Raw genomic sequence first — 55993 nt, forward strand, 5'->3', positions numbered from 1 at the left:
GCGAAGCGCGTAGCGAGTTCTGCCGCGGCCCGTCTGTCCGAGCACCGGAGGGAAGTCGGCGCGCAGCGCCGACCGCCCCACTTGAAGCGCCGCCACGCCCTCACCGGCACCAGGGCCGGACCATCGCACACACGCTTCGCACGCCCAAAGCCCAGTGCCCAAAGCCCAAAGCCACCAAGCCCCGAGCACAACAGCGCCGAGATCGCCCGTCACGGGTGCCGACAGTGGCCGCTCCGGATCAACCCAGTCCTAGGCCGATTCGTCCTGCAGCTCGCTCACCGGCACGCAGCTGCAGAACAGGTTGCGGTCGCCGTAAACGTTGTCCACGCGCCCGACCGGCGGCCAGTACTTGGCCTGCTTGAGGGTGGCCAGCGGGAAGGCCGCCACCTCGCGGGAGTAGGGATGCGCCCAGTCGGTCGCCACCAGCGTGGCTGCCGTGTGCGGCGCGTTCTTCAGCGGGTTGTCCTCGCGCGGCCATACGCCTTCCTCGATGCGACGGATCTCACCGCGGATGGCGATCATGGCCTCGATGAAGCGGTCCAGCTCGGCCAGCGGCTCGCTCTCGGTGGGCTCCACCATCAGCGTGTTAGCCACCGGGAAGCTCAGCGTCGGCGCATGGAAGCCGTAGTCGATCAGGCGCTTGGCCACGTCCTCGGCCATCACGCCGCTGCTCTCCTTCAGGCCGCGCAGGTCCAGGATGCATTCGTGGGCCACATGGCCGTTGGCGCTGGCGTAGAGCGTGGGGTAGTGGTCGGCGAGGCGTGCGCTGATGTAGTTGGCGTTGAGGATGGCCGTTTCGGTGGCCTGCTTCAGCCCCTCGGCGCCCATCATGCGGATGTACATCCAGCTGATCGGCAGCACGGCGGCGTTGCCGAAGGGCGCGGCGGACACCGCCCCCACCGTCGCCGGCTTGCCGCCCGTCGCATGGCCGGGGAGGAAGGGCACCAGGTCCTCCACCACGCACACCGGACCCACGCCGGGGCCGCCGCCACCGTGGGGAATGCAGAAGGTCTTGTGCAGGTTCAGGTGGCTCACGTCGCCGCCGAACTCGCCAGGCGCGGCCACGCCGACCAGGGCATTCATGTTGGCGCCGTCCACGTACACGCGGCCGCCGTGGGCATGCACGATCTCGCACAGCTCCTTCACTCGCGTCTCGAACACGCCATGCGTGCTGGGGTAGGTGATCATGATGCAGGCCAGCTTGTCGCCGTGCTTCTCGCAGGCGCGCTTCAGGTCGTCGATGTCGACGTTGCCGTTGGCGTCGCAGGCCGTCACCACCACCTGCATGCCCGCCATCTGCGCGCTGGCCGGGTTGGTGCCGTGCGCGGAGGAGGGGATCAGGCAGATGTTGCGGTGGCTGTCGCCGCGGCTCTCGTGCCAGGCCTTGATGGCCAGCAGGCCGGCGTACTCGCCCTGGCTGCCGGCATTGGGCTGCAGGCTGATGCCGGCATAGCCCGTGGCCTGGCACAGCCAGTCGCGCAGTTGCGCGTCGAGTTCGGCATAGCCGGCCAGTTGCCCGGCGGGCGCAAAGGGATGCACATCGGCGAACTCGGGCCAGGTGATCGGGATCATCTCGCTCGTCGCGTTCAGCTTCATGGTGCAGCTGCCCAGCGGGATCATGCTGCGGTCCAGCGCGAGGTCCTTGTCGGAGAGGCTGCGGATGTAGCGCAGCATGGCCGTCTCGCTGTGGTGCGTGTTGAAGACCGGGTGCGTCAGGAAGGCACTGGTGCGCCGCAGGCTGGCGGGAATCAGCGAGGGCAGCTCGGCTTCGAAGTCCTCCACGCGCGGCAGCGCCTGGCCGTCGGCGGCGAAGGCCTGCCAGATCAGCGCCAGGTCGGCGCGGGTCGTGGTCTCGTCCAGGGCGATGCAGAGGTATTCGCCGAAGTACACGCGCAGGTTGAGGCCCAGCGACAGGGCCTTGGCCAGGATCGGCTGGGTTTGGTCCTGGGTATGCAGCGACAACGTGTCGAAGCTGGGCACCTCGCGCAGCGGCGCGCCCAGTTGCTTCAGACCCGCGGCCAGGATGGCGGTATAGGCGGCCACGCGGCGTGCAATGCGCGTCAGCCCGGCGGGGCCGTGGTAGACGGCATACATGCTGGCCACGACGGCCGGCAGCACCTGCGCCGTGCAGATGTTGGAGGTGGCCTTCTCGCGGCGGATGTGCTGCTCGCGCGTCTGCAGGGCCAGGCGGTAGGCGGGCGCGCCGTGGCTGTCCACGCTCACGCCCACCAGGCGGCCGGGCAGCGAGCGCTTGAACTCGTCGCGGCAGGCCATGAAGGCCGCGTGCGGGCCGCCGGCGCCCATGGGCATGCCGAAGCGCTGGGTGCTGCCGACCACGATGTCGGCGCCCCATTCGCCGGGCGGCGCGATCAGCGTCAGGGCCAGAAGGTCGGTGGCGACGATCAGCGCGGCCTGCTTGCCGTGGATCAGCTCGGCATCGGCGCGCAGGTCGTCGATGCGGCCGCTGGTGCAGGGGTACTGCGCCAGCACGGCGAAGTAGTCGCCGGCCAGCAGATCGTTCCATTGCTGCAGTGAGTTGGCCAGCACCACCTCGATGCCCAGCGGCGCAGCGCGGGTCTGGATCACCTCGATGGTCTGCGGATGCGCGTCGCCGGCAACGACGAAGCGGCTGCTCTTGCTCTTGACGCTGCGCTTGGCCAGGGTCATGGCCTCGGCGGCGGCGGTGGCCTCGTCCAGCATCGAGGCATTGGCGATGGCCATGCCGGTCAGGTCGGTGACCATGGTCTGGAAGTTGACCAGCGCCTCCATGCGGCCCTGGCTGATCTCGGCCTGGTAGGGCGTGTAGGCGGTGTACCAGGCGGGGTTCTCCAGCACGTTGCGCAGGATGACGCCTGGCGTGTGCGTGCCGTGGTAGCCCTGGCCGATGAAGCTCTTCACGCGCTGGTTCTTCGATGCGATGGCCTTCAACTCGGCCAGCGCCACGGCCTCGGTCACCGCCGGCGGCAGCTGCATCGGCTGGCTCCGGCGGATCGAGGGCGGCACGATGCTGTCGATGAGCTGCGCGCGCGAGCTTTCTCCCACGGTGGCCAGCATGCGCGCCTCGGCTTCGGCGTCGGGGCCGATATGGCGGGCGATGAATTCGGTGGGGTTCTCGAGGTCGCGCAGGGAGGGGGCGGAAGAGCTCATGGCAGCGGGCCGGCGGGGTGGTGGGAAGAAGAGAAAAAAAGAGGGGCTCTCGCACAGCGGGAGCTCTGGGCCGTGGGAAATGGAAGCGCGGAGGGTGAAGGAGAGGCCGTGGCCCTCACCCCGACCCTCTCCCAGAGGGAGAGGGAGTGATGCCAGCGCGTCCACGCGAACGCGCCGGCGGGGGCCTCAGGCGCCTTCGGTGAACTTGGCGTAGCCCGGCTCGTCCATCAGCTGGTCGAACTCGGCCATGTCCTTGTCCTGCAGCAGCACCTTGAAGAACCAGCCGGCGCCCATCGGGTCGCTGTTGGCCAGCGAGGGGTCGGCGCGCAATGCTTCGTTGACCTCGACGACTTCACCGGTCACGGGCATGTAGATGTCGGCGGCCGCCTTGACGGACTCGACCACGCCGGCCACTTCGCCCTGCTTGAAGGTCTTGCCCACCTCGGGCAGGTCGACGAAGACCACGTCACCGAGCGCTTCCTGCGCATGCACGGTGATGCCGACGGTGGCGGCTTCGTGGTCGGCGATCTCGATCCACTCGTGGTCCTTGGAGTAGTGAATGGTCATGCGGGGCTCCTGAAAGAAGAAGAGGGGGATTGAATGAAAAGGTCGAGCGACGAGTATCAGCGCAGGGCGGGGCGGCTGCGTGTACGCCCCGGGCGCAGGCGCGTCGGCATTTGTCTGACGGCACGGACGCGGTGCGGCATGTCGGAACGCAGGCGGAGAGGGGCGCGCGCAGCGGCTCAGCCGCGGTAGTAGCGTGCCGGCACGAAGGGCATGGGAACGACCTCCATGGGCACCGGCTTGCCGCGCACCAGGGCGTCGATGCGGGTGCCGACAGCGGCGTGGGCCGTATCGACGTACGCCATGGCGATGGGCCGGTCGACCGTTGGCGCCAGCAGGCCGCTGGTCACCTCGCCGATGGCTGCGCCGCCGGGCACATGCAGGGCCGTGTGCTCGCGCACCGGCACGCGCTCCAGCGCCACCAGGCCGACGCGGCGGCGGGCGACCGGGGCGCTGCCGTCCAGCTGGGCCAGCACCTTGTCCGCGCCCGGGAAGCCGCCTGCGCGTTCGCCGCCCGTGCGGCGCACTTTCTGGATGGCCCAGGTGAGCGCGGCCTCGACGGGCGTGGTCGTGGTGTCGATGTCGTTGCCGTAGAGGCACAGGCCGGCCTCCAGCCGCAGCGAGTTGCGGGCTCCCAGGCCGATGGGCGCCACTTCGGGCTGGGCCAGCAGCAGGCGGGCCAGCCGCTCGGCATCGGCGGCGGCGACGGAGATCTCGAAGCCGTCCTCGCCGGTGTAGCCGCTGCGGGTGGCGAAGGCCGGGATGCCGCCGATGGCCATGGCGCCGCCGGTCATGAACACATGGCGCTCGCTGCCGGGCGCCAGTCGGGCCATCACGGCCGCGGCCTGCGGGCCCTGAAGCGCCAGCAGCGCGTGGTCGGGCAGGGGTTCAACGGTGCAGCGCTGGCCGATGCGGGCCTGGATGTGGGCGATGTCGGCCGCCTTGCAGGCGCCGTTGACGATCACGAAGAAGGAATCGTCGCCCTCGTTGAAGAACATCAGGTCGTCGAGGATGCCGCCTGCGTCGTCCAGCAGCAGGCCGTAGCGCTGCTTGCCGGGTGCCAGGCCGATGACGTCCACCGGCATCAGCGTCTCCAGCGCGGCGGCCGCCTCGGGGCCCGAGACGCGCAACTGCCCCATGTGCGAGATGTCGAACAGGCCGGCGGCGGTGCGCGTGTGGCGGTGCTCGGCGATCAGGCCTGCGGGGTACTGCACCGGCATCGAATAGCCGGCAAAGGGCACCATGCGGGCGCCCAGTTCGACATGCAGGCCGCGCAGCGGGGTGTCAAGAAGGGGTGTGGCAGGAGAGGGGGCAGCAGCGGACATGGACATCTCACGGGGTGTACAGCGCCACGACGGCTGTCGTGGTCCACCCCGGCTGTCCGCTTTACCTGAGAGATTCACCCCGCGATGGGGGCTTGCTCCTTCGGTGGACGCGCGGCCTGGGCCACGACGCCTCTCTCCAGCAGGGAAACGCCCCGAACCCGGGGCGTGCCGCCAGTCCTTTTGCCTGAGCGTTCGGAACTCGTCGAGTCCTGCGCCTTCGGCGGCCCCGTCGCGCGGGGCTCTCTCCTGACGAAGCGCGCAGTGTAAGGGACAAGGCGCGCGTCGCGGGCGCTATTTGAAGCCGCTCAGCGCCCGTACACCAGGTTACGCAGGCCCAGCGACAGCGCCGGCACGTAGGTGATGACCATCAGGCAGGCCAGCACCACCAGGATGAACGGGATCAGCCGCGTCACGATCTTGTCGAGCGAGATGCGCGCCACGGTGCAGGCGGCGAACAGGTTGACGCCGAAGGGCGGGGTGATCATGCCCAGCGCCAGGTTCACCACCATGATCAGCCCGAAGTGGACCGGATCGATGCCGAAGTGCTGGGCCACGGGCGCGAGGATGGGGGCCAGCACGATGATGGCGGCGCTCGTCTCGATGAACATGCCGATCACGAACAGCGCTGCGTTGACGCCCAGCAGGAACATGGTGGGCGACTGCAGCACCGCCTCCAGCCAGTGGCCGATGGCCTCGGGCACGCCGGCGCGGGTGATCAGGAAGGCGAACAACCCCGCATTGGCGATGATGAACATGATCACGGCCGAGGACAGCACCGACTTGCGCAGGATGGCGTAGAGGTCCGGCAGGCGGATCTCGCGGTAGATCACCATGCCGACGACCAGCGCGTAGAACACCGCCACGGCCGAGGCTTCGGTGGGCGTGAACACGCCACCATAGATGCCGCCCAGGATGATCACCGGCATCAGCAGTGCCCAGCCCGCCTGCCATAGCGCGCGCCCGAAGGGCATGCGCTCTTCGCCGTCGTTTTTGCCCCAGCCCTTCCACTTGCAGTAGACCCAGACGAAGAGCATCAGCGCCCCACTGATCAGCAGGCCCGGACCGAAGCCGGCGATGAACAGTTCGCCGATGGACACCTCGGCGCTCACGCCGTACAGGATCATCGGGATCGACGGCGGAATGATCACGCCCAGTTCGGCGCTCGTCGCCTGCAGGGCGGCCGCGTAGTTGGTGGGGTAGCCATGCTTGATGAGCGCCGGAATCAGGATGGCGCCGATGGCGAAGGTGGTGGCCACCGACGAGCCGGACACCGCTGCGAAGATCATGCAGGTCAGCACGCAGGTCATGGGCAGGCCGCCCTGGATGCCGCCCACGATGCTCTTGGCGAACTCCACCAGCCGTCGGGAGATGCCGCCGGTCTCCATCAGGTTGCCCGCCAGGATGAAGAAGGGAATGGCGGCCAGCGGAAACTTGTTGATCGAGTTGAAGATCTCCTTGGCGGAGATCAGCATGTTGGCGCCGTTGACCTGAATGCCGACGATGGACGCCAGGCCGATGGACACCGCCACCGACACCGACAGCGCGAAGCACAGCACCATCGTGCCGACCATGAGGGGGGTCATTGCGCGGTCTCCAGTTCGAGGCGCTTGGGATCGAGGTAGTTGCCCACGATGCCGAAGATGGAGAACACCGCCCCCACCGGCAGGGCCAGGTAGGCCCACACCATCGACAGGCTTTCGAGTCCCGCCATCGACTGCACCCGGCCGCGCATCGCGTAGTCGAAGCCCCACCACAGGATCACGCTGATCAGGGCCAGGGCCGCCAGGCTCACGGCCGCGTCGAGCAGGCGGCGCACGCGCGGCGGGCTCCAGCGGTAGAGCACGTCGACGCTCACCATCGCGCCCTGGCGGAAGGCCATGGGAATGCCGAGGAACACCATCCAGATCAGGCTGATGCGGATCAGGATCTCGCTCCATTCGGCCGGCTGCTCCAGCACGAAGCGGGTGACGATCTGGAACATGCCGAGCGACGCGGCCACCACCAGCATCAGGCAGGCCAGCGCCATGGACAGCGCAGTGGTCCGGCGTTCGAAGGCCAGGAACTTGTCTTTCATCTCACAGGCGTTTCTTGGGAATGAAAAAGCCCGCCGGCAAGGCGGGCCGAGGGTGCGGGGGCATTGCCCGGCCAGCTCAGGGCTGGTAGTTGCGGATGCGGTCCAGGTTGGCCTTGCCGAAGTCCTTCTCGAACTGGGCCTGGGCCGGGGCGAGCGCCGCCACGAACTTGGCCTTGTCGAGGTTGTCGATCACCGTCATGCCCTTGGCACGCAGGTCGGCCACGCCCCGGGCGTCGTCCTCGTCCACGCGGGCGCGGTTGGCCTTGGCGGCCTCCTTGGCGGCGTCCAGGAAGGCCTGCTGATCGGGCGGCGCGAGCTTGTCGAAGACGCCCTTGTTCATCACGAAGACGCAGGGCGAGTAAACATGGCCGGTGAGCGACAGGTGCTTCTGCACCTGGTCGAACTTGGCCGAGATGATCACGGGCAGCGGGTTCTCCTGGCCGTCCACGGTGCCCTGCTGCAGGGCGGTGAAGACCTCGGGGAAGGCCATCGGCGTGGTGATGATGCCGAAGGTCTTGTACGCCGCGATGTGCACCGGGTTCTCCATGGTGCGCATCTTCAGGCCCTTGAGGTCCTCTGGCGCCTTCACGTCGCGCTTGCTGTTGGTCATGTGCCGGAAGCCGTTCTCGGCCCAGGCCAGCGCCTTGAAGCCCTTGGCGTCGAACTTCTTGAGCAGGTCCTGGCCGATGGGGCCGTCGAGCACGGCGCGCGCATGGGCCTTGTCGCGGAACAGGAAGGGAACGTCCAGGATCTTGGTTTCGGGCACGAAGTTGGGCACCGGACCGGTGGAGGAGAAGGCCAGCTCCTGCGTGCCGAGCTGCACGGCCTCAATCGACTCACGCTCCCCGCCCAAGGCGCCGTTGTAGAAGGTCTGGACCTTGTAGCGCCCGTTGGTGCGCTTTTCGACTTCCTTGGCGAAGGTGTCGATGGCCACGCCCTGGTGCGAGTTCTGCGCCACCGAGATGCTGATCTTCATGGTGGTCTGCGCCAGCGCGGCGCAAGCCATGCCGAGGCCCAGGGCAAGGCCGGCGGCCAGGCGGGTGAGTTTCATGGGGGAGTCTCCTGATTCGCTGCAGCAAGGCGGCTGGTTTGCCCAGCGCCTGAAGGGATGCTGACTATGCCCCGCGGCCCCCGCCCAGCGCGTCGGGACTTTCACGGACGCAGCATCCGCGCACACCGAGCCCGCCGATCGTGTCGGCGACAGGACGTCCCCCGCGGGCTGAGCGGGGGCTGACGCCATCCGCGCGCTGGGCGCGCGACATGCCCATACTGTCCGAGGGCCGCAGCAGTGAGCGTGCGGCCGCGCATCCCATGACAAGAGGAGACAACGCATGGAAGACATCGCACGGCGCACCGTGTCCAAGCTGAGCTGGCGGCTGCTGCCGCTGCTCATGGTCAGCTACTTCATCGCCTACCTGGACCGGGTCAACCTGGGCTTCGCGGGCGCCTCGATGTCCAAGGACCTGGGTTTCACCAGTACCGTGTTCGGCAGTGCCGCCGGCATCTTCTTCGTCGCCTATTTCCTGCTGGAAGTGCCGAGCAACCTCGCGCTGGAGCGCTTCGGCGCGCGGCGCTGGATCGCCCGCATCATGCTCAGCTGGGGCGTGCTGTCGGCCATCCAGGCCGGCGTGGGCGGCGCCACCAGCTTCAACCTCGTGCGCTTCCTGCTGGGCGCGGCCGAAGCGGGCTTCTTTCCCGGCGTCATCTTCTACCTGACGCTCTGGTTCCCGGCGGCGTACCGGGCGCGCATCGTGGGCTGGTTCATGTTCGCGGTGCCCATTTCCACGGTGATCGGCTCGCCCATCTCGGGCTACATCCTGAACATGGAAGGCGCGATGGGCCTGCACGGCTGGCAGTGGCTGTTCATCCTGGAGGCGCTGCCGGCGCTGGTGCTGGCCGGGGTGGTGCTGGCCTGCCTGCCCGACGGGCCGGCCGACGCCAAGTGGCTGACGAGCGAGGAGCGCCAGTGGCTCACGACCACGCTGGCCGCCGAGCGCCGCAACCGCGAGGCGCTGCATGCCATCTCCTGGACGCAGTCGCTGCGCAACTGGCGCGTCATCGCCATGGGCTTCATCTACATGGGCATCACGGTGCCGCTGTACGGCCTGGGCTTCTTCCTGCCGCAGATCATCAAGGGCTTCGGCGGCCTGGGCAATGTGGAGGTGGGCTTCGTCAACGCCTTCCCCTACCTGGTGGGCGCCATCGCCATGCTGTTCTGGTCGCGCGCCTCGGACGCGCGGCGCGAGCGCAAGGCCTTCCTGCTGATTCCGTTGGCCTGCATCTTCGTCGGGCTGGTGGCCGCGGCCAACATCGCGGCGCCGGTGCCCAAGATGGCGGCGGTGACGCTGGCCGCGTTCGGCATCTTCAGCGCGCTGCCGGTGTTCTGGACCTTTCCCACTGCCATCCTGAGCGGCGTGGCCGCGGCGGCGGGCATCGCATGGATCAATGCCATCGGCAACCTCGGCGGCTACATCGGCCCGACGATCTTCGGCATGCTGCGCGACCGCATGGGCAACGACGTGTTCGCGGTCATGTTCCTGGCGCTGCTGTCGGTGCTGGCCTTCGTGCTGGTGCTGCTGGTCGGCCACGACGCGCGGGCCGAGCAGGCGCAGCAGGTGCCGGCGCGCGCCTGAGCTTCGCAGGCGCAGGCCGTGGCGGTCTGCTGCGCGGGCCGTGAACCTGCCAAAAAGAAGAAGGGCGCCGATGGCGCCCTTGCTGCTTACATGCCGGTGTAATTCGGCCCGCCGCCGCCTTCGGGCGTGACCCACACGATGTTCTGCGTCGGGTCTTTGATGTCGCAGGTCTTGCAGTGCACGCAGTTCTGCGCGTTGATCTGCAGCCGCTCCTTGCCGCCGCCGGCGGCTTCGTCGGGCACGAACTCGTACACGCCGGCCGGGCAGTAGCGGCTCTCGGGGCCGGCGTACTGGGGCAGGTTGATGCGCGTGGGCACCGTCGGATCCTTCAGCGTCAGGTGCGCCGGCTGGTTCTCTTCGTGGTTGGTATTGCTGATGAACACCGAGCTCAGGCGGTCGAAGGTGAGCTTGCCGTCGGGCTTGGGGTACGCGATCTTCTTGCACTCGGCCGCCGGCTTCAGACGGGCATGGTCGGCCTCGGTGCGGTGGATGGTCCAGGGGATGTGACCGCGCAGCACGAACTGCTCGATGCCGGTCATCACCGTGCCCACCGTCAGGCCCTTCTTGAACCACTGCTTGAAGTTGCGGGCCTTGTAGAGCTCGGTGTGCAGCCAGCTCTTCTCGAAGGCCTCGGGGTAAGACGACAGTTCGTCGAACTGGCGGCCGGCCTGCACCGCCTCGAAAGCGGCGTCGGCGGCCAGCATGCCGGTCTTGATGGCGGCATGGCTGCCCTTGATGCGGCTGGCATTGAGGTAGCCGGCTTCGCAGCCGATCAGCGCGCCGCCCGGGAACACCGTCTTGGGCAGCGACAGCAAGCCGCCGGCCGTGATGGCCCGCGCGCCGTACGAGATGCGCTTGGCGGGCTTCAGGCCCTGGTCCTGGCCTTCGAGGTACCAGCGGATGTTGGGGTGCGTCTTGAAGCGCTGGAACTCCTCGAAGGGGCTCAGGTGCGGGTTCTGGTAGTCCAGGCCGACCACGTAGCCGATGATCAGCTGGTTGTTCTCGGCGTGGTAGACGAAGGAGCCGCCGTAGGTGTCGTTGGGCAACGGCCAGCCGGCGGTGTGGATTGCCAGGCCGGGCTCGTGGCGGGCGGGGTCGATCTCCCACAGCTCCTTGATGCCGATGCCGTAGCTCTGCGGATCGCGGCCGTCGTCGAGCTTGAAGCGGTTGATCAGCTGCCGGCCCAGGTGGCCACGCGCGCCTTCGGCGAACAGCGTGTACTTGGCATGCAGCTCCATGCCGAGCTGGAAGTTCTCGGTCGGCTCGCCGTCCTTGCCGATGCCCAGGTTGCCGGTGGCCACGCCCTTGACCGAGCCGTCCTCGTTGTAGAGCACCTCGGCGGCAGGGAAGCCCGGGAAGATTTCCACGCCGAGTTCCTCGGCCTGCGTCGCGAGCCAGCGCACCACGTTGCCCAGGCTGACGATGTAGTTGCCCTCGTTGTGGAAGTTGGGCGGCAGCATGAAGTTGGGCACGCGCGTCGCACCTGTCTCGCTCATCAGCAGGAAGGTGTCGGCCGTGACCGGCTGGTTCAGCGGTGCGCCCTTGGCCTGCCAGTCAGGGATCAGCTCGGTGAGTGCCCGCGGGTCCATGATGGCGCCCGACAGGATGTGCGCGCCGGGCTCCGAGCCCTTCTCCAGCACCACGACCGAGATCTCCTTGTCGTTGAGCGCCGCAAGCTGCTTCAGGCGGATGGCGGCCGAGAGGCCGGCGGGGCCGCCGCCGACGACGACGACGTCGTACTCCATGGCTTCGCGCGGGCCGAACTGGGCGAGGATCTCTTCTTGTGTCATCGGGTGGGATCGGAGAATGGGTTCGAGGGGGCGCGGCCATGGGGCTGGCACGCCTGTGAAGCACTGCGCATTCTAGAGGTCAGGCCCTGGTCACATAGGCGACGCCAGCCCGGGGAGATACCGCTCCTGATGGGCCCGCGGACGGGCCTACGATGCCATGCCATGCGCATCGAGATTCCCGAACAGAAGAAGCTGGTCTACGAGATGGCAATCCCCATCCGCTGGGGCGACATGGACGCCATGGGCCATCTCAACAACGGCAGCTATTTCCGCTACATGGAGACGGCACGCATCGACTGGATGCGCGCCATCGGCTTCCAGCCCGACCCGAAGGGCGAGGGCATGGTGATCGTCAATGCCTTCTGCAACTTCTACCGCCAGATCGAGTACCCCGGCGACGTGCTGCTGCGCATGTACGTGAGCGATCCGGCGCGCACCACCTTCGAGAGCTGGGCCACCATGGCCCGCGCCGAGGCGCCCGAGGTGATCTGCGCCGCGGGTGGCGCCACGACCATCTGGGTGGACTTTCCGGCGCAGAAGGCCAAGCCCCTGCCGGACTGGCTGCGCGCCCTGGTCGGCGGCTGAGTTCAGCCGGGCATCGACAGCCGCGCCTCGAAGCCGCTGGCGCGGCCGGGGGGCGGCGACAGGAGCTGCAGCTCGGCCCCCTGGTGCTCGGCGATCGTGGTGACGATGGACAGGCCCAGGCCGTAGCCGGTGCGGTCGTCGGTCTGCCGGACGTGGCGCTCGCGCAGGGCCTGCAGCTTGTCGGGTGCCACGCCCGGGCCGCTGTCGCGCACCAGCACCGTGCGGGGTGCGACCACCTCCAGTTCGACCGCGCCCTCGGGGGCGTAGCGCAGCGCGTTCTCGATCAGGTTGCGCAGGGCGATGGCCAGGGCGTCCACGTCACCCTGGACGGGGGACATCGTCTCCTCGGGCACATGCAGGGTGAGCCGTTCGGCGGCGCGGGCGTCCTGCCAGAACTCCTCGGCCACCGCGCCGGCGAGCTTGACCAGGTCGACCGGCCGCCGTGCCAGCGCAGCCCCCGATTCGGCGCGCGAGAGCTGCAGCAGCTTCTCGGCTCGGTGGCTCAGCTGCCGCAGCGAATCGAGCGCAGCCTGTACGTCCTGGCGCGAGAGGCCGTGGTCCAGCGCGGTCTGCAGGCGCAGGCGGGCCGCCGCCAACGGCGTGCGCAGCTCGTGCGCCGCATTGGCGGCCAGCGCGCGCTCCACGTTCAGCGCCTGGGCCAGCCGCTCCAGCAGGTGGTTGACGTCGTCGCACACCGAACGCAGCTCGTGCGGCAGGCCCGCCAGCTCGATGGGCCGCAGGTCGGTGCTGCTGCGGCTGGCGATCTCGTCCGCCAGCGTCTGCAACGGCCGCAGTTCGCGCCGGGCGATGCGCCAGAGCACGAGCCCCAGCAGCGGCAGGGCGGTGATCAGCGGCACCATCAGGCCGAACAGCGTGCGGTCCACCGCCTCGCGCCGTTCGGAGATCGGGTCGGCCACCTGCAGGAAGAGGTCGCGCGTAGGATGCCGGACGGTGTAGATGCGCCAGTCCGGCGTGTCGGCAAAGCCCGGCGCGAGCGGCACGTCGAAGTAGTCGGGCCGTGCGTTGGACGAATGCAGCAGCAGTCGCGTGCCGCCGTCGACCATCTGGTAGACCACTTCGTCCTGGATGAACAGCGGCGCGGGCGCCACCAGCGGCTGCTCGGGCTTCTTGCCGCCGGAGAGGCTGTCGTACTGCTCCACGGCGATGTCGAACATGCGGTGCGACACCTCGACCAGTTCGTTGTCGAAGTTGAAGCTGATCTCGCGGTCCACATACCAGACGACGGCCAGCACGCACAGAAGCCAGATGGCGCCGACGGAGAGGATCAGCGTGCGCGTGAGGCGGGCCGCGAGGGAAGCCCGCTCCGGCCTCGCGTCGGCGTCGGACTGGCCGTCGGTACGCGCGCCCTTCTGGACCGCGGCCCCGCCGGAGGCGACGGGCCGTCCGGCCTCGTCGATGGGACGGGCGCTCACGGGCCCGGCTCCGGACCGGCGTCGGGGGCATCGTCCCCAGGAGCCAGCCGGTAGCCGAGGCCACGCAAGGTCTGGATGTGCGACCGGCCCAGCTTGCGGCGCAGCCGGCTGACGAAGACCTCCAGGGTGTTGCTGTCGGTGTCGTCGTCGAAGCCGTACAGCGCATCGAGCAGGGTCTCGCGGCTGTGGATGCGGTCGGGGCGGCTGGCCATCACGCGCAGCAGTGCCCATTCCTTCTGCGTGAGCGTGACCGGCGCGCCGTGCACGCGGACCTGGTCGTTGCCCAGGTCGATCTCGAGCGAACCCAGGCGGACGGTGGCCGACTCGACGCTGCTGCGCCGGCGCTCCACGGCGCGCAGCCGGGCCAGCAGCTCGGCGGGGTCGTAGGGCTTGATCAGGTAGTCGTCGGCGCCGGCATCCAGGCCCCGGATGCGGTCGCTGACCTGGTCGCGGGCCGTCAGCACGATGACGATGGGCCGCTCGGGCAGGGTGCGCAGGCCGGGCATGAGCATCAACCCGTCGCCGTCGCCCAGGTGCAGGTCGAGCAGCACCGCGGCATAGCGCGCGCTGGCCAGCGCCGCGCGCGCGCCCGCCAGGCTGGGCACCGCATCGACGATGAAGGCCTTCGCACGCAGGTAACTGCAGACGGCGTCGGCGAGGTTGAGGTCGTCTTCGACGAGAAGGATGCGCATGGGGCGGAGTCTAGTGCGGGGCACCGTCCGGGGCCGGCGCCAGCCGCCGAGGTGGGCCGCTTCAGGCTGCATTCACGGCCCGGGCTTAGGCTGCGCGCCGCCCATGGATGCGTCTTCCCGTTCCGTTTCCCCCCTCTGGCCGACACTGGCCGTCACCGCGGCCCTCGTCGGCTGGGACCTGGGGGGCGGCGACCTGTGGCTGGCCAGCCTGCCGGGCACGCCCTTCGGTTTTCCGCTGCGCAGCAACTGGGCACTGGCCAGCCTGATGCACGAAGGGGGCAAGGCGCTCAGCTGGGCTCTGGTGCTGGGGATGCTGGCTGCCGTGTGGCTGCCAATGGGCCCCTGGCGCCGGCTGTCGCGCCCCGAGCGCTGGCAGCTGCTGCTGTCGGTGCTGGCGGCGGTTGGCGCCGTCACCCTGCTCAAGAAGTTCAGCCTGACCAGTTGCCCGTGGGACCTGCGTGTCTTCGGTGGCGTGGCCGAGCATGTCTCGCACTGGCGCTGGGGCGTGGCCGATGGCGGGCCGGGGCACTGCTTTCCGGCGGGCCATGCCTCGGCGGCCTTCGGCTTCGTCGGCGGCTGGTTCGTGTGGCGGCGGCATTCGGCGGCATTCGCCCGGGGATGGCTCATGGCGGCCGTCGTGGCCGGCCTGGTGCTGGGCGTCGGCCAGCAGCTGCGCGGCGCGCACTTTCTGAGCCACACGCTGTGGAGCGGCTGGGCATGCTGGATGGCCGGTTGGGCGGTGGACATGGCCATGACGGGCCGGCGCCGGCGCGCAACTGACGCCAAACTGAACGCAGCCTGAAGAAGAGGTTCAGGGTGACTTCAGTGCCGACACCTACGCTGTCGGCATGCCGTTGATCTCTCCCGCGCCGCGTCTGGGCGCGTATTCCGCGCCCGACTTTGCGGGTCCCCGCGGCTGGCTGTTGCGCGCACGCTCGCCGCGCACGATCGTCCTGGTGCTCACCGCCTACCTGCTGCTGGCCGCGAACTGGCCGCTGTGGATGGAACTCGCCGAACTCGGCCGCGCCCCCAGCCTCTACATGCCCAACATCGTCGGCATGGCCTGGCTGCTGGGCGGCGGTCTGGTGGCGCTGCTGTCGCTCACGGCCTGGTCGCGCTTCATGAAGCCGCTATGGATGCTGCTGGTGGTCGTGGCTGCGGTGGTGCAGCACTACATGGCCACCTACCGGATGGTGATGGACCCGTCCATGGCGCTCAACGTGCTGCAGACCGATCCGGGCGAGGCGCGCGATCTGCTCAGCCTGACGATGGCGCTGCGTGTGCTGGTCGTGGCGGTGCCCGCGATCTGGTGGCTGTGGTGCGTGCCGGTGATCCCGCAGCGGCCGCTGCGTGCGCTTTGGCGCAATGCGGTGCTGTTTGCGGCCGCGGTCGCCGTCACCGTGGGCGGCGGCATGGTCATGTCGCGTCAAATCGCGCCGCTCATGCGCAACCAGCCCCATCTGCGCTACATGATGAATCCGCTGGCCAGCGTGTATTCCTTCGGCATGGCGGCCACGCGCCCCTTGCTGCATCGCAGCCGCAAGCTGGTGCCGATTTCCGGTGGTGCGGCGCTGGGCGCCAGCTATGCGGGGCAGAGCCGGCCGCGCCTGCTGCTGCTGGTGGTCGGCGAGACGGCCCGGGCCGACCACTTCGGCCTCAACGGCTATGCGCGCGACACCACCCCTGCGCTCAAGGCCCGCAACGTGGTGAGCTTCCACGACATGCGTTCCTGCGGCACCAACACCGCCGCGTCGGTGCCCTGCATGTTCTCGCACCTGGGCAAGCAGGACTACGAAGGCCGCAAGCAGGACTACGAGAACCTGCTCGACGTGGTGCAGGCCGCCGGGCTGGCCGTGCTCTGGATCGACAACCAGTCGGGCTGCAAGGGCGTGTGCGAGCGCGTGCCCCATGTCGAGGCCAACGACGCCAAGGAGATTGCGGCCAACCCCACGCTGTGCAGCGGCGACGAATGCCTGGACGACGTGATGCTCAAGGGCCTGGACGCGCGCATCGCCGCCTTGCCGCCCGAGCGCGTGGCGCGCGGCGTGGTGCTGGTGATGCACCAGATCGGCAGCCATGGCCCGGCCTACTTCCGCCGCTCACCGCCGGACGGCAAGCCTTTCCAGCCCGAATGCCGCACCGTGACGCTGTCCGACTGCGCGCACAGCGAGCTGATCAACGCCTACGACAACTCGATCGCACACACGGATCGGTTCCTGGGTGACGCCATCGACTGGCTCAAGGCCCGCCGCAACCGCTTCGACACGGGCATGCTCTACCTCAGCGACCATGGCGAATCGCTGGGCGAGTACGGCCTTTTCCTACACGGTGTGCCCTATGCCTTTGCGCCGGACGTGCAGAAGCACGTGCCCTTCGTGGCCTGGCTCGATGGCGGGCTCGGCGGGCGCACCGGCGTGCGAGACGCCTGCCTGCGCAAGTCGGTGGACATGCCGTTGACGCACGACAACCTGTACCACACCGTCATGGGGCTGGTAGACGTCAAGAGCCCCACCTACAAGCCGACGCTGGATGCCTTCGAAGGGTGCCGGCAGGCGTCGGCCGGTTGATTCCTCCAGGGCGGCCTCGCCCTGGGACCACCAGTGAGCCTCTTCAGCCGCGAGCAGCGCAGGCCGGTTCGGGCCAGGCGGTCTGCAGCGCCTCGTGGCACCGCAGCAGGAGTTCGAAGGCGCGCCGCGCAGCCGCAGCAGCGGCGTCCTGCCGGGCGGCGCCTTGCAGTGCCGTTTGCAGTTCGGCGACGAAGTGCTTCCACCGCGCACCCGTGGCGGAGCCTGCGCCGCGCAGGTAGTCCAGCGACAGGGGGGCCATGGCCGGCGCCAGCCGCTTGTGCAGCACCTGGCCGCCCAGGCGGGAGCCTTCCAGTACATAGGCCAGCCCCCATTCCGCACCGTCGGCCTGGAAGACCGGATCGGGCAGCGCCGCCAATGCGATGCGCGGCGCTTGCAGACCCAGCCGCTGCTGGCAGTCGACCAATTCCGCCTCCAGGGCGCCTCGCTCCGCCGCCAGGCGCGGGCCGCGGGCACCCGATTCCTCGAGAGCGCCGACCCAGCCGCGCAGCAGGGCAAGGTGCCGCAGGTAGTCGGCGGGGCCGGCACCCTCGCGTGCGATGGGCAATCCGGTGTCGAGCCGGGCGTGCAGGGCCGACGTCGCGTCGCGCAGGCGCTGCAATGGGTCGGTGGCTGCGGCCGATGGGGAAGCGGCTGGAGCGGTGGGAGGCGCAGGAATCATGGAGGACAGGGAAGGCAGCCGGCCATCATAGGCAGGCTGCTCCCTCAGCCTTGCCGTGCGGGCTTGTCGGCCGGCTTCTCGCGCGGCACCCGGCCCATCAGGAAGAACTCCGGATTCGGCTGCATGCCGCTGAAGCTGGCCAGCCGGTTCGACAGGCCGAAGAAGGCGGTGATGGCGGCGATGTCCCAGATGTCCTCGTCGTCGAAGCCGTGGGCATGCAGGGCGGCGAAGTCGGCCTCGTCGACCTCGTGCGACCGCTCGCACACCTTCATCGCAAAGGCCAGCATGGCGCGCTGGCGCTCGGAGATGTCGGCCTTGCGCCAGTTGACGGCCACCTGGTCGGCCACGAGCGGCTTCTTCTCGTAGATGCGAAGCAGCGCACCGTGCGCCACCACGCAGTAGAGGCACTGGTTGGCCGCGCTGGTGGTGGTGACGATCATCTCGCGGTCGCCTTTGCTGAGTGCGCTGGTGCGGCCCACGCTCTCGGGCTCCATCAGCGCATCGTGGTAGGCGAAGAAGGCGCGCCACTCGGCGGGGCGGCGGGCCAGCGCCAGGAAGACGTTGGGCACGAAGCCCGCCTTTTCCTGCACGGCCAGAATGCGGGCGCGGATGTCCTCGGGGACCTGGTCGAGTTCGGCAAGCGGGTAGCGTTGGCTCATGGCGGATGTCTCCTGTCTCGTTGGGGCTGTGTGGTCCAGCGTTCGATCATAGGCAGCGGAGACCGGGGCCGCGGTCGCGCGGATTGCGCCCGGGCGCAGGGCCTGCGGCGTTGGCTATGGCTGCGATGAGGACGTTCGAATTCACAGCGCAGGACCTGCTGCCTAGCATTGACGTCCATGAACACCGCCATCACCGCTCCCCGTCGCCTCCTCGGTCTCGTCATCAACGCCGGCGGCCTCGCCGTCGGCATCGCGCATGGCCTGAGCCTGCTGCGCTGACGCGCCAGGCGAAGCCCGGCGTCAGTCGATGCGCGGCGGGCGGTCGTCGTCGAGCACCGCGTCGTCGCTTTCGTCCTTGAGCTGAACGCCGGTCAGGCCGCGGCGCAGCGCCTCGCGCACCAGCCAGCCGAGCTTGAAGGCGGCCGCCTCGTAGCCCAGGCCCTCCGGACGTACGTTCGAGATGCAGTTGCGCTGCGCGTCATGTCGCCCGCGTTGTGGTTCGTGGGTGAGGTAGATGCCCAGGCTGTCCGGGCTGGAGAGGCCAGGCCGCTCGCCGATCAGGATCGCGCCGAGGCGCGCGCCCAGGGCCTCGCCCACCTCGTCGGCCAGTGCGACGCGCGCCTGCGTCGCCACGACGACGGGCGCGATGCGCAGGTCGGTCGGCAACTGCGCGCGAAGGGCGGCCAGCAGCGGCCGCGCATGGCGCTCGATGGCCAACGACGACAGGCCGTCGCCCACCATCAGGCAGAGATCGCAGCCTCGTTCCGGACGCCCGCGCAGGGCCTCGGCGTCGGCCGGGTCCAGGCTGCGGCCCAGGTCGGGCCGGCGCAGGTAGGTGGCCCGGTCGGGCGCCTGGCTGCGGGCACGCAGGACGGACCAGCCGTCTTCTTCGAGCGACCGGGCGAGCGCGTCGGCGTCCAGCGCCGCATGGATGGCATCGCGCGCCATGGCATGCGCCCAGCCGAAGCGCAGCGTCTCGTCGGTGGGCATGCCGCTGCCGGCGCGGCCGAGGGCCAGCCGGGCGGGCGTGGCGGCGCGCCAGGCCTGCCAGGGGTCGGGCGTCACGGGCGGGGCAGATCGGTCTTCTGCTGGAGTAACCCGGGTAGAGGCTTGGGTCGGTTCGTTCGATGCGGTGCTCATGCGGCGGCTCCCAGAAGGCGCAGCCGCTGCATGCCCTGCTGCAGCATCGGTGCAGGCCCTGGCACCAAGCGGCCATCGGCACCGGTGATGCCCATGTGCTGAAGCCAAGCCTCGAACTCGGGTGCGCGCTTCAAGCCCAGGGTGTCGCGCAGGAACAGAGCGTCGTGGAAGGACGTGCTCTGGTAGTTGAGCATCACGTCGTCCGCCCCCGGCACGCCGATCAGGAAGGTGAGCCCAGCCGTGGCCAGCAGCACCAGCAGCGTGTCCATGTCGTCCTGATCGGCCTCGGCATGGTTGGTGTAGCAGACGTCGCAGCCGATGGGCAGGCCCAGCAGCTTGCCGCAGAAATGGTCTTCCAGCCCGGCGCGGATGATCTGCTTGCCGTCGAACAGGTATTCCGGCCCGATGAATCCCACGACGGTGTTGACCAGCAGCGGCCGGTAGCGCCGCGCCAGCGCATAGGCCCGCGCCTCGCAGGTCTGCTGGTCGACGCCGTGGTGCGCATTGGCCGACAGCGCGCTGCCCTGGCCGGTCTCGAAGTACATGACGTTGTCGCCCAGCGTGCCGCGGCCCAGTGCGCGGGCGGCTTCGCAGGCCTCGTCCAGCAGTTCGGGCGTGACGCCGAAGGAGAGGTTGGCCTTCTCGGTGCCGGCGATGGACTGGAACACCAGGTCCACCGGCGCGGCCCGTTCCATGAGCTTCATCGTGTTGGTCACATGGGTGAGCACGCAGCTCTGGGTGGGAATGGCAAAGCGCTCGATGACCTCGGCCAGCATGTGCTGCAGCCGCTCGAGCACCGGCAGACTGTCGGAGACAGGGTTGACGCCGATCACCGCATCGCCTGCGCCGTAGAGCAGTCCGTCCAGCGTGGAGGCGGCGATGCCGCGCAGGTCATCGGTCGGATGGTTAGGCTGCAGCCGGACGGCCAGATGGCCGGGAAGACCGAGGGTGTTGCGGAAGCGGCTGGTGACCCGGCACTTGCGCGCGACGGCGATCAGGTCCTGGTTGCGCATCAGCTTGGAGACGGCGGCCACCATCTCCGGCGTCAGCCCCGGCGCCAGCGCGGTCAGCGCCGCGGTGTCCGCCGCATCGGACAGCAGCCAGTTGCGGAAATCGCCCACGGTGCGATGCGCGACCGGTGCGAAGGCGGCCGCGTCATGGCCGTCGAGGATCAACCGCGTGATGTTGTCCTCTTCGTAGGGCACCAATGCCTCGCTGAGGAACTGCCTGAGCGGCGTGTCGGCCAGCACATGCCGTGCCGCCATGCGTTGCTGCGCGGTCGCGGCGCCGACCCCGGCCAGGTAGTCGCCCGAGCGCGCCGGGCTGGCGCAGGCCATCACTTGGCGGAGATCGTCGAAGTCGAAGACCTGATGCTGGATCGTCGTGCGGTAGCGCATGGGCGGTGTCGGTGGGCGAGGGGCCGGCCGTGGCGGGAGACCGACGCATGATCGCGCTTGCCGCCCGGCTGCCGGGTAGGACAAGCGATGCAGGTTCCGGGCCCGCGCTCGGCCTGACCTGCTGCGGCGGGGGCGCAGAGAGCGTCAGGGGCGCGGCTTATGATCCGCCGCTTTTCCACCTCGGGAGAGCCCATGACCATCGTTTCGCGTGCCCTCGGCGCCGCTGCCGCCACCCTTCTCTTCGCCTGTGGCGCTGTCCACGCCCAGAGCGCCGCCGTCACCACGCCCAGCGGCCTGGTCTACCAGAGCGTCAAGGAGGGCACCGGCCCCAGCCCCTCGGCGACCGACACAGTGCGGGTGCACTACCGCGGCACCTTCCCGGACAGCGGCAAGGAATTCGACAGCTCCTATGCCCGCAACCAGCCGGCCGAGTTCCCGCTCAACCGCGTGATTCCGTGCTGGACCGAGGGCCTGCAGAAGATGAAGGTGGGCGGCAAGGCCAAGCTGGTGTGCCCGCCGGCCATCGCCTACGGCAGCCGCGGCGCGGGTGGGGTGATCCCACCCAATGCCACGCTGAACTTCGAGGTCGAATTGCTGGGTATCCAGGGCCGCTGAGCCCCGGCGGCCCGCCGCCGTTCAGGTTCAGCGGCGGCCTGCGCGGCCCACCGCAAGCCGCAGCAGCGCCAGCAGGATCAACGCCGCGGCGCCCAATGCCGCGGCCGCCATGATCCAGAACGCCAGCGGCGAATGTTGCGCCGGCCTGGGCCCGAGGCCGTGGTAGGCCAGCCAGTAGCCGCCGCCCAGCCCCACGCCCCACAGCAGGGCGCAGTACACGAGCAGCGGCGCGACCGTGATGCGGAAGCAGCGCAGCACGAAGATGCACAGCGTCTGGGTCGCGTCGGCCAGGTGGTAGGCGGCGCAGGCCGCGAGCAGGCCCGCCGCCAGATGGGCCACGGCCGCCTCGCGCGTGTAGAACTGGACGATGGTGCCGCGCAAAGCCAGCAGCGAGCCGGCCACCATCAACGCGGCCAGCACCGCCATGCCCAGACCCTGCCAGCAGGCGCGCCGCGCCTGGTCCGGCCGGCCGGCGCCCATCCAGTAGCCGACCCGGGCGCTGGTGGCCAGGCCCAGCGAGAGCGGCACCATGTAGGCCACCGCGGTGAGGTTCGATGCGATCTGGTGTGCCGCCGTGGCCGTGCTGCCCAGGCGGGCGATGAACAGGGCCATGAAGGTGAAGGAGCTCACCTCCACCATCACCGACAGCCCCGCCGGCACCCCCAGCCGGGCAAAGGCGCCCAGTTGCGGCCAGTCCGGCCGCTCGGGCCGGCGCCAGAGGCGATAGGGTTGGTATTCGGGGCGGTGGCGCAGCATCAGCACCGCAACGGCCAGCATCAGCCAGTTGACGGTCAGCGTGCCGAGTGCGCAGCCCATCAGGCCGAGTGCGGGCACGCCCAGGCCGCCGAAGGTCAGCCAGATCGACAGCGGCACCTTGACCGCCAGCGCGCCGACCTGCAGCCAGGTGACGAAACTCGGCCGGCCGATGGACTGGTTCAGGGTGGCGTAGATGCGAAACAGCAGCGCCGCCGGCAGGGCCGCGGCCAGCACGGCCAGGTACTGGCCGACCGCGCCCCGCATGGCGGGCGGCACCTCGGTCCAGGCCAGCAGCGGGCCGGGCGACAGCAGCAGCGTCGCGCCGACCGCCGTGGTGGCCGCGCACAGGTACAGCGCCTGCCGCACCGAGCGGCCCATGGCCTCGCGCCGGCCGGCCCCGTGCAGCTCGGCCCAGACCGGCAGCAGCGCCTGCAGTGTGCCGGTCAGCGCCACGAACACGCTGATGAAGATGGCCGCACCGATGGACAGCGCCGCCAGCGCATCCTGGTCGAAGCGGCCGGCGACCACGGTGTCGGTGACGCCGAAGGCCATGGTCGCCATCTGGCCGACCAGCACCGTGCCGGCGTGGCGGGCGATGAGGCGCCGCTCGCTCACTGCGGTGCCTGCCGGCGGAACAGCAGCAGGTCGTCGCTGGGGCTGGTGGGCCGGCGGAAGGTGCCCTCGAAATGCCAGTCGGCCATGCGGACCCGGTTGGGCAGGCTGAACAGGTAGTCCGGATGCACCAGCAGCCAAGTGCACCGGCTGCCGTCGGCCAGCGGTTGCAGCGCCACGCGGCCGTGGTGGCGCAGCGCGGCGATCTGGGCGCGGTTGAGGCCGAGCTCGTCTACGCAGCCGGGCTGCGCGCCCATGCGTTGCGAGAGGGCGCGCACCTGCGGCTCGTAGCTGCGGGCGTAGTCGAGCAGCGGCAGCCACAAGGTCATCAGCAGCAGCCAGCACAGCGCGGCGCCGCCGGCGGGCAGGGCCATCGTCTTCCAGAGCGCGGCGCGGTGTCGCCCGGTGCGCCAGCGCACCAGCCAGGCCCAGGCGATGGTGGCGGCCAGCGCCAGACCGAAGCCGATCCAGGAGAAATCGGGCACGAAGCCCGGCGCCAGCCGGTACACATTGGCGGCGGGTTTGGCCGGCACGCCGGTGTGCAGCGAGATCCAGTACACCCAGATGAACAGCGCCACGCCGCTGAAGAAGAGCAGGGTGAACCAGTCGATCAGCGCCGAGACGCTGCGCCGGAAGGTGGGCAGCGCGAAGGCCGCCAGCGTGGCGAAGGCGGGCAGACCGATCAGCAGGGAGCGTTCGCCGAAGTCCGTGAAGATGGTCGAGAACGAGGCCGCCAGCATGAAGCCCAGGGGCAGCGCCACGTGCCGGGCCGTCAGTTGCCGGCGCCAGCGCCACAGCGTCCAGATCGCCAACGGCCAGGCCGGCCAGGTGAACCAGAGGAAGAGCTTGAGCAGGCCGCGCGCCTCGGCGATGAGGCGCTCGTTGGGGTCGCTGCCGGGCAGGGAGAGGTTCCAGTGGAACTGGCCCAGGGCAGCCGCCACGGCTGCCCCGATCAGTGCCAGGGCGGCCAGGCCGAAGACGCCGGTGCGGTCGTACACCGGACTGGCGTCGCCGTCGGGCTCGCGCTGGCCGAGCAGCCATTCGCGGCAGGCCAGCACCGCGCAGCCACCGCTCAGGATCAGGCCCATGGAGGGCGCACCGCTGAGCGACAGCCCCAGCGTGCCGATGCCGAAGGCGGTGAGGGGCGCTGCGCGCCGATAGGGCAGCGCAGCGGCGCCATAGAACAGCAGCGAGGCAAAGAAGAGCTGTGCCAGCGCCGGCGTGGTTTCATGGCCCAGTTGGGCCAGACCCAGGCTGGCGATCAGTGCGAGCAGCCCGCCATCGGCCACCGCGCGCGCATAGTCCGTCGGCCGGGCCTCCCCGCCGAAGGCAAAGGCCACCGGCTGGGCCCGCGGCGTCCGTGCCAGGTAGTACACGGCATACCAGGTGGCGGTGAAGGTGCACCACAGCATCAGCGCGAACACGATGCGCACCGCCAGGTCGGGCGGCAGCCACGAGGGTGAGAGCTGGATCGCCCAGGCCCCGATCCAGTAGGGCAGCAGGGCCGGAATCTCCGGCCGCAGGCCCAGCAGCAGCGGGTCGAGCCAGCGTGCCAGGCCGCCGCCCTCGGCCAGCGCCGCCATGTAGCCGAAGGAGGCGACATCCGCACTCTTCCACGGCCCCCGGCCCAGCAGGCCGGGCATCAGGTAGGCGGCACACAGCAGCAACAGCGCCGCCCGGGGCAGGCGGCGCACGGCGTTCTGGGCAACGATGGCGGGATTGGGGGGGCTCAATGCGCGGGGCTCACGGTCTGGCGGGCGGGCGTGCGGCCCGGATCATCGGGCGGCGCATGGGGGAAAAAACAAAGGGCAGCACGGAGATCCGGGCTGCCCTCGGTGCACCGCACGGGGCGGCGCTGTGTGCAAAGACGGCTTACTTGGAGGACAGCGCGGTCTTGCCGAACTTGTTGCGGAACTTCTCGACGCGGCCGCCCATGTTGTCCACCGACTTCTGGGTGCCGGTGTAGAAGGGGTGCGACTCGCTGGAGGTGTCCAGCTTGTACAGGGGGTATTCCTTGCCTTCGAAGGTCTCGGTCTCGCGCGTGTTCACGCAGGAGCGGGTGACGAACTTGAAGCCGTTGGACAGGTCCAGGAACAGGACTTCGCGGTAGTCGGGATGGATGCCTTCTTTGGCCATGGTGATTCCTTGAGCGTCGATGCGGGAGCCACTGTGCACAACCATCGTGCCAGCACTTGCCGCGAAAAGCCCTCGATTCTAGCGCGGCAGTTCACAGAGCGCCAGTGCAGGGCGCGCTCGGCCGCTCAGGCTTCCACCACGCCGCACCAGTCGACGATGAACTGCGCCATGGCGGCCGTCACGCGCTGCATGCTTTCGAGGGAGACAGCCTCGTCGATGCCGTGGATGTGGCGGGCCACGGGCCCGTAGTTGGTCACCGGGATGTCGCTCATCAGCCGAAAGTGCCGGCCATCAGTTGTGGCCGTGCAGGCGAGGCGCGCAGGCGGCTGACCGACGATCTTCTCGTGGGCGTCGGCCAGCGTGCGCATGGCGGGCGCCTCCAGGTCGTAGACGCAGCCGGGCGAGCGGTGGCCGCGTGCGTCGATCTCGACCATCAGCGCCGGGTTGAGCGCGTGGGCCTTGGCGCGGATGCGGGCACCGACCTGGGCCTCTACGTCCGCCGGGTCCATGCCGGGGTAGTAGCCGATCCGCAGACCCAGCGTGCAGGAGCAGGGCACGGAAGAATTCCATTCCCCGCCGTCGATCCGGCCCAGGTTGAAGTTGACCGGATGGGCCACGTCGGCGAAGGCGGGGTGGCGGTTCTCGGGACGGTTCCACTCGGCTTCCAGCTCCTTCAGGTCGGCCATGATCGCCATCGCCGCCTCGATGGGGTTGAGCCCCTGGCCCATGTAGGCGACGTGGGCCGGCCGCCCGGTCAGTGTGACGAACAGCCAGCTCACGCCCACCTGGGCGCTCATCAGCGTCTCGCCGAATGGCTCGGGAATGATGACGGCGTCGAAGTCGTTGAGCTTCGCCTTGGCCCGGGCGGTCTGCAGCGCGTGCAGAGTCGCGAGCGTGCCGTTGCCGGTGTTCTCTTCGTCCAGCACGGCGTTGAGGCCGACGGTGCCGGCCGGGGTGAATCCCAGCGTGCGCAGCAACTGGAGCGCGGCCAGCGCGCAGACGATGCCGCCCTTCATGTCGCCGGCGCCGCGGCCATACAGCCAGCCGTCCTCCACGCGCGGCACGTAGGGGCCGGTGGTCCACAGCGATTCCGGGCCGGTCGGCACCACGTCCAGGTGGCCGTTGAAGAGCACCGAGCGGCCTTTGGAACCCGTGGGTGGCAGATGGCGGGCGAGCAGGTTGTGCCGGCCGCCGTCCGGATCGCAAGGGCAGGAGAACAGGGCCAGGCCCTCGATCTGCCGGCTGTCGAGCACGATGCGCTCGCAGTCCAGGCCCATGTCCTGCATCAGGCGTTCCAGGAAGTCGGCAGCCGGTTGCTCGGCGCCGGAAGGGCTGGGCGCAGCAACAAAGGCGCTGAGCGTGTCGATCATCCAGGGCGTCAGGGCCTGGGCCGCGTCGCGCAACTGCGCGGGCGTGAGGGGAGAAGCCATGGGGAAGTCCGCTTTCAAAGTCGGGCGAGCACGTCGTCGAGGCTCTGCACCAGCAGGTCGGCATGGGCGCGCTCGAAAACCAGCGGTGGGCGCAGCTTGAGGATGTGGGCCGCCTCGGCCGTGGCGCTGAGCAGCACGCCGGCCTGGCGCAGGCCGTTGACCACCCGCGCAGCCTCGGCCGTGGCGGGCGTGCGGCGGGCGCGGTCGGTGACCAGTTCGACGCCGATGAACAGGCCCGCGCCACGCACCTGGCCGATCAGCGCGTGCTTCTCGCCCAGTTGTCGCAGACCGGCCATCAGGTATTGGCCTACCGCCTGCGCATTGGCCTGCAACGCGCCTTGCTGGAGCACATCGAGCACGGCACTTGCCGCTGCCATCGACACCGGATTGCCGCCGAAGGTGTTGAAGTAGCGGCACTGCCGGCCGAAGGCCGCCATCACCTCGGGCTGAACGGCCAGGCCCGCGACCGGATGCCCATTGCCCATCGGCTTGCCCATCGTGACGATGTCCGGGACCACGCCGTGCCGCTCGAAGCCCCAGAAGGCCTCGCCGGTGCGTCCGAAGCCGGGCTGCACCTCGTCGGCGATGAACACGCCGCCGGCCTCGCGGATCGCGGCCACGGCTTCCTGCAGGAAGCCGCGCGGGCCGGTGAAGATGCCATCGCTGGAGAAGACCGTGTCCACCAGCAGCGCCGCCGGCCGGATTCCGTCGGCCTGCAGTTCGGCGATGGCGCGCCGCACGCCGTCGGCGAAATGGCCGCCCAGCGTTTCGGCGTCCAGGTCGTCGCCATCGGGCGGGGGCACGGTGCGCACCGCCCGGCCCAACTGCACATAGCGGCCCAGCGAGGGCGAGGCCTCGGCCAGGCTGGCGGTGACGCCGTGGTACGCGAAGCTCGTGATGATCACGCCCTCGCCGCCGGTGTGGGTGCGGGCGATGCGCAGGGCCAGGTCGTTGGCCTCGCTGCCGGTGCAGGTGAAGACGGCATGGCCCAGTTCGGCGGGCATCGTCGCCAGCAGGCGCTCGGCATAGTCGAGCACCCCCTCGTGCAGGTAGCGCGTGTGGGTGTTGAGCGTGGCGGCCTGCCGCGCGATGGCCTCGACCACCTGCGGATGCGCATGGCCCACGCAGACGACGTTGTTGTAGGCGTCAAGGTAGCGGCGGCCCTCGGCGTCGAACAGCCACACGCCTTCGCCGCGCACCGGGTGCAGCGGCTCGTCGTAGAACAGTCGGTAGCTGGGGCCGAGCAGTCGGGCGCGGCGTTCGATCAGGTCGGCAGTGGTTGTCGGCATGGGCAGGCGCCTCGGGGTGTGTCAGGGGCAGGCGTGGCGCAGCGCGTCGTCGAGTGCAGTGGCAGGCAGGGCAGCCAGCGCCGCCAGCCGCGCCCAGGAGGCGCCGTTGTTGCGCAGCAGGTACGCCGCATTGGCCGGCTCGCGCGCCGCCCGCCAGCCGCTGATGGCGACCACCATGGCCAGGCGCGTGGCGACCAGGAGCGGCAGCAGCGTCCGCTCTTGCGTCGAAAGCGGCGTGACCGCGTGGTACGCCCCGGCGAAGGCCGCGATGCTCTCGGCGGGCGCCTGCGCATCGAGCTGGTAGGAGGCCGCGACCGCCAGGTCCACGATGCGCGGCGCGGCGACCATGTCGCCGAAGTCCAGGATGCCGACCAGGCGCCCGGGTGCCTGCGGGTCCACCAGCAGGTTGGAGGGGTTGAAGTCGTTGTGGATGGGCTGGCGCGGCAGTGTGCGCAGCACCGGCAGCGCGTCGGCGGCAAAGCGGTCCAGCGCCGCCTGGGCGAACGCGCGGCGGGCGGGGTCGTCCACATGCGCCAGCAGGCTGCGGGTGCCGAGGGCGCGTTGAAGGTCCCAGGGCAGGGGCAGTTCGCCCGCGGGATGGGACAGGCCGGCGAGGGCGGCATCCAGCCGGGCGAGCAGCGCGCCCGCGTGGGCGGCCCGGTCCGGGGCGGGCGGGGCCTTGGGCAGGGGCAGGCCTTGCAGGTAGCTGAAGAGGCGGACGACGCGGGGGGCGTCGCCCAACACGGTGTCCACCGCAGAGAACGCGCCGCTGCGCATGGGCAGGAGGCGCTGCACCGGCAGATCGGGCGCCGTCGTTGCAAGGTGCAGCAACGCCTTCGTCTGGAAGTCGGCGACGACGGCGCTTTCGACCGGGTGCGACACCTTGAGCATGCAGGGCGCGCCGCCATCCGCAGGCTGGACCAGGAAGTTGGCATCGCGCTCGCCGCCCAGCGGCGTCAGCGTTCCGCTCAGTCCGTAGTGACGCTGGAGCAGGCGCGTGGCCTCGTTCAGATCGACCGGCGCGGGCGGCGCGCACAGCACGGCGGCTTCGGGCAACTGCTCGAAAGCGTCGTCTTCGCTCCCAGTCCGTTCGGGCTGAGCCTGCCGAAGCCGGGTCACATCGGCCGGCGCGCCGTTTCGCCCTTCGACAGGTTCAGGGCGAACGGATCGAGCGCCGTCGGGCGCGCCGGGCGCAGGGCGGACGGGTTGGGAGGTCGGTGGCGCTTGCAGACTCATGCCGCCGCCTCGAAGCCGCCCAGTGCGCTGCGCAGGTTGGGCCCCAGGTCGGGCGACAGGTAGCCGCCTTCCTGCACCAGCACGGTGGGCACGCCCAGCCGGGCGATCTCGCCGGTGATGCGGGCAAAGCCCTCGGTGCTGACGGCCAGCGCCCGGTAGGGATCGTGCTCGTGGGCGTCCAGCCCCAGCGCCACCACGACGGCGCCCGGCGCATAGGCGCGCACCGTGTCGAGGGCATGCCGCAGGGCGACGAGGTAGGCCTCGGTGTCGGTGCCGCGGGCCAGTGGCACATTCAGGTTGAAGCCCAGCCCATCGCCCTCGCCATGCTCGTGCGCATGGCCGGTGAAGAAGGGCGTGCAGAAATGCGGGTCGCCATGCAGCGAGACGGTGAGCACGTCGCGCCGCCGCCAGAAGATGCCCTGGGTGCCGTTGCCGTGGTGCACGTCCACATCGACGATGGCCACGCGGTCGAAGCGCTGGCGCAGGTGCTGCGCGGCGATGGCGGCGTTGTTGAGGTAGGTGAAGCCGTTCGCCCGGTCGGCATAGGCATGGTGGCCGGGCGGGCGGCACAGCGCATAGGCGGCGCGCTCGCCGTCCAGTACCAGTTGGGCCGCATGCGAGGCCGTGTGGGCGGACCACACCGCCGCCTCCCAGGTGTGCTGGCCCACCGAGCAGGCCATGTCGCCCAGGTGGTAGCCCGCCTGGCCGACCAGGCTGTCGGGGTAGGTGAAGGGCTGGCCCGGGAAGGGATGCACGTTGGGGATCACCTCGAAGGAGGGATCGTCCAGCTGCTGCCAGCGCGCCCAGGCCGTCTCCAGGAATCGTAGGTACTGCGGCGTGTGGATGGCAGCGCGCGGGCCCGGGCCATGGTCCTCGGGCGCGATGACCTCATGGCCCTGTTCGTGCGCGGCCTGCAGCAGCAAATGAGCGCGCTCGGGCTGCTCGTTGCTGCGCTTGAATTTGCCGCGCACGATGAACTGCTGCGGATCGTGGCCGACGTGGCGGTCGCTGTAGATGACTTTCATGGGCGGTGGACGTCGGTGCGGTGAGGGTCGAGGGAAAAGCGCGTTCGTTCAGCGCGTGGCCAGCCGCAGCCGCGAGACATGCTCGCGTGCGTCCTCCAGGTGGAAGCGCAGCGCCTGTTCCACGGCCGGCGCGTCGCGGCGGCGCAGGGCGTTGGCGATGGGTTCGTGCGTCTGGGCCAGCGAGGCCGGGTCGCCATAGCTGTCCTCGGTCAGCGCCAGGAACATGCGCACCTCGTTGACCATGTTGGAGAAGAGCTGCTGCAGGTAGTCGTTGCCCGACAGGGCGCAGAGCGCGGCATGGAAGTCCAGGTCCAGCGCCACGCGCTCGGCCTGGCTCAGTGTGGCGGCGCGGGCGACCATGTCGTCCACGCGGCCCGCCATGGCATCGAGCTGCGCGTCGCTGGCGTGGCGGCAGGCCAGCGTGGCGCCCATCACCTCCAGCGTGATGCGCACGGCATAGAGGTCGTCGATCTGCTTGGTGCTGACCGTGCGCACGGTGAAGCCATGGCGAGGGCGCGAGACCAGCAGGCCCAGGCTTTCGAGCCGGCGCGCGGCCTCGCGCACGGGCGCGCGGCTCACGCCCATCTGGCGGGCCAGTTCGGCCTCGACCACGCGGTCGCCGGGGCCGATGCGGCCTTCGAGAATGGCCCGCTGCAGCTCGGCCTGGATCAGCCCGACCAGGTCGGGCGCCTGGATCGAGGCGAAGGCGGGGGCGGATGTGGGCAGGGCGGCGTTCACGCGGTCTCCGGATGTCGTTGTCGTGGCGTTGCGGCGGATCGTGCCAGATACACCCCGGCCACCGCGATGCAGGCCATGCCCGCCATCGCCAGGCCATCGGGCGGGCGATGGAACCAGAAGGCGCTGATCAGCACCGCCAGCAGCAACTGCACATAGTTGAGCGGCGCCAGCGTCGAGGCCTGGGTGCGCCGGAAGGCCGCCAGCAGCAGCAACTGCGCGCCGCCGCTGGCCAGGCCGCCCGCCAGCAGCACCAGGGCCTGCGGCCAGGGCGGCACCTCGACGTCCTCCGAAAGTGCCGTCAGCACCAGCGTGACGGCCAGGCAGACGAAGGCCGCATGCGCGAACTGCACCGGTGCCGGCACCACCCCCGACAGTCGGCGCGTGAAGATCTGGAACAGCGCATAGCCGGTGGCCGACACGGCCATCAGCAGCGTGCCGGCCAGCGGGAGGTCATGTCCCGGCCGGACGATCAGCAGCATGCCCGCAAAGCCGCCCGCCACGGCCAGCCACTGGGCACGGCGCACCCGCTCGCCCAGCAGGCTGGGCGCCAGCGCCACCATCAGCAGCGGCGCCGTGAAGTAGATGGCGGTGGCCTCGGCCAGTGGCATGGTCACCAGCGCCGTCATGAAGCAGGTGGCCACCAGGGCCAGCATGCTGCTTCGCGCCAGCAGCAGGCCCTGGTGCGGCTGGCGCCAGAAGCGCAACTGGCCGTGGCGCAGCAGCAGCCCCAGGCCCACGGTGCTGATGCAGACGTAGCGCGACAGGTTGACGACCACCGGCGCATGGCTGGCGACCATCTGCTTGGCGAAGGCGTCGTAGAAGGCGAAGAGCAGCAGCGCGCCCAGGAAGAGCAGCACACCCGCCCCCGGCCCGTGGCGCCAGTCGGGCAGCGGCGCGGCCGTGGCGGGCAGGGCGCTCATCGGCAAGACCTTTGCACCGCTTGCGGCTGGGCCTGACGGGCGATCACGGATTCAGCCCGGCCAGCAGCGCCGCCAGCCCCGGGCCGAGCGCTTCGACCATGTAGCCGCCTTCCTGCACGATCACCGTCGGCAGGGCCAGCGCGCGCAGGCGCTCGCCGATGGCGCGGTAGGCGTCGAAGTCCAGGCGCAGCACGCTGATCGGGTCGTCGCGGTAGGTGTCGAAGCCCATGGGCAGCACCAGCGCCGCGGGAGCGAAGCGCTCGATGGCCGCCACGGCCTCGTCCAGCGCCGCGATGAACTCGGCATTGCCGCTGCCGTGGGCCAGCGGCAGGTTGAGGTTGAAGCCCTCGCCCGCACCCGCGCCACGCTCGTGCGCATAGCCGGTGTAGAAGGGAAAGTAGCCCGCTGGGTCGGCATGGGTGGAGACGGTCAGCACCTCGGCGCTGGCATAGAAGATGTTCTGCGTGCCGTCGCCGTGGTGCGCGTCCACGTCCAGCACGGCCACCTTGCCGAAGTGCTGGCGCAGCGCCTCGGCCGCCACGGCGCTGTTGTTGACGTAGCAGAAGCCGCTGGCGCGGTCTTGGTGCGCATGGTGGCCCGAGGGCCGGCACAGCGCATAGGCCAGCCGCTCGCCACCGGCCACGGCCATGGCCGCCGCATGCGCGGTGTGGGCCGAGCGCAGGATGGAGCGCCAGCTGTGCGGCCCCAGCGGCGAGGCGAGGTCGCCCACGTAGTAGCCGGTCTGCGCCAGCAGCGAGGGGCTGGGGCAGGGCGGACGTCGCTCGCCGGGCGCCACGCCGTAGTAGGGCGACAGGTTGGGCAGGACCTCGATGCCGGGCTCCAGGCCCGGGCGGCCGAGCTTCTGCCAGCTTTCGTAGGCGGCGGACAGGTAGTCCAGGTAGTGCGGCGCATGCACGGCCTCCAGCGGCGCACGGCCGGCCTCGGGCGGCGAATACACGGGGATGCCCTGCGCCAGCAGCGTGGCCTGCAGCGCCTCGGCGCGCGCGGGCAGGTCGGCCGGCTTGTGGATGCGGCCGATGCGCATGTACTGCTGCGGCTGGTGCAGCAACTGGTCGGGGCAGAAGAAGGCCTGCATCGTGGTGTCCCGCTCAGAGCGTCTTCTCGAAGCGGTCGAGCGCGCGACCCAGGCGGGCGAACATCTCGTCCATCTCGGCCGGCGTGATGATGAGCGGCGGGCACAGGGCCACGGTGTCACCCATGGCGCGCACGATCAGGCCTTCTTCCTGGGCGTACTGGGCCACCTGGTAGCCGGCCTTCAGCGCCGGGTCGAAGGGCGTGCGCGCGGCGCGGTCGGCCATCAGCTCCAGCGCGCCAATCAGACCCACGGCGCGCATGTTGCCGACGATGCGGCGCTCGGCCTGCACGGCCAGGCCTTCGGCGAAGCGCGGCGCGAGCTCGCGGGTGCGGGCCAGGATGCCTTCGTCTTCGTAGACCTTGAGCGTCTCCAGCGCCACGGCCGCGGCCACGGGATGGCCCGAGTAGGTGTAGCCATGGCCGAAGGTGCCGATGCGGCCGCTGTTGGCGGCCATCGCCTCGTGGATCTGCTGCGACACCATCACGGCCGAGATCGGCACGTAGGCCGAGGACAGCGACTTGGCGCAGGTGAGGATGTCCGGCCGCATGCCGAAGGTGGTGGAGCCGAACATCTCGCCCGTGCGGCCGAAGCCGCAGATCACCTCGTCGGCCACCAGCAGCACGTCGTACTTGCGCAGCACGGCCTGGATCTTCTCGAAGTAGGTGGGCGGCGGCACGATCACGCCGCCCGCACCCATCACCGGCTCGGCGAAGAAGGCGGCCACGGTGTCGGGGCCTTCGTTCAGGATCAGCTGCTCAAGCTCATTGGCGCGGCGGGTGGCGAAGTCCTCGGTCGATTCGCCCGGCAGCGCGTCGCGGTAGTGGTGCGGGCTGCCGGTGCGCAGGATGCGGGCGATGGGCAGGTCGAAGTCCGAATGGTTGGCCGCCAGGCCGCACAGGCTGGCTGAAGCGACCGTGACGCCGTGGTAGGCGCGGTCGCGGGCGATGATCTTCTTCTTGGCCGGCTTGCCGATGGCGTTGAAGTAGTACCAGATCATCTTCACCGCCGAGTCGTTCGCCTCGGAGCCCGAGTTGGCGAAGAACACCCGCGCCATCGGAACCGGCGCCAGGGCCAGCAGCCGCTCTGCCAGCTGCGCCGCGGCTGGATTGCTGCGGTGGTTGAAGGTGTGGTAGTAGGGCAGCGTCTTGAGCGCATCGATGCCGGCCTGCACCAGCCGCGGATGGCTGAAGCCCAGCGAGGCGCACCACAGGCCGGACATGCCTTCGATGTAGCGGCGGCCGGACTCGTCCTCCACATGGATGCCGTCGCCGCGCGTGATGAGCAGCGGCTCCACCTGGCCGTGGGTGGCGAGGTTGGTGTACGAGTGCAGGTGGGCCGCGACGTCGGCGGCGGCGTTGGGGGTGCGTGCGTTCATGGTCGGGTCTCTGGTGTTCAGTAGCCGCGTCGGAGGTCGACGGCGACCTGGGCAGCCTGGCCGGCGCGGATGCGTTCCAGGTTCAGGCGGGTCTGCCGCGCGATGACGGCCGGCTGGGTGCGGGTGGCGATGTGGGGCGTGACGAGGATGCGCGGGTCGCGCCAGAAGGGGTGCTCCGGCGGCAACGGTTCCTGCACGAAGGCGTCCAGCGTGGCGGCGCCGAGGTGGCCGGCGTCCAGCGCCGGGATCAGGTCGGCCTCGACCAGGTGGGCGCCGCGGCCCACGTTGATCAGGTGCGCGCCGCGCGGCAGCTGCGCGAAGAGTTCGCGGTTCAGGATGCCCGTGGTCTCGTCGGTGAGCGGCAGCAGGCACACCAGCGTGTCGCAGCCGGCCAGGAACTCGGCCTGCTGCGCCTGTCCGTGGAAGCAGTCCAGGCCCTCCGGTACCTCGTGCGGACTGCGGCTCCAGCCACGCACGTTGTAGCCCAGGGCCATCAGGGCACGGGCGCAGACCAGGCCCAGCGTGCCCAGGCCGGCGATGCCGACACGGTGCGCGCGCGGCGGCTGGATGGGCGCTTCTTCCCAGCGGCCGGCGGCGGCGCTGGCCAGGTAGCGGCCCATGTAGCGCTGGCCGTGGATCACGGCCCAGGTCACATAGGCGGCCATGCCCGAGGCCATGTCGGTATCGACGATGCGGCACACCGGAACGTCGGGCAGGGCGGCATCGGCCGTGAGGTGGTCGATGCCGGCGCCCACGGACTGGATCAGCGACAGCCGGGGCATCTGGGCCATCAACCCCGCCGGCGGGCACCAGCAGACGGCGGCATCGATGGCGTCCAGCGGGCCCAGGTCGGCCATGGTCCGCAGTTCGGCATCGGGGAACTCGGCGCGGAAGGCCGGCAGCAAGTAGCCGAGGTCGAGGTTGGCGCTCAGGAAGGCGAGGGTGGTCAACGCGAAGTGTCCTTTTCAGCCGTGAGGCGCGGCACCGCCTCGATCAGCATGCGGGTGTAGGGATGCTGCGGATCGGTCAGCACCTGCGCGGCCGGGCCGTATTCGACGACGGCGCCGCGCTGCATGACGGCGATGTGGTCGCACATCTCGCCGGCCACCCGCAGGTCGTGGGTGATGAAGACCATCGCCAGCCTGAAGCGCTCGCGCACCTCGGCGAAGAGCTGCAGCACCTGCGCCTGCACCGAGACGTCCAGCGCCGACACGGGCTCGTCGGCCACCAGCAGTTCGGGCTCCATCGCCAGCGCGCGGGCGATGCCGATGCGCTGGCGCTGGCCACCGCTGAATTCGTGCGGATAGCGCTCTGCCGCCTCGGGGCCCAGGCCCACCAGGCGCAGCAGTTCCAGCGCGCGGGCCATGGCCTCGGCCTTGGGCACGCCCTGGGCAATCGGGCCTGCCGCCAGCGTGGGGCCGATGCGGTGGCGCGGATTGAGCGAGGCATACGGGTCCTGGAAGACCATCTGCACCTTGCCCTGGGTCTGCCGGCGCATGGCCGCGCCGGAGAGCAGGCTCTTGCCCTTGAACAGGATGCGCCCGCTGTCGAAAGGCTCCAGCCCCACGATGCAGCGCCCGACGGTCGACTTGCCCGAGCCCGATTCGCCCACCAGCCCCAGCGTCTCGCCGCGGCGCAGCTGGAAGCCGATGCCCTTGGCGGCCTCGACCCGGCGACCCTTGCTGAAGAAACCGCCGCCGCTCACATAGGTCTTGCGCAGGTCCTGCACCTGCAGCACGTAGTCCTCCTGCGTGCCGGTGGCCGGCTCGCGCAGGCGGCCCTGCGGGATGGCGGCGATGAGCTTGCGGGTGTAGTCGTGCTTCGGGTGCATCAGCACCTCGTGCGCCGGGCCGGATTCGACGGCCACGCCGGTCTGCATCACGACCACGTGGTCGGCGATCTCGGAGACCACGCCGAAGTCGTGCGTGATGAAGAGCAGCGCCGTGCCCTTGCGCTGCTGCAGTTCGCGCATCAGCGTGAGGATCTGCGCCTGCGTGGTCACGTCCAGCGCCGTGGTCGGCTCGTCGGCGATCAGCAGGCGCGGCTCCAGCAGCAGCGCGCAGGCGATCATCACCCGCTGGCGCTGGCCGCCCGAAAGCCGGAAGGGGTAGCTGTCGATGAGCAGTTCGGGGTCGGGCAGGCCCACGTCGGCCAGCGCGGCGACGATGCGGCGGCGCTTCTCGGCCGCGGGCAGCGTCATGTGCGAATCGAAGACCTCGGCCAGTTGTTCGCCGATGCGCATCACCGGGTTGAGCGCGGTCATGGGCTCCTGGAACACCATGCCGATGCGCCGGCCGCGCAGCTCGCGCATCTGCGCCTCGGTGAGCGTGAGCAGGTCGGTGCCCTCGAACAGGATGCGGCCGGCCACCGGCGCCACATGCGGCCTGGGCAGCAGCCCCATGATGGCGTTGGCGATCATGGACTTGCCGGAGCCCGACTCGCCCACCACGCACAGCGTGCGGCCGGGCAGCAGCTCGAAGCTGGCGCCCTTCACGGCAAGGGCACGGTCGCCGCCGGGGGGCAGGCAGATGTCCAGGCCTTCGACGCGCAGCACCGGCGCTTCGGGTTCCATCTCGGGCAGTGGCTTGAGCAGGGCGTTCATCGGGTGCGGCCTCCCAGCCGGGTGTTGAGTCCGTCGTTCAGGCCTTCGCCCACCAGGTTCAGCGCCAGCACGGTCAGCACGATGGCCACGCCGGGAAACACCGCCATCCACCAGGCCTGGCGCAGCACGGTGCGGGCGGTGCCGACCATGTAGCCCCAGCTCATCTGGTTGGGGTCGCCCAGGCCCATGAAGCTCAGGCTGCTCTCCAGCAGGATGGCCGAGGCGATCATCAGCGAGGCCATCACCACGATGGGCGAAGTGGCGTTGGGCAGGATCTGCGTGAGGATGATGCGCGGCGTGGACTGGCCCGCCAGCTGCGCCGCCGCCACGAAGTCGCGCTGGCGCAGCGTGAGGAACTCGCCGCGCACCAGCCGCGCCACCGGCGGCCACGAGACGAGCGCGATGGCCGTGACGATGGAGCCCACGGAGGGCTGGAAGATCGCCACCAGCACCAGGGCCAGCGCGAAGCTCGGCACCGCCTGGAACAGCTCGGTGAAGCGCATCAGCGCCGCGTCGATCCAGCCGCCGAAGTAGCCGGCCACGGCGCCGAGGCCCACGCCGATCAGCAGCGACACCACGGTGGAGACCACGCCGATCAGCAGCGAGATACGCGCGCCGCGCACCACGCCCGAGAAGATGTCGCGCCCCATGGTGTCGGTGCCCATCAGGAAGCCGGCCTCCTGCCCGGGCCGCAGGAAGGGCGACTGCACCATGTCCCAGGGGTCGTTGGTGGCCAGCAGCGGCCCGAAGGCCACCATCAGTGCCAGCAGCACCAGTACCACGAGGCCGAAGACCGCGCCCTTGTTGCGGCAGAAGCGCCGCCAGAAACCGGAGTTGTTCATTGCCGTGGGCTCCTCGTCGGCGTCACAGCCGGATGCGCGGGTCGACCAGGGTGTAGACCAGGTCGGTGATCAGGTTGAACAGGATGGCCATGGCGGCCGTCACCAGGAAGCAGCCCAGCAGCAGGTTGTAGTCGCGCTGCAGCAGGGCATCGAACATCAGGCGGCCGATGCCGGGCCAGGCGAAGACGGTCTCGGTGAGCACCGCGCCGCCGATCATGCTGCCGGCCTGGATGCCCGCCAGCGTGACCACCGGCAGCAACGCGTTGCGCAGGATGTGCGCGCGCTGGATGCGGCCGGGCTTCACGCCCTTGGCGCGGGCGGTCTTCACGAAATCCATCTGCGCGACTTCGAGCATCGAGGCGCGCGTCATGCGGGCGTACACGGCCATGAAGAACAGGGCCAGCGTGAGCGAGGGCAGCACCAGGTGCTGGGCGATGTCCCAGGCCAGGGAAAGGCCCGAGAGGCCCGAGCCCACCGTGATGTAGCCGAAGCCCGGCAGCCAGTTCATCTGCACGGTGAAGAGCAGCACGGCCATCATGGCCAGCCAATAGAGCGGCGTGGCATAGAAGACCAGCGCGACCACCGTGATGGCGCTGTCGAGCCAGGAGCCCGCCTTGCGCGCCGCCAGCGCGCCCAGCACCACGCCGAAGATCAGCGACAGCACGAAGGCGCTGCCGGTGAGCAGCAGCGTGGCCGGCAGCCGGTCGGCAATGAGCTTGGCCACCGGCTGCTGCTGGCGGTAAGAGAAGCCCAGGTCCAGCCGCACGACATGGCCGAGGTAGGTGGTCAGCTGCGTGCTTAAAGGCTGGTCCAGCCCGAACTCGCGGCGCAGCTGGCTGACGAACTGGGCGTCGGAGGCGCCGGCCTCGCCGGCCATCACCGACACCGGGTCTCCGGGCGCCGCCCGCACCAGCATGAAGTTGACGGTGGCGATCAGCACCAGGGCCACGAGGCCCTGCGCCACCCGGGTGAGCATGAACTGCAGGCGTTTCATGGGTGCGTGCGCGGCGTGGTCAGGCGATGGAGGCGCGGCCGAGGCTGTCGTTCAGGCCGATGCCGGAGCTCACGGGGTTCTTCACCTTGCTGCGGTAGAGCGTGGGGAAGTTGATCTCGTGCAGCCAGGCCACGGGCGCTTCCTCCAGCAGCAGCTTCTGCACCTCCAGGTAGATCGCCTTGCGCTTCTCGGGGTCGGCCGCGACGGCACCCGCGGCGAAGAGCTCGTCCACCTTGGGGTTGGAGTAACCCTCGACGTTGTTGAAGGGCGAGCCCTTGGCGATGTTGCTGCTGGTGTAGTTGCGGGCCACGCCCAGGGCCGGGTCGCCGTACTGGTACACGTAGGTGAAAGCCAGGTCGTAGTCCCACTCGTTGAGGCGCTGGTTCCAGCCGGCCACGTCGGTGGGCGTCATCTCGATCTTGATGCCGGCCTGGCCCAGGTGCTGGCGCACCATCTCGGCCTGGCGCTGCCAGGTCTCGCCGTAGGGCAGGGGCAGCAGGCGCAGGGTCTCGCCCTTGTAGCCGGCCTCGTCGAGCAGCTTCTTGGCCTTGGCGATGTCGCGCGGGTACTTCGGCACGTCGTCGCTGTAGAACTTGATGTGGCTGTTGAAGGGGCCCGTGGCAGCCTTGGCGTAGCCCTGCCAGGCCACCTTGGCGATGGCGTCGCGGTCGATGGCATGCATCACCGCTTGGCGGAACTTGACCTTGTCCATCGGCGCCTTGCGGTTGTTGATCCACAGCCAGGAATGGGGCGCGAAGAACTCCCAGCCCTTGGTCGTGACCTCCACGCCGGGCAGCTTGGCCAGGCGGGCCACGTCGAAGTACTCCACCGAGCCACCGGGGGCGATGTCGATCTTTCCGGACTCGAAGGCCGCGGCGCGCGAGGCCGCATCGGGAATGACGTGGAAGTACACGTTCTCCACCTTGGGCACGCCCGGCTGGTGGTACTGCTCGTTGGCCACCAACTGGATGTAGGAGCCCTTGACCCATTCCTTGAACTTGAGCGGACCGGTGCCGATGGGCGTGGCGTTGGCCGGGTTGGTCAGGAAGTCGGTGCCGTCGTAGATGTGCTTCGGGATCATCGGCATGGTGCCGGTCTCGAAGATGCCCATGAAGGGGCCGAAGGGCTGCTTGAGGGTGAACTCCACGGTCAACGGGTCCAGCGCCTTGATGCTCTCGATCTGCTGCAGGCTGGCGCGGAAGCGCGCATGGGTCTTGCGCAGGAAGACGTCGGCCGAGAACACCACGTCGGCCGAGGTGAAGGGCTTGCCGTCGTGCCACTTCACGTTGGGCTTGAGCTTGAAGGTGTAGACCGTGCCTTCCTTGTTGGCGGTCCACGAGGTGGCCAGCAGCGGCTGCGGGTCGAGCTTCTCGTCGTAGCGCAGCAGGCCTTCGTAGATGTTGCCGGCGATCATCTGCGTGGGGCCGTTCTGCACGATGCCCAGCATCAGGCCCGGCGGCTCGGGCTGCACCAGCACGTTGATGGTGCCGCTACGCTTTTCCTGCGCCAGCAGGTGCAGCGGCACGCCCGCGATGGAGACGCCCAGGCCGGTGGCGCCCAGTTGGATGAGTCGACGACGTTGCATGTCAGGCTTCCTTTCAGTCAGCGCAAGTTGGCGTTGGTGGGGGATGGGGTCAGTCGCGGAAGGAGGCGGTGGCCGTGGGCTGCTCCAGCCGCTGCAGCAGGGCGCGCCATTCGCGCGCATCGGGGTCGGCGGCGCCGGGCAGGCGGTTGCTGTCGCCGCTTTCGTACTGGCGAGCCGTGAGTTCGCAGACTTCCTCAGGCACGGGGTGGATTGGCTGGCCGCTGGCCTGGATGGCCAGTTGCACGCGGCAGGCACGCTCCAGGTTGTGCATCAGGATGAAGGCCTCGGCGACCGTGCGGCCCAACGTCACCAGACCGTGGTTGCGCAGGATCAGCACGCGGGCCGTCGGTCCCAGGTCGGCGATCAGGCGCTCGCGCTCACCATGGTCGAGCGCGATGCCTTCGAAGTCGTGGTAGACGACCCGGTTGTGGAACTGCAGCGCCCACTGGTTGCAGGGCTGCAGCCCGCAGGCGAGCGAGGACACGGCCACGCCGGCCACGGTGTGCGTATGGAGCACGCACATCGCGTCGTGGCGCGCCATGTGCACCGCGCTGTGGATCGTGAAGCCGGCGGGGTTCACGTCGTAGGGCGAGGGCTCCAGGATCCGGCCCTCGGTGTCGATCTTCACCAGCGACGACGCCGTGATGTCCCGGAACAGCATGCCGAACGGGTTGATGAGGAACTGGTCCTCGGCACCCGGTACGCGCGCGGAGATGTGCGTGTAGATGCTGTCCTCCATGCCGTAGTGAGCGACCAGCCGATAGGCGGCGGCCAGGTCCTCGCGCACCTGGCGCTCGGCATCGGAGAAGGTCTTGGGGGTCAGGTCCTGCATCAGCATCACAACGCTCCGTCAATTACTGTCAGCTGTCGACAGATGACATTACGCATGATGCGTGCCAGATTGCAGATCCTTGATTTCCCTCAGTACGGGCACGAAAAACCGGGTCTGGTCGGGCGCGATGCGCCGCGCCTGGTGCATCCGCGCACCTGCAAGAAGCGCACGCACCAATGAAAAACGCCGCGCGAAGGGCGCGGCGTCATGAGGACGGGGGGATGGTCGGCGGCTCAGCCGCCGCGGCGCATCATGTCGAAGAACTCGACGTTGGTCTTGGTGGCCTTCATGCTCTTGAGCACCATCTCCATGGACTCGATCTCGTCCATGTTGTACATGAACTGGCGCAGGATGCGGGTCTTCTGCAGCACTTCAGGCGCCAGCAGGAGTTCTTCGCGGCGGGTGCCCGAGCGGTTGAGCTGGATCGAGGGGAACACGCGCTTCTCGTACAGACGGCGGTCGAGGTGAATCTCGCAGTTGCCGGTGCCCTTGAACTCTTCGAAGATCACTTCGTCCATGCGGCTGCCGGTGTCGACCAGCGCGGTGCCGATGATGGTGAGCGAGCCGCCTTCCTCGACATTGCGGGCCGCGCCCAGGAAGCGTTTGGGGCGCTGCAGTGCGTTGGCGTCCACACCGCCGGTCAGCACCTTGCCGGAGGAGGGCACGACGTTGTTGTAGGCACGGGCCAGACGGGTGATGGAATCCAGCAGGATCACCACGTCCTTCTTGAGTTCGACCAGCCGCTTGGCGCGCTCGATGACCATCTCGGCCACGTGCACGTGGCGGGCGGCGGGCTCGTCGAAGGTGGAGGCGATCACCTCGGCCTTGACCGAGCGCTGCATCTCGGTCACTTCTTCCGGCCGCTCGTCGACGAGCAGCACCATCATGTGGATCTCGGGGTAGTTGGCGGCGATGGCGTGGGCGATGTGCTGCATCATCACCGTCTTGCCGCTCTTGGGCGGCGCCACCAGCAGTGCGCGCTGGCCCTTGCCGATGGGGGCGATGATGTCGATCACGCGGCCGGTGATGTTCTCTTCGCTTTTGAAGTTGTCGCGCTCCAGCTTCATCTGCTCCTTGGGGAACAGTGGCGTGAGGTTCTCGAACATCACCTTGTGCTTGTTCGCCTCGGGCGCGCCGTCGTTCACCTTGTCCAGCTTGGTCAGCGCGAAATAGCGCTCGCCGTCCTTGGGGATGCGCACCTCGCCCTCGATCATGTCGCCGGTGTGCAGGTTGAAGCGGCGCACCTGACTGGGGCTGATGTAGATGTCGTCGGTGCTGGCCGTGAAGCTGGTGTCGGGGCTGCGCAGGAAGCCGAAGCCGTCCGGCAGGATCTCCAGCACGCCGTCCGCAAATACCTGCTCGCCGGCCTTCGCCCGCTTCTTGATGATGGCGAACATCAGCTCCTGCTTGCGCATGCGGCCGACGTTTTCGATCTCGAGCGCTTCGGCCTGCTTCAGGAGTTCGGAGACGTGCAGTGCCTTGAGTTCGTTCAGGTGCATGGAATGGCCCCGCGGGCGGAGATGCTTGGTGACGGTGGGAGAGGAGGGGGGCTTGCGTCAGGGCGAGAGAGATGCCCCGGAAGCCTTGGACTCGAACCGTGCCCTTGTGTTGGGGCCGGCGAATGGCAGGAATTATGACAGGAAAAAACAAAGGCCGGCGCAAGGATGCGTCGGCCTTTTCATTTGGGGCAGAAGGCGATCAGGCGAGCTGCTGATCGATGAAGGCGGTGAGCTGTGCCTTGCTCATGGCGCCGACCTTGGTGGCGGCGAGCTGGCCGTTCTTGAACAGCATCAGCGTGGGGATGCCGCGGATGCCGAACTTGGCGGGGATCTCGCGGTTCTCGTCCACGTTCATCTTGGCGATCTGCAGCTTGCCGTCGTAGGTGTTGGACACCTCGTCCAGGATGGGCGCAATCATCTTGCAGGGGCCGCACCATTCGGCCCAGTAGTCGACCAGCACTGGCTTGTCGGACTGCAGGACGTCGGCTTCGAAGGAGGAGTCGGAGATGTGCTTGATGAGTTCGCTGGCCATGATGTCTGCCTTGCTACTTACACGATGAAGAGGATGCTCGCAGGGAGCGGCGAAAGATTGATTTCATTGTGACAGAAAGCCCTGTGCGGCGCGGCAGCCCGCGGCTATGCCGCCGATAGCCGAAACCCTGCGGACGCGACAATGCCGCCAATGACCAAGCTATCGAATGTGGCCGTGATCGGCGGTGGCCCGGCCGGCCTGATGGCGGCCGAACGCCTCGTCGCCGCGGGCTGCACCGTCGACCTGTACGACGCCATGCCCTCCGTGGGCCGCAAGTTCCTGCTCGCCGGCCGCGGCGGCCTCAACCTCACCCATTCCGAGCCCTTCGACGCTTTCGCTTCGCGCTATGGCGAGCGCCGCGCGCAGGTCGAGCCGCTGCTCAGGTGCTTCGATGCCGATGCGCTGCGCGCCTGGACGCACGCACTGGGCATCGAGACCTTCGTCGGCACCTCGGGCCGCGTCTTCCCACGCGAGATGAAGGCCGCTCCGCTGCTGCGCGCCTGGCTGCACCGGCTGCGTGCGAGCGGCGTGCGCCTGCACATGCGGCATCGCTGGACGGGCTGGCAGGACGACGGTGCGCTGCGCTTCGACACGCCGCAGGGTGGGACGACGGTGCGTGCGGATGCACTCATCCTGGCCTGCGGCGGCGCCAGCTGGCCGCGGCTGGGCTCGGACGGAGCGTGGGTCGGTCCGCTGGCCGCGCGTGGCGTCACCGCCGCGCCGCTGCGGCCGGCGAACTGCGGCTTCGACGTGGCCTGGACATCCTTCTTCGCCGAGCGCTTCGCGGGCCAGCCGCTCAAGTCGGTGGTGCTCGACGTGCGGGACCGCGACGGCCGCCACTTCCGCCGCAAGGGCGAATTCGTCGTGACGTCCACGGGCGTGGAGGGCAGCCTGGTCTATGCCGCCTCGGCTCTGCTGCGAGACGAGATCGCGGCCGCCGGCCAGGCGGCCGCCACGCTGGACCTTCTGCCCGACTGGACGCCCGAGCGCGTGCTGGCCGCAGTGGCCCATCCGCGTGGCAGCCGCTCCATGGGCAGCCATCTCAAGAGCCGGCTCAACCTCGATGGCGTGCGTTCCGCGCTGCTGCACGAGGTGCTGGACAAGGCGGCCATGCAGGACGCCGCACGCGTGGCCGCGACGCTCAAGGCCTTGCCGCTGACCCTGCTGCGGCCCCGCCCGGTCGACGAGGCGATCAGCACTGCTGGCGGCGTGCGTTTCGACGACCTGGACGAAGGGTTGATGCTGCGCGGGCTGCCCGGCGTCTTCTGCGCCGGCGAGATGCTGGACTGGGAAGCGCCCACCGGCGGCTACCTGCTCAACGCCTGCATGGCCAGCGGCCTCGTGGCGGCGGAAGGCGCCTCGGCCTGGTTGCGGCGCCAGGCCTGACCTGGCCGCTCCACGGCTGTCTCAGATCAGCTGGTTGCGGATGGCGTAGGCCGTCAGCGCCGCATCGTTGTTCAGGTGCAGCTTCTCGCGCACCCGCATGCGGTAGACGTTGACGGTCTTCGGGCTGAGCATGAACTCTCGCGCGATGTCCGCCATGGTCTTGCCCGAGGCGATGCGCACCAGCGTTTCCAATTCGCGGTTCGACAGCAGCTGGTGGGCAGGCGCCTCGGCGTCGGGGCGGGCCACCGTGTCGGCCAGCAACTGGGTGGCCTCGGGGCTCAGGTACTTCTGGCCCTGGCCCACCATGCGCACGGCCGTGACCAGCAGCCGCGGGTCGGACGCCTTCGACAGGAAGCCGTAGGCGCCGGCACGCAGGCATCGCACGGCGTACTGCTGTTCCGGCTCGCCCGAATACACCAGCACCTTGACCGTCGAACCGGCCTCCACCAGGTCGGCCAGCACATCCAGCCCGCTGCGGCCGGGCAGGGCCAGGGCCAGCAGCAGCACGTCGCACTGGGTGGTGCGCAGCATCCGCTTGAGTTCCTCGGCACTGGCCGCCTCGCCGCTGAGCCGCACGTCCACCGCTTCCGCCAGGAATTCGCGGATGCCGCGGCGCACGACGCCGAAGGGGTCGCAGGTGATGACATGGATCATGAGCGCCCCCGGGAGGTGGGCGACAGCAGGCGCGCGCGGCGCCGGCAGCAGCAGGTCATGGCGGTGGTCGAACGGCGGGAAATGCCGTTTAGATGTTAATTTTGGTTAACCGCCGATGATATTCAGAAGCCGAGGCGCCGGATGTGGCAAGAGTGAGTCCGGTGCCGCCGAGCAGCCGGCGGGAGCGCTGGCCACCACGGTGCCACGCGTCGCCTTCGCCCACCATGGCGAGCCTCCGAGCCCCTGAGCCCCCGAGCGTCTGCGCAGCCCGCAGCCCGCAGCCCGCCGTGCGTGGGCTGCGGCTCCAAGGCGCGGGCCGCCCTCAGCCTCTGGGCCGCGCAAGCAGGCGCCGCCGGGCCTGCTCGATGTTGTGGCGCAAGGCGTACAACTCCTCGGCATAGGACAGGGGCACCGTCACCTTGTTGGCCACGCGGTCCAGTTCGTCCAGCTCGTCCAGCAGGGCGTCGCGCGCTCCGGGATCGGACTCCATCCGCGCCTCGATGTCCCGGAGCCGTGCGTACCAGCGGAACACCCGCCGCCGCACGCGGAAGGTGTAGAGCGGCGGCACCACCCGCGACAACGGCAGCAGCAGCACGATCAGGCCGCCGATCACCAACCACATGCGCTCCAGCAGATTGCTGGCCCAGAAGGGCAGCCAGCGCTGCCAGACCGGCGGCGTGCCATTGATGGCGCGATCGCCCTCGGTGCTGACCGGCAGTTCGCTGGCCCGGGTGTTGGGAAACTCCCGTGCCCGGTTGAACCAGCCGGCATGGCCATGCAGGGTCTGCGCCGCCTGCGCGAAGAGTTGACGCAGCGCCGGATGGGTGTCCTCGCGGGTGAGCAGCGAGGTGGTCGTTGCCACCAGCGACACGTCCCTGGACGGTACGTCCGAGGCCAGGTCGACCACCCCGCGCGGCAGCGTCACCGCGGTAAGGAAGGGAAAGATGCGGGTGTAGGCCTCGGCCTGGCCCAGGTCGAGCAAGGCGATGCCGGGCGTGCGCAGCAGCTGCTGCACGCGCGGAGATTCGGGTGCGGAGGCCAGCACGATGGCGTCCAGTCGGCCTGCGATCAGGGCGGCGGCGGCATCGTCGGGTGCCTGCGCGCTGATGCGCATGCGGGCGGTGTCGATGCGATTGGCCGACAGCATCCGGGTCACCAGTTCCGGCACGCCGCTGCCGGCCCGGTCGGTGCCCAGGCGCAGCGGACGCAGGCCGGCCAGCGAGGGCAGCTCGGCCTGGACCTGCCCAGGGGGCCGCCCGGCATCGGCCCGGTGCACGGCCGCGGGCCGGTAGAAGACCCACAGCGGTTCGTAGAAGAGGGCACCCAGCGACAGGATGCCGGCCTCCGGGTCGGCGACCGGATCGGCGACGCCGCCGCGCACGAAGCCGAGGTCGGCCCGGCCTTCGCGCAGCAGGCGCAGGTTCTCCAGGGAGCCCTCGGTGCCGATCAGCTGCACGGTGATGCCGTTGGACCGGAGGGCCGCCGCATAGCGCTCGCCGAAGGTCGCGTAGGCGCTGCCCTGCGGCCCGGTCGCCAGCCGCACGGTGCGCGGCGGCTGCGGATCCAGGTAGATGTAGGCCGCGACCAGCACGCCCACGGCGATCAGCGCGAGCGGCCCGGCCGAGAGCAGCAGGTCGCGCAGGCCCAGCAGGGCCAGCATCAGGCTGCGCGAAAGGCGTTTCATCGCGTGCGTCCGTCCTGCCGCTGCGGCCAGTCGCGCGCGGCCGGGATCGACAGCTCGGCCGTGGCGATGGCCCTGGCCGCGAGCACGGCGCGCACCGTGGCCTGCGCCGCCACCTCGGCCGCCATGGTCGAGAGCACCGTCATGCCCGGCGCTTCGTCCTCCAGCGCCACGCGGCCGGTCGCCAGGGCGAACAGGGTGTCGCCGTCGCTCATGGTGTGCACCGGGTTGATGGCGCGGGCCAGGCCGTCGTGGGCGACTGCCGCCAGCCGCTGGGCCTGCACCTTGGTCAGCACGGCGTCGGTGGCGATCACGCCGATGGTGGTGTTGGTGCCGGCCAGCAAGGGCTTGGGCAGCTCGCCGCGCAGCAGGCTGCGGCGGGTGTCGCGCAGGGCGCGGCCATCGTCCGTGCGCGATCCGGCCAGCAGTTCGCCGGTGTCCGGATCCAACACGTCGCCCAGTGCATTGCAGGCGATCAGGGCGCCGACCGTCACGCCGCCCACCTTGACCGAAGCGGTGCCGATGCCGCCCTTCATCGCGTGCTGGGCGCCGAAGAGCTTGCCCACCAGCGCGCCTGCACCGGCGCCCACGTTGCCTTCGGCGGGCGCGGCGGTGGAGGCGGCCTCGCAGGCCGCGTAGCCGCTGGCCGCGTCAGGACGGATGCGGGCGTCGCCCACCGGCAGGTCGAAGAGCACCGCGCCGGGCACGATGGGCAGGCGGCCGAAGCGCACGTCCAGGCCCACGCCGCGCTCCTCCAGCCAGCGCACCACGCCGTCGGCTGCCGCCAGCCCCCAGGCGCTGCCGCCGGCCAGCAGGATGGCGTGCACCTGCTGGACGAAGTTGCCGGGAGAAAGCAGGTCCGTCTCACGGGTGCCGGGGGCGGCGCCGCGCACGTCCACGCCCGCCACGGCGCCCTCGCGCGCCAGGATGACGGTGCTGCCGGTGGGGCGACGGCTGTCGGTGTGGTGGCCGACCTCGATGCCGGCGACGTCGGTGATGGCGCCCGAATAGGGCAGGTCGGGAAGGGCAGGGGCTGACATAGGGCGCCGATTATGGGCGGCGCCCCAGGGGCGACAGGCCGCCCTCTACGATGCGCGGATGCAATCGACGATGGAAGGGCGCACGGGGCGCCACGTGGTGGTGATCGGTGCCGGGGCGGTGGGTTGTGCGAGCGCCATCGAGGCGCTGCGCCGGGGCTGGCGCGTGACGCTGCTGGAGCCCGGCGAGCCCGGCGGCGAGCAGGCGACGAGTTATGGCAATGCGGGCTGGCTGTCCTCGCATTCGGTGATCCCGCCAGCGCTGCCGGGGGCCTGGCGCAAGGTTCCGGCCTGGCTGCTCGACCCGCTGGGTCCGCTGGCCTTGCGCTGGCGCCATGTGCCCCGCGCCTTGCCCTGGCTGCTGCGCTACCTGGCGTCGGGCTGGACCGAGGAACGCGTGCAGCGCACGGCCGATGCGCTGCGGCTGATGCTCGCGGATTCGCCCGTGCTCCACGCACGGCTGGCGGCCGATGCCGGCGTGCCCGGGTTGATCGAGCATCGGGGCCTGCTGCATGTGTACCGCTCACGGGCCGAGTTCGAATCCGAGGCCCTCGCGTGGCGCGTGCGGGCACGCACCGGCGTGCAGTGGACCGAGTGGGACGCCGCCCGCCTGGCCGCCGAGGAGCCGGACCTGGACCGACGCTACACCCTGGGCATCCACGTGGCCGAGGCCGGGCACTGCCGGCATCCCGGCGCCTACGTCGCGGCCCTGGCGCGCCATGCGCAGGCCACGGGCGCCCGCCTTCTCAAGGCGCCGGCGACGGGGCTGCAGATCGAAGGCGGCCGCCTGCGGGCAGTGCGGACGGCCGCGGGCGACATCGCCTGCGACGCCGCCGTCATCAGCGCGGGCGCGCGTTCCGCGGCGCTGGCCCGGGCGGCCGGCTCGCCGGTGCCGCTGGAGTCGGAGCGGGGCTACCACGTGATGCTGGAAGGCGCGCTGCCGGTGGGCCCGCGCACGCCCATGATGGCCGCGGACGGCAAGCTGATCGTGCATGCCATGGTGCCGGGCCTGCGTGCCGCGGGCCAGGTGGAGATCGCCGGGCTGGCCGCCGGGCCCGACTGGCGCCGGGCGGAGATCCTGCGCCGGCATCTCGTCTCGATGTTCCCGGCCCTGGGCGAGGGCGCGGCGGGCGAGGCGCTTGTCGTGCGGCAATGGCTGGGGCACCGCCCCAGCCTGCCCGACGGGCTGCCCTGCATCGGCCATGCGCGCGCCACGCCGGATGTGGTGCTGGCCTTCGGCCACGGCCATGTGGGCCTGGGCGGATCGGCCAGGACCGGCCAGTGGGTGGCCGAGCTGCTGGGGCGGGCGGAGCGTCCGGCGGCGCTCGCGCCCTTCGATCCGGCGCGTTTCGGCGGCTGATCGCTGCCGCGCGGAAGGGCCGAAGATCAGTTGCTGATCACGCCCAGGTGAAAGAAGCCGGCGGTGGCGGTGTTGCCCCGCGCGCCGATCACCATCTCGAGTTGCGCGGAGCGGGCGACGAAGTAGTAGCGGCCGTCTCCCGTGGAGCTTCCCATCATGCCCTTGGGCCCGACCGAGCCCAGGGTGTTCAGCGTCAGCGCGGTCTGGACGACGCCGGCGGCCGATGCGGATCTCAGGGTGTAGGTGCTCAGGTCGGCCGTGGACTGATCCTGCGTGCCGAGGATGGACCAGCCGAAGGCGTTGTTGAACGACGCCCAGCCACCAGGCTGCTCCGGCAGGCCGACGCTGAATTGCGCCGAGCTCGGATCGGTGGCGCTGGGGCCCGCCACGAGCAGCATCTTCTCGCTGCCAACCCGTGCGACCGACACGCGGCCTTCGTAAACCCCGCTGCTGTTCGTGACACGCCACAGACCGGGCGTCGTCGGATCCGGCGCCAGGGTGGCGGTGACCAGCGACCCCGCCGGGCAGTCGTCCACACGGGTGATGGCCACCTCGTTGCAGCGCACAAAGAGCGTCCCCGAGCCGGCGAACTGGACCTGACTGATGGACGAGTCCTTGGTGGTGCCGCTGTAGTTGACCCGGAAGCGGTTGAAGTTGCCGTCCAGATCCGCCGCCGTCGTGAGGAGCGCACGCGTGGCGACGAAGGGGAAGGGCGCGTAAGCGGCGGGGCTCGCACCCGGCACCAGGAAGGGGAAGCTGCCCACCAGCGTATCGGGCAGCACCTGCAGCCCGGAAATGCGCTGCGCCGTGGTCTCGCGGTTCGAAAGCAGCCCATAGACGGCGCTGCCGCTGGCCGGCTTCACGAGGGTGCCCACATTGCTTGCGCCCGATGTATCGACGAATTCGAGGCTGCCCAGGTCGAAGTCCGCCTTGAGTTGCTGGCGGCTGCCGTTGGACACGTAGGCCATGTACTCGCCATTGCGGCTGTCGCCCGCCCGCACCTTGAGGCGCACCGTGGTCGTCTGGCCCGAGGTGGCGGTGGCCACCAGCGGATAGTCCTCGGTGGCGCCCAGGTTGGCGTTGGCCAGGCGCGCCTGCCATTGCTGGTCACTGCTGCTGGTGCCCACGGCGGTCACCTTGCCGCTGGGCGAGCTGCCGCTCCAGCTCACGGTCTGGTTGGACTTCACCGTGATCACCTGGCCGGGCTTCACCACATAGGCGTCCCCCTCGGCAGCGACGGTCGTCCCGTCGGCCACGACGGCCAGTTGCGGGGCCTGCGGGGCGGCGGCCGGCGGCAGGAAGAAGCCTCCGCCACCGCCGCCGCCTCCACCCCCACAGGCCGCCAGTGCGAGCACGCAGCCCAGCCCGATGGCCCATTTCAGGCCGGCATTTCTCCTCGGATTCCCATTGCGCATGTGAGCGCCCCTCTTTCTTTTCTTGCCTGAGGCAAATTGTCAACAAAGTGTGTCCGCCAGAGGCGGCGGGCGCAGTGTAGGGAGGGTCTCCGGCTCGGGCGTTGCGGCTGTTGTGCCGCAGCTTCATCCATTTGGAGGATAGGCAGGCTCCACGCGCGCGACGCCATCGTCTGATCGGCTTGACGACCGCAGACCGCTGCATTAATCTCCGTTCATTCCATATATGAACATGCGTTTCTCTAAAGAAACAAATGGATCCGCCCGATGAACATGACGCCCGACCCCGAGAGCCTGCGCAGCCTGATGGCCGAGCTTCCGCCCACCCTGCTGGCTGGCCGGCGCGTGCTGGTGACGGGCGGTGCGCGTGGGCTGGGCCTGGCCTTTGCCAAGTGCATTGCACAGGCCGGTGGCCGGGTCGTGATCGCCGACATCCTGGCTGACCTGGCCCGCAGTGAGGCTGCCGCGCTGCGCGGGCAGGGCCACGAGGTGCATGCGCTGGCGCTGGACCTGACCGATCCCGCCTCCGTCACGGCCTGCGCCGACGAGGCTGTGCGACTGCTCGGCGGACTGGACGGCCTGGTCAACAACGGCGCCATCACCAACTCCGGTGGCCGCGATCCGCACGCGCTGGAGATCGAGATGTGGGACCGCGTGATGGACGTCAATGTCCGCGGCACCTGGCTCATGAGCCGCGCCTGCCACGGCGCGCTGGCGGCCAGCGGCCGTGGCGCCATCGTCAACCTGGCCTCCGACACCGCTCTCTGGGGCGCCCAGAACCTGCTGGCCTACGTGGCCAGCAAGGGCGCCGTGGCGGCCATGACCCGTTCGCTGGCGCGTGAATGGGGCGGTGCCAACATCACGGTCAATGCCATCGCGCCCGGCCTTACGCTGGTCGAGGCCACCGAATACGTGCCCAAGGCGCGCCACGACAAGTACCTCGAAGGCCGCGCCCTGCCGCGCGAGCAGCAGGCGGCCGATGTGTGCGGCGCGGTGCTGTTCGCGCTGTCGCCGCTGTCGCGCTTCGTCACCGGCCAGTTGCTGCCCGTCAACGGCGGCTTCGTGCTCAATTGATTTCCGCCTTCCGTCCCGAAACCGTTTGTAGGAGAGCCCCATGACCGATCTGTCCGTCCAGCAGCAACTCGATCCTTCCAAGCCCAGCTGGGAGCGCCCCGAAGGCGCCAGCCTGGAGCAGTGGATGAACACGCGCATCGCGCGCTATTCCACCCGCCAGTACGACTGGGACGCGCTGAAGTTCCAGGCCGACTTCGACCCCAAGTACCGCCGCGCCCAGATGCGCTACGTGGGCACCGGTGGCACCGGCGTCGCCTCGGACAACAACACCGTGCCGGCCGAGCACTTCACCTTCTCGACCATGGTGATCCCGGCCGGCCACGAAGGCCCGTCGCACCTGCACATCGACGTGGAAGAGGTCTTCTTCCTGATCCGCGGCAAGCTCAAGGTGGTGCTGACCACGCCCGAGGGCGAGCGCTACGAGACCGTCATGACCGACCGCGACCTGATCTCGGTGCCGCCCGGCGTGTACCGCGAGGAGATCAACATCGGCGACGAGGACGCGCTGATGTGCGTGATGCTGGGTGCCAAGAAGCCCATCACGCCGACCTACCCGGCCGACCATCCGCTGACCAAGGTCAAGCGCGGCTGATCGCCCGTTGCCCCTGCCATTGGCCGACCCGAGCTTGCCCATGACCGCTGCTGCCGCCCCCGCTCCGCTGCCCGAAGCCGAAGTCGAGGCCCTCGACCGCCGCTTCCCCGTCCGTGAGGTGGCCCTGGCCCAGGGCGGCGTCGTGGCCGTGCGCGAGGCGGGGCAAGGCGCAGGCGGCCTGCCGTTGGTGTGCCTGCACGGCATCGGCTCGGGCTCGGCCTCCTGGCTGGGCGTGGCCGATGCGGTGGGTGGTGGCGCGCGGCTGATCGCCTGGGACGCGCCCGGCTATGGCACCTCCACGTCCGTGGCACGGCCGGCGCCGCGCGCCACCGACTACGCCGCGCGTCTGGCGGGACTGCTGGATGCGCTGGGCATCGCGCGCTGCGTGCTCGTCGGCCATTCGCTCGGCGCGCTGATGGCGGGCGGCGCCGTGCATGCCGGCGCACCCCTGGCCGGCCGCATCGCGCGGCTGGTGCTGATGAGCCCGGCCCGTGGCTATGGCGCGGCCGGCCGCGAGGCGCAGGCGCAGAAGGTGCGCAGCGAGCGCCTGGCCACGCTCGACCAACTGGGCATCGTCGGCATGGCCATGCAGCGCAGCGCGCGGCTCGTCTCGGACAACGCCAGCGAGCGTGCCCGCCAATGGGTGCGCTGGAACATGGGCCGGCTCAACGATGCCGGCTACCGCCAGGCCGTCGAACTGCTGACCGGCGACGACCTGCTGGCCTACCTGCCGCCGGCCATGCCCGTGCAGGTGCTCTGCGGCAGCGAGGACGTGGTCACCACGCCCCTGGCCTGCGGCGAGGTGGCCCGGGCCTGTGGCGTCGAACTCGCCCTGCTGCCCGGTGCCGGCCATGCCTGCTACGTGGAGCAGCCGGCGCCCGTCGCGCAGTTGCTGATGGCCGCCGCCCAAGAACAAGACGCGTGAGGAGAGACACACCATGAGCCAGACCGACACCCCTGACGCCCCCAGCGACGACAGCGGCGACCGCTACAACGTTCCCGCGCTGGAGCGCGGCCTGCGCCTGCTGTGCGAGTTCAGCCGCGACACGCCCACGCTCTCCGCCCCGGAGTTGGCCCGCCGCTTCAACCTGCCGCGTTCCACCGTCTTCCGCCTTCTATCCACGCTGGAGAACATGGGCTTCATCGAGAAGACCGAGAGTGGCCGCGACTACCGCCTGGGCCTGGCCGTGCTGCGCCTGGGCTTCGAATACCTGGCGTCGCTGGAGCTGACCGAGCTGGGCCTGCCGGTGCTCACCCGCCTGTCGGAGGACATCGGGCATGCCTGCAACATGGTGGTGCGCGATGGCCGTTCCATCGTCTACGTGGCCAAGACCGCGTCGCCCACGCCCTTCCGCAGCGCGGTCACGGTGGGCACCCGCCTGCCCGCCCATGCCACGGTGCTGGGCCATGTGCTGCTGGCCGACCTGAGCCTGCCGCAACTGCGCGCGCTCTATCCCGAGGACAAGCTCGAGGTCTTCTCGGACAACACGCCGCGCACCGTCAACGCCCTGTTCGACATGGTCCAGACCGTGCGCGACCATGGCTACGTGCTGGGCGAGGGCTTCTTCGAAAGCAACATCTCCACCATCGCTGCGCCGGTGCGCGACCGTGCGGGCCACACCATCGCTGCGCTGGGCGCGACCTTCACCACTGCGCACATCGACGAAGGCCCGGTGGACCAGCTGGTGCAGCGCGTTTGCTCCGCGGCCGATGAGATTTCTGGCCTGCTCGACGGCGCCCACCCGGGCATGACGCGCAAGGTCATCCCCTTGCGCCGCTGAACACGCTTTCTTCCGCCATGAATCCCACGTCTTCCTTCTTCGCCGCGGACGCCCTGGCCGGCCGCACAGCCGTCGTGACCGGTGGCTCCTCAGGCATCGGCTTGGCCACCGTTCAGGTGCTGCTGTCGGCCGGAGCCTCGGTCGCGCTGTGCGGCCGCAATGTGCAGCGGCTGGACAGCGCCGTCGCCGGCCTGCGCGAGCAGTTCCCCAACGCCAAGCTCTTCGCCCGCACCTGCGACGTGCTCGACGCCGACTCGGTCAAGTCCTTCGCCGCCGAGAGCCAGGCCGCGCTGGGCCCGGCCGCCATGCTGGTCAACAACGCGGGGCAGGGCCGGGTCTCCACCTTCGCCGACACCGACGACCAGGCCTGGATGGACGAGCTCAAGCTCAAGTTCTTCTCGATCATCCATCCCACCCGCGCCTTCCTGCCGCAGCTGGTGGCCGAGCGCCAGCGCCTGGGCGATGCGGCCATCGCCTGCGCCAACTCATTGCTGGCCCGCCAGCCCGAGCCGCACATGGTGGCCACCTCGGCCGCGCGCGCGGGCATCCTGAATCTCGTGCGCTCGCTGGCCACCGAGTTCGCGCCGCAGGGCGTGCGCGTCAACGGCATCCTGATCGGCCTGGTCGAGTCCGGCCAATGGCGCCGCCGCTTCGAGGCGCGCGAGGACAAGTCGCAGGACTGGGCCACGTGGAGCGCCGAGCTGGCCATCAAGAAGCACATCCCGCTGCGCCGCCTGGGCCTGCCGGTGGAAGCGGCGCGCGCGCTGGCCTTCCTCGTCTCGCCCTTCTCGTCGTACACGAGCGGCAGCCACATCGACGTCTCGGGCGGCCATTCCAGAGCAGCCTGAAACAGCCCCGTCTTCGATTCCGGAATACCCATGACCTCCACCCCCAAAGTCACCGTCGGCACGGTCGTCGCCGCCTTCCTCGAACAGTGCGGGGTCAAGGCCGCCTTCGGCGTGATCTCGATCCACAACATGCCGATCCTGGACGCCTTCGCGCTGCGCGGCCAGACGCGCTTCGTCATGGCCCGCGGCGAGGCCGGTGCCGGCAACATGGCCGATGCCTATGCCCGCTCCACCTCCAGCCTGGGCGTGTGCATCACCAGCACTGGCCCGGCCGCGGGCAACATCGCCGGCAGCCTGGTCGAGGCCCGCAACGCCGGCACACCGCTGCTGCACATCACCGGTCAGATCGAGACCCAGTACCTGGACCAGAACCTGGCCTACATCCACGAGGCACCCGATCAGCTGGCCATGCTGACAGCGGTCTCCAAAGCCGCCTTCCGCGTGCGCAATGCCGAGACCTGCCTGTCCACGCTCAAGGCCGCGGTGCAGGCCGCGCAGACCGCGCCCACCGGCCCGGTGAGCGTGGAGATTCCGATCGACATCCAGCAGTCGCTGATCGAGATGCCGGCCGACCTGTCGCCGCTGCCCATCACCGTGCCGGTGCCGAGCGAGGCCGCCATCGACGCGCTTGCCGAGCAATTGGCCGCCAAACGCCGTCCGCTGCTGTGGCTGGGCGGCGGCGCCCGCCATGCCGGCGCGGCCGTGGCCCGCCTCAAGGCGCTGGGCTTCGGCATCGTCAGCACGGTGCAGGGCCGCGGCATCGTGGCCGAGGACGACCCGGCCTCGCTGGGCGCCTACAACATCCAGAAGCCGGTCGAGGCCTTCTACCAGCGCTGCGACGCCATGCTGGTGGTGGGCTCGCGCCTGCGCAGCAACGAGACGCTGAAGTACGAACTCAAGCTGCCGCGCCCCCTGCTGCGCATCGACGCCGATGCCGCCCAGCAGGGCCGCTGCTATGCCGACGACGGCTTCGTCTGGGGTGACTCCGCCCTGGTGCTGGATGGCCTGGCCGACCGCCTGGAAGCCCGCGGCTGGAAGGCCGACCCGGAACTGCTGGCCGACCTGCGCAAGACGCACGACGAAGTCGTGGCCTCCCTGCACGACGGCCTGGGCCCCTACACCGCGCTGGTGCAACAGCTGCAGAAGCAGGCAGGCCGCCAGTTCAACTGGGTGCGCGACGTCACGGTCTCCAACAGCACCTGGGGCAACCGCGAGCTGCGCTTCTTCGAGGCCAATGCCGGCGTGCACGCCACGGGCGGTGGCATCGGCATGGGCATGCCCATGGCCATCGGCGCCGCGGTAGGCGCGGCCGTGACGGCCTCTGGCCGCAAGACGCTGGCTCTGGCCGGCGACGGCGGCTTCATCCTCA

49 protein-coding genes and 2 riboswitches (1 of these 51 cut by a window edge) are annotated in these 55993 nt (G+C 69.9%); of the genes, 13 read left to right on the forward strand and 36 right to left on the reverse strand.

From position 1 onward, the window contains the following. Window positions 1-249 precede the first annotated feature (249 nt). From gcvP to KBC94_RS27340, 6 genes are all read right to left on the reverse strand, one after another. A complete protein-coding gene (gcvP, locus tag KBC94_RS27315) occupies window positions 250-3147 on the reverse strand; it encodes an aminomethyl-transferring glycine dehydrogenase (RefSeq protein ID WP_294378187.1) in 2898 nt (965 codons plus the stop codon). Window positions 3148-3333: 186 nt separating this feature from the next. Further along, on the reverse strand, window positions 3334-3714 hold the full coding sequence (gcvH, locus tag KBC94_RS27320) for a glycine cleavage system protein GcvH (protein WP_294378189.1): 381 nt from the start codon (window positions 3712-3714) through the stop codon (window positions 3334-3336). 176 nt (window positions 3715-3890) lie between these two features. After that, window positions 3891-5036, reverse strand: a complete 1146-nt coding sequence (gene gcvT, locus KBC94_RS27325) for a glycine cleavage system aminomethyltransferase GcvT (RefSeq protein WP_294378192.1) — start codon at window positions 5034-5036, stop codon at window positions 3891-3893. 42 nt (window positions 5037-5078) lie between these two features. Continuing rightward, window positions 5079-5186: riboswitch (glycine riboswitch) on the reverse strand. Window positions 5187-5198: 12 nt separating this feature from the next. Then, window positions 5199-5295: riboswitch (glycine riboswitch) on the reverse strand. Between the two features lie 46 nt (window positions 5296-5341). Next, window positions 5342-6619: a TRAP transporter large permease gene (locus tag KBC94_RS27330; protein ID WP_294378198.1), complete on the reverse strand. Its 1278-nt coding sequence runs from the start codon at window positions 6617-6619 to the stop codon at window positions 5342-5344. Then, window positions 6616-7110 (reverse strand): TRAP transporter small permease subunit, encoded by a 495-nt coding sequence (locus KBC94_RS27335; RefSeq protein ID WP_294378200.1) that lies wholly within the window; start codon window positions 7108-7110, stop codon window positions 6616-6618. The genes KBC94_RS27330 and KBC94_RS27335 overlap by 4 nt, the downstream gene beginning before the upstream one ends. A 76-nt stretch (window positions 7111-7186) precedes the next feature. Continuing rightward, a complete protein-coding gene (locus KBC94_RS27340; RefSeq protein ID WP_294378202.1) occupies window positions 7187-8161 on the reverse strand; it encodes a TRAP transporter substrate-binding protein in 975 nt (324 codons plus the stop codon). Window positions 8162-8441: 280 nt separating this feature from the next. Between KBC94_RS27340 and KBC94_RS27345 the strand changes: the two genes are divergently transcribed. Next, window positions 8442-9743 (forward strand): MFS transporter, encoded by a 1302-nt coding sequence (locus KBC94_RS27345; protein ID WP_294378205.1) that lies wholly within the window; start codon window positions 8442-8444, stop codon window positions 9741-9743. Between the two features lie 86 nt (window positions 9744-9829). Here KBC94_RS27345 and KBC94_RS27350 read toward each other — a convergent pair whose 3' ends face one another. After that, the gene (locus KBC94_RS27350) at window positions 9830-11533 is read right to left on the reverse strand and encodes an electron transfer flavoprotein-ubiquinone oxidoreductase (RefSeq protein ID WP_294378208.1); all 1704 of its coding nucleotides are present in this window, start codon (window positions 11531-11533) and stop codon (window positions 9830-9832) included. A 162-nt stretch (window positions 11534-11695) separates the two neighbouring features. Here KBC94_RS27350 and KBC94_RS27355 point away from each other — a divergent pair, with 162 nt between their 5' ends. Further along, window positions 11696-12118: a thioesterase family protein gene (locus tag KBC94_RS27355; protein WP_294378211.1), complete on the forward strand. Its 423-nt coding sequence runs from the start codon at window positions 11696-11698 to the stop codon at window positions 12116-12118. 2 nt (window positions 12119-12120) lie between these two features. Here the strand turns inward: KBC94_RS27355 and KBC94_RS27360 are convergent, their stop codons facing one another. Then, window positions 12121-13407, reverse strand: a complete 1287-nt coding sequence (locus KBC94_RS27360) for an ATP-binding protein (protein WP_294378343.1) — start codon at window positions 13405-13407, stop codon at window positions 12121-12123. 140 nt (window positions 13408-13547) lie between these two features. Then, window positions 13548-14243, reverse strand: a complete 696-nt coding sequence (locus KBC94_RS27365) for a response regulator transcription factor (RefSeq protein WP_294378214.1) — start codon at window positions 14241-14243, stop codon at window positions 13548-13550. Between the two features lie 103 nt (window positions 14244-14346). Here KBC94_RS27365 and KBC94_RS27370 point away from each other — a divergent pair, with 103 nt between their 5' ends. Next, on the forward strand, window positions 14347-15045 hold the full coding sequence (locus KBC94_RS27370) for a phosphatase PAP2 family protein (RefSeq protein WP_294378217.1): 699 nt from the start codon (window positions 14347-14349) through the stop codon (window positions 15043-15045). 46 nt (window positions 15046-15091) lie between these two features. After that, a complete protein-coding gene (locus KBC94_RS27375) occupies window positions 15092-16810 on the forward strand; it encodes a phosphoethanolamine transferase (protein WP_294378220.1) in 1719 nt (572 codons plus the stop codon). A gap of 43 nt (window positions 16811-16853) precedes the next feature. On the opposite strand, the gene KBC94_RS27380 is transcribed toward KBC94_RS27375, so the two are convergent. The 4 genes from KBC94_RS27380 to KBC94_RS27395 form a co-directional block, all read right to left on the reverse strand. Further along, window positions 16854-17489 carry a biliverdin-producing heme oxygenase gene (locus KBC94_RS27380; protein WP_294378223.1) on the reverse strand — a complete coding sequence of 212 codons (636 nt, stop codon included), beginning with the start codon at window positions 17487-17489 and terminating at the stop codon, window positions 16854-16856. A 44-nt stretch (window positions 17490-17533) separates the two neighbouring features. Further along, a complete protein-coding gene (locus tag KBC94_RS27385; protein WP_294378226.1) occupies window positions 17534-18148 on the reverse strand; it encodes a peroxidase-related enzyme in 615 nt (204 codons plus the stop codon). Between the two features lie 300 nt (window positions 18149-18448). After that, entirely contained in the window at window positions 18449-19288 is an 840-nt protein-coding gene (eutC, locus tag KBC94_RS27390) for an ethanolamine ammonia-lyase subunit EutC (protein ID WP_294378229.1), read from the reverse strand. Next, window positions 19285-20685, reverse strand: coding sequence for an ethanolamine ammonia-lyase subunit EutB (locus KBC94_RS27395; protein WP_294378231.1), 1401 nt, complete (start codon window positions 20683-20685; stop codon window positions 19285-19287). Before KBC94_RS27395 ends, eutC begins: the two co-directional genes overlap by 4 nt. Before the next feature lie 192 nt (window positions 20686-20877). Between KBC94_RS27395 and KBC94_RS27400 the strand changes: the two genes are divergently transcribed. Next, entirely contained in the window at window positions 20878-21300 is a 423-nt protein-coding gene (locus tag KBC94_RS27400; RefSeq protein WP_294378233.1) for an FKBP-type peptidyl-prolyl cis-trans isomerase, read from the forward strand. A 27-nt stretch (window positions 21301-21327) separates the two neighbouring features. Here KBC94_RS27400 and KBC94_RS27405 read toward each other — a convergent pair whose 3' ends face one another. From KBC94_RS27405 to trxA, 19 genes are all read right to left on the reverse strand, one after another. Beyond that, a complete protein-coding gene (locus tag KBC94_RS27405; RefSeq protein ID WP_294378234.1) occupies window positions 21328-22671 on the reverse strand; it encodes an MATE family efflux transporter in 1344 nt (447 codons plus the stop codon). Continuing rightward, window positions 22668-24401: a hypothetical protein gene (locus KBC94_RS27410; RefSeq protein WP_294378236.1), complete on the reverse strand. Its 1734-nt coding sequence runs from the start codon at window positions 24399-24401 to the stop codon at window positions 22668-22670. Before KBC94_RS27410 ends, KBC94_RS27405 begins: the two co-directional genes overlap by 4 nt. 139 nt (window positions 24402-24540) lie before the next feature. Continuing rightward, on the reverse strand, window positions 24541-24804 hold the full coding sequence (locus tag KBC94_RS27415) for a type B 50S ribosomal protein L31 (RefSeq protein WP_076504690.1): 264 nt from the start codon (window positions 24802-24804) through the stop codon (window positions 24541-24543). A gap of 125 nt (window positions 24805-24929) precedes the next feature. Further along, window positions 24930-26234 (reverse strand): ArgE/DapE family deacylase, encoded by a 1305-nt coding sequence (locus KBC94_RS27420; protein WP_294378253.1) that lies wholly within the window; start codon window positions 26232-26234, stop codon window positions 24930-24932. A gap of 14 nt (window positions 26235-26248) precedes the next feature. Further along, window positions 26249-27523, reverse strand: coding sequence for an aminotransferase class III-fold pyridoxal phosphate-dependent enzyme (locus KBC94_RS27425; protein WP_294378256.1), 1275 nt, complete (start codon window positions 27521-27523; stop codon window positions 26249-26251). Between the two features lie 21 nt (window positions 27524-27544). After that, on the reverse strand, window positions 27545-28579 hold the full coding sequence (locus KBC94_RS27430) for a phosphotransferase (RefSeq protein WP_294378259.1): 1035 nt from the start codon (window positions 28577-28579) through the stop codon (window positions 27545-27547). 176 nt (window positions 28580-28755) lie between these two features. After that, window positions 28756-29784, reverse strand: a complete 1029-nt coding sequence (locus KBC94_RS27435; protein ID WP_294378260.1) for a histone deacetylase family protein — start codon at window positions 29782-29784, stop codon at window positions 28756-28758. A 48-nt stretch (window positions 29785-29832) separates the two neighbouring features. Further along, a complete protein-coding gene (locus tag KBC94_RS27440; RefSeq protein ID WP_294378263.1) occupies window positions 29833-30522 on the reverse strand; it encodes a GntR family transcriptional regulator in 690 nt (229 codons plus the stop codon). After that, window positions 30519-31442, reverse strand: a complete 924-nt coding sequence (locus KBC94_RS27445; RefSeq protein ID WP_294378265.1) for a DMT family transporter — start codon at window positions 31440-31442, stop codon at window positions 30519-30521. Before KBC94_RS27445 ends, KBC94_RS27440 begins: the two co-directional genes overlap by 4 nt. Window positions 31443-31485: 43 nt before the next feature. Beyond that, window positions 31486-32538 (reverse strand): histone deacetylase family protein, encoded by a 1053-nt coding sequence (locus KBC94_RS27450; RefSeq protein ID WP_294378268.1) that lies wholly within the window; start codon window positions 32536-32538, stop codon window positions 31486-31488. Window positions 32539-32551: 13 nt separating this feature from the next. Further along, window positions 32552-33913: an aspartate aminotransferase family protein gene (locus KBC94_RS27455; protein ID WP_294378270.1), complete on the reverse strand. Its 1362-nt coding sequence runs from the start codon at window positions 33911-33913 to the stop codon at window positions 32552-32554. Window positions 33914-33930: 17 nt separating this feature from the next. Next, window positions 33931-34863 (reverse strand): glyoxylate/hydroxypyruvate reductase A, encoded by a 933-nt coding sequence (locus tag KBC94_RS27460; RefSeq protein ID WP_294378274.1) that lies wholly within the window; start codon window positions 34861-34863, stop codon window positions 33931-33933. Further along, window positions 34860-36515, reverse strand: coding sequence for an ABC transporter ATP-binding protein (locus KBC94_RS27465; RefSeq protein WP_294378276.1), 1656 nt, complete (start codon window positions 36513-36515; stop codon window positions 34860-34862). Before KBC94_RS27465 ends, KBC94_RS27460 begins: the two co-directional genes overlap by 4 nt. After that, a complete protein-coding gene (locus KBC94_RS27470) occupies window positions 36512-37357 on the reverse strand; it encodes an ABC transporter permease (protein ID WP_294378279.1) in 846 nt (281 codons plus the stop codon). Before KBC94_RS27470 ends, KBC94_RS27465 begins: the two co-directional genes overlap by 4 nt. A gap of 22 nt (window positions 37358-37379) precedes the next feature. After that, on the reverse strand, window positions 37380-38351 hold the full coding sequence (locus KBC94_RS27475; protein WP_294378281.1) for an ABC transporter permease: 972 nt from the start codon (window positions 38349-38351) through the stop codon (window positions 37380-37382). A 19-nt stretch (window positions 38352-38370) separates the two neighbouring features. Next, window positions 38371-39936 carry an ABC transporter substrate-binding protein gene (locus tag KBC94_RS27480; protein ID WP_294378284.1) on the reverse strand — a complete coding sequence of 522 codons (1566 nt, stop codon included), beginning with the start codon at window positions 39934-39936 and terminating at the stop codon, window positions 38371-38373. A gap of 49 nt (window positions 39937-39985) precedes the next feature. Further along, entirely contained in the window at window positions 39986-40774 is a 789-nt protein-coding gene (locus tag KBC94_RS27485; RefSeq protein ID WP_294378286.1) for a class II aldolase/adducin family protein, read from the reverse strand. Between the two features lie 227 nt (window positions 40775-41001). Beyond that, window positions 41002-42267: a transcription termination factor Rho gene (gene rho, locus KBC94_RS27490; RefSeq protein WP_017757832.1), complete on the reverse strand. Its 1266-nt coding sequence runs from the start codon at window positions 42265-42267 to the stop codon at window positions 41002-41004. 199 nt (window positions 42268-42466) lie between these two features. After that, the gene (gene trxA / locus KBC94_RS27495; protein WP_017757831.1) at window positions 42467-42799 is read right to left on the reverse strand and encodes a thioredoxin TrxA; all 333 of its coding nucleotides are present in this window, start codon (window positions 42797-42799) and stop codon (window positions 42467-42469) included. A gap of 150 nt (window positions 42800-42949) precedes the next feature. Between trxA and KBC94_RS27500 the strand changes: the two genes are divergently transcribed. After that, the gene (locus KBC94_RS27500; protein ID WP_294378291.1) at window positions 42950-44185 is read left to right on the forward strand and encodes a TIGR03862 family flavoprotein; all 1236 of its coding nucleotides are present in this window, start codon (window positions 42950-42952) and stop codon (window positions 44183-44185) included. A 21-nt stretch (window positions 44186-44206) separates the two neighbouring features. Here the strand turns inward: KBC94_RS27500 and KBC94_RS27505 are convergent, their stop codons facing one another. The 3 genes from KBC94_RS27505 to KBC94_RS27515 form a co-directional block, all read right to left on the reverse strand. Then, window positions 44207-44839, reverse strand: coding sequence for a response regulator transcription factor (locus KBC94_RS27505; RefSeq protein ID WP_017757829.1), 633 nt, complete (start codon window positions 44837-44839; stop codon window positions 44207-44209). Window positions 44840-45161: 322 nt separating this feature from the next. Further along, a complete protein-coding gene (locus KBC94_RS27510) occupies window positions 45162-46523 on the reverse strand; it encodes a TAXI family TRAP transporter solute-binding subunit (protein WP_294378295.1) in 1362 nt (453 codons plus the stop codon). After that, window positions 46520-47560, reverse strand: coding sequence for a P1 family peptidase (locus tag KBC94_RS27515; RefSeq protein ID WP_294378299.1), 1041 nt, complete (start codon window positions 47558-47560; stop codon window positions 46520-46522). Before KBC94_RS27515 ends, KBC94_RS27510 begins: the two co-directional genes overlap by 4 nt. Window positions 47561-47618: 58 nt before the next feature. Between KBC94_RS27515 and KBC94_RS27520 the strand changes: the two genes are divergently transcribed. Continuing rightward, a complete protein-coding gene (locus tag KBC94_RS27520; RefSeq protein WP_294378300.1) occupies window positions 47619-48917 on the forward strand; it encodes an FAD-dependent oxidoreductase in 1299 nt (432 codons plus the stop codon). A gap of 26 nt (window positions 48918-48943) precedes the next feature. Here KBC94_RS27520 and KBC94_RS27525 read toward each other — a convergent pair whose 3' ends face one another. Beyond that, window positions 48944-50332, reverse strand: coding sequence for a hypothetical protein (locus KBC94_RS27525; RefSeq protein WP_294378305.1), 1389 nt, complete (start codon window positions 50330-50332; stop codon window positions 48944-48946). A gap of 270 nt (window positions 50333-50602) precedes the next feature. Between KBC94_RS27525 and KBC94_RS27530 the strand changes: the two genes are divergently transcribed. The 6 genes in view from KBC94_RS27530 to KBC94_RS27555 are tightly spaced (at most 40 nt apart) and all read left to right on the forward strand, a layout consistent with a single transcriptional unit that may run on beyond the window. Then, window positions 50603-51403 (forward strand): SDR family oxidoreductase, encoded by an 801-nt coding sequence (locus KBC94_RS27530; protein WP_294378346.1) that lies wholly within the window; start codon window positions 50603-50605, stop codon window positions 51401-51403. Window positions 51404-51443: 40 nt separating this feature from the next. After that, the gene (locus KBC94_RS27535; RefSeq protein WP_114804563.1) at window positions 51444-51995 is read left to right on the forward strand and encodes a cupin domain-containing protein; all 552 of its coding nucleotides are present in this window, start codon (window positions 51444-51446) and stop codon (window positions 51993-51995) included. Between the two features lie 40 nt (window positions 51996-52035). After that, window positions 52036-52920 (forward strand): alpha/beta fold hydrolase, encoded by an 885-nt coding sequence (locus KBC94_RS27540; protein WP_294378309.1) that lies wholly within the window; start codon window positions 52036-52038, stop codon window positions 52918-52920. Between the two features lie 13 nt (window positions 52921-52933). Continuing rightward, a complete protein-coding gene (locus KBC94_RS27545; protein WP_294378313.1) occupies window positions 52934-53776 on the forward strand; it encodes an IclR family transcriptional regulator in 843 nt (280 codons plus the stop codon). 17 nt (window positions 53777-53793) lie between these two features. Then, window positions 53794-54624 carry an SDR family oxidoreductase gene (locus KBC94_RS27550; RefSeq protein WP_294378316.1) on the forward strand — a complete coding sequence of 277 codons (831 nt, stop codon included), beginning with the start codon at window positions 53794-53796 and terminating at the stop codon, window positions 54622-54624. A 30-nt stretch (window positions 54625-54654) separates the two neighbouring features. After that, on the forward strand, window positions 54655-55993 hold the 5' portion of the coding sequence (locus KBC94_RS27555; RefSeq protein WP_294378320.1) for a thiamine pyrophosphate-binding protein. The gene runs 353 nt beyond the window's last position; the window shows 1339 of its 1692 coding nt (coding positions 1-1339); its start codon is at window positions 54655-54657; the stop codon falls past the right edge of the window.

The organism is Pseudacidovorax sp., from assembly GCF_017991995.1.
GTDB lineage: Bacteria > Pseudomonadota > Gammaproteobacteria > Burkholderiales > Burkholderiaceae_C > Xenophilus.

What these genes read in the sequence shown, in the direction of transcription:
- KBC94_RS27380 (WP_294378223.1), bottom strand. Translation starts at nt 17,489, where the DNA reads ATGATTCCTGCGCCTCCCACCGCTCCAGCCGCTTCCCCATCGGCCGCA.
- KBC94_RS27425 (WP_294378256.1), bottom strand. Translation starts at nt 27,523, where the DNA reads ATGCCGACAACCACTGCCGACCTGATCGAACGCCGCGCCCGACTGCTC.
- KBC94_RS27505 (WP_017757829.1), bottom strand. Translation starts at nt 44,839, where the DNA reads ATGATCCATGTCATCACCTGCGACCCCTTCGGCGTCGTGCGCCGCGGC.
- KBC94_RS27395 (WP_294378231.1), bottom strand. Translation starts at nt 20,685, where the DNA reads ATGCGCTACCGCACGACGATCCAGCATCAGGTCTTCGACTTCGACGAT.
- KBC94_RS27470 (WP_294378279.1), bottom strand. Translation starts at nt 37,357, where the DNA reads ATGAACAACTCCGGTTTCTGGCGGCGCTTCTGCCGCAACAAGGGCGCG.
- KBC94_RS27340 (WP_294378202.1), bottom strand. Translation starts at nt 8,161, where the DNA reads ATGAAACTCACCCGCCTGGCCGCCGGCCTTGCCCTGGGCCTCGGCATG.
- KBC94_RS27445 (WP_294378265.1), bottom strand. Translation starts at nt 31,442, where the DNA reads ATGAGCGCCCTGCCCGCCACGGCCGCGCCGCTGCCCGACTGGCGCCAC.
- KBC94_RS27545 (WP_294378313.1), top strand. Translation starts at nt 52,934, where the DNA reads ATGAGCCAGACCGACACCCCTGACGCCCCCAGCGACGACAGCGGCGAC.
- KBC94_RS27375 (WP_294378220.1), top strand. Translation starts at nt 15,092, where the DNA reads ATGCCGTTGATCTCTCCCGCGCCGCGTCTGGGCGCGTATTCCGCGCCC.
- KBC94_RS27525 (WP_294378305.1), bottom strand. Translation starts at nt 50,332, where the DNA reads ATGCGCAATGGGAATCCGAGGAGAAATGCCGGCCTGAAATGGGCCATC.
- KBC94_RS27540 (WP_294378309.1), top strand. Translation starts at nt 52,036, where the DNA reads ATGACCGCTGCTGCCGCCCCCGCTCCGCTGCCCGAAGCCGAAGTCGAG.
- gcvP (WP_294378187.1), bottom strand. Translation starts at nt 3,147, where the DNA reads ATGAGCTCTTCCGCCCCCTCCCTGCGCGACCTCGAGAACCCCACCGAA.
- KBC94_RS27475 (WP_294378281.1), bottom strand. Translation starts at nt 38,351, where the DNA reads ATGAAACGCCTGCAGTTCATGCTCACCCGGGTGGCGCAGGGCCTCGTG.
- KBC94_RS27530 (WP_294378346.1), top strand. Translation starts at nt 50,603, where the DNA reads ATGACGCCCGACCCCGAGAGCCTGCGCAGCCTGATGGCCGAGCTTCCG.
- KBC94_RS27515 (WP_294378299.1), bottom strand. Translation starts at nt 47,560, where the DNA reads ATGTCAGCCCCTGCCCTTCCCGACCTGCCCTATTCGGGCGCCATCACC.
- gcvT (WP_294378192.1), bottom strand. Translation starts at nt 5,036, where the DNA reads ATGTCCGCTGCTGCCCCCTCTCCTGCCACACCCCTTCTTGACACCCCG.
- eutC (WP_294378229.1), bottom strand. Translation starts at nt 19,288, where the DNA reads ATGAGCACCGCATCGAACGAACCGACCCAAGCCTCTACCCGGGTTACT.
- KBC94_RS27455 (WP_294378270.1), bottom strand. Translation starts at nt 33,913, where the DNA reads ATGAACGCACGCACCCCCAACGCCGCCGCCGACGTCGCGGCCCACCTG.
- KBC94_RS27500 (WP_294378291.1), top strand. Translation starts at nt 42,950, where the DNA reads ATGACCAAGCTATCGAATGTGGCCGTGATCGGCGGTGGCCCGGCCGGC.
- gcvH (WP_294378189.1), bottom strand. Translation starts at nt 3,714, where the DNA reads ATGACCATTCACTACTCCAAGGACCACGAGTGGATCGAGATCGCCGAC.
- KBC94_RS27435 (WP_294378260.1), bottom strand. Translation starts at nt 29,784, where the DNA reads ATGAAAGTCATCTACAGCGACCGCCACGTCGGCCACGATCCGCAGCAG.
- KBC94_RS27450 (WP_294378268.1), bottom strand. Translation starts at nt 32,538, where the DNA reads ATGCAGGCCTTCTTCTGCCCCGACCAGTTGCTGCACCAGCCGCAGCAG.
- KBC94_RS27520 (WP_294378300.1), top strand. Translation starts at nt 47,619, where the DNA reads ATGCAATCGACGATGGAAGGGCGCACGGGGCGCCACGTGGTGGTGATC.
- KBC94_RS27350 (WP_294378208.1), bottom strand. Translation starts at nt 11,533, where the DNA reads ATGACACAAGAAGAGATCCTCGCCCAGTTCGGCCCGCGCGAAGCCATG.
- KBC94_RS27335 (WP_294378200.1), bottom strand. Translation starts at nt 7,110, where the DNA reads ATGAAAGACAAGTTCCTGGCCTTCGAACGCCGGACCACTGCGCTGTCC.
- KBC94_RS27485 (WP_294378286.1), bottom strand. Translation starts at nt 40,774, where the DNA reads ATGCTGATGCAGGACCTGACCCCCAAGACCTTCTCCGATGCCGAGCGC.
- KBC94_RS27510 (WP_294378295.1), bottom strand. Translation starts at nt 46,523, where the DNA reads ATGAAACGCCTTTCGCGCAGCCTGATGCTGGCCCTGCTGGGCCTGCGC.
- KBC94_RS27370 (WP_294378217.1), top strand. Translation starts at nt 14,347, where the DNA reads ATGGATGCGTCTTCCCGTTCCGTTTCCCCCCTCTGGCCGACACTGGCC.
- KBC94_RS27535 (WP_114804563.1), top strand. Translation starts at nt 51,444, where the DNA reads ATGACCGATCTGTCCGTCCAGCAGCAACTCGATCCTTCCAAGCCCAGC.
- rho (WP_017757832.1), bottom strand. Translation starts at nt 42,267, where the DNA reads ATGCACCTGAACGAACTCAAGGCACTGCACGTCTCCGAACTCCTGAAG.
- KBC94_RS27415 (WP_076504690.1), bottom strand. Translation starts at nt 24,804, where the DNA reads ATGGCCAAAGAAGGCATCCATCCCGACTACCGCGAAGTCCTGTTCCTG.
- KBC94_RS27365 (WP_294378214.1), bottom strand. Translation starts at nt 14,243, where the DNA reads ATGCGCATCCTTCTCGTCGAAGACGACCTCAACCTCGCCGACGCCGTC.
- KBC94_RS27355 (WP_294378211.1), top strand. Translation starts at nt 11,696, where the DNA reads ATGCGCATCGAGATTCCCGAACAGAAGAAGCTGGTCTACGAGATGGCA.
- KBC94_RS27465 (WP_294378276.1), bottom strand. Translation starts at nt 36,515, where the DNA reads ATGAACGCCCTGCTCAAGCCACTGCCCGAGATGGAACCCGAAGCGCCG.
- KBC94_RS27420 (WP_294378253.1), bottom strand. Translation starts at nt 26,234, where the DNA reads ATGGCTTCTCCCCTCACGCCCGCGCAGTTGCGCGACGCGGCCCAGGCC.
- KBC94_RS27345 (WP_294378205.1), top strand. Translation starts at nt 8,442, where the DNA reads ATGGAAGACATCGCACGGCGCACCGTGTCCAAGCTGAGCTGGCGGCTG.
- KBC94_RS27400 (WP_294378233.1), top strand. Translation starts at nt 20,878, where the DNA reads ATGACCATCGTTTCGCGTGCCCTCGGCGCCGCTGCCGCCACCCTTCTC.
- KBC94_RS27480 (WP_294378284.1), bottom strand. Translation starts at nt 39,936, where the DNA reads ATGCAACGTCGTCGACTCATCCAACTGGGCGCCACCGGCCTGGGCGTC.
- KBC94_RS27330 (WP_294378198.1), bottom strand. Translation starts at nt 6,619, where the DNA reads ATGACCCCCCTCATGGTCGGCACGATGGTGCTGTGCTTCGCGCTGTCG.
- KBC94_RS27385 (WP_294378226.1), bottom strand. Translation starts at nt 18,148, where the DNA reads ATGAGCCAACGCTACCCGCTTGCCGAACTCGACCAGGTCCCCGAGGAC.
- KBC94_RS27550 (WP_294378316.1), top strand. Translation starts at nt 53,794, where the DNA reads ATGAATCCCACGTCTTCCTTCTTCGCCGCGGACGCCCTGGCCGGCCGC.
- trxA (WP_017757831.1), bottom strand. Translation starts at nt 42,799, where the DNA reads ATGGCCAGCGAACTCATCAAGCACATCTCCGACTCCTCCTTCGAAGCC.